Raw genomic sequence first — 55,639 nt, forward strand, 5'->3', positions numbered from 1 at the left:
ATCGACCGGAATCTTCGCGAGCACAATCAGGCGCTTGAAAAGCAGGTGCGCGCGTTGTCGGATCAATTGAGCGAGCTTGAGCGCGAAGTTGCGGACCGGATAAATCGAAACGATCATTTGCTGCGTGAGGAAATCAAGCAAAAGAATGAGACCATTCAGATGGTAATGGAGAAAATGTTTTCCGATCTCGGCAACGTCAAGACCGACCGAAATCTTTTGGCCGGCCTGTTTGTCGAGGTTGCAAAATGTCTAAATCAGGATCCCGTCGGCAGCAAGAGCAACTCGGAACGTAATTGGAAAGCGAGTTGATCGGAACTTGACGTCGACCGTCGACCCAATCAGCCGTCCTCAAAGACCAGCTTCGAACGATACAGAGATTGATCGCGGGGCTCTGGCTAGTCTTTTGCTCGAAATTGCCCGGAACGTTGATCCGGACTACCGTGCGCGTTTCGACGGTGTTCCGACCGCCGATCCTCGCATGGAAACGCTGCGGCAGTTGCTGGTCGGCGGCGAAATTTCGGAGCTTTCACGAGTTACGCACCTGCTCGACGAACCTGAGCAGCTTGCGGCTGCAGTGGGGGGCGTTCTCCCCAGTGCTGCCGCACGTGCGCCTCATGCGCAACTCGGCGAGGCCCTTGCGCCAGCTGTCGAGAGGGCTGTGCAACGGTCCATCCAGAAGAGCCCGCGTACGCTCACGGATATATTATACCCGGTATTTCTGCCGGCAATTCGCAAGTCGATCGGGGAAAAGATCGACCAGACCTTTCAGTCGCTGAATGAAACTTTAAGACATATATTTACCTGGCATGGGCTCAAGTGGAGATTTGAAGCTTGGAGAACAGGTGCAAGCTTCTCGGAAGTTGTTCTTAAGCATTCTCTTGTATACCGCGTAGAACATGTCTTTCTCATTAATCGCAATTCCGGGCTTTTGATAGCGCATGTGACTGCCGATAATGCAACTAGCGAAGATCCTCAACTCATTTCTTCGATGCTTAGTGCAATTCAAGATTTTGTGAAAGACTCGTTTAACGAGAAAGAACAGAGCGGCCTGGACACTATCCGTTTTGGGGAGCTTCGTCTCTGGTCAGAAGTTGGACCGTTTGCGACCTTGGTTGCGGTGATCCGGGGAAATCCGCCAGAGGAATTACATGAAATAGTTCGCGATGTGTTGCTTCGCATCCATGATGAATGCTCACAGGCTTTAGAGCAGTTTGACGGCGACAGTTCGCAGTTGATCGGCGTAGAGACGCAGTTGCAGACCTGCGTTGAACTGAAGCAGGAGGACTCAAACCAGGGATTTCCGTGGCTGGTGGTGGCTGCAGTCCTGCTGGTTTTGATTCCGGCAGGCGGTTGGTTCTTTCTTTCCTGGCAATCCGGGCAGCGCTGGCAGGCCTATGTGTCGCGACTGGCGACCCAGCCGGGCATCATCGTTGCCGAACAAAAGGTGAGCGATGGCCAATTCTATATTGCCGGCCTGAGAGACCCGCTTGCCGCCGACCCGCTGTCGCTGTTGTCCGGAACGCAGGTCGATCCCGCCCGCGTTCATTCACGCTGGCAATTCTATCAGAGCCTTGAGCCGGAGTTCGTGTTGAAGCGGCTAACGGCGTCGCTGGCTCCGCCGGATTCAGTACGACTTTCGATCGTCGAGGATCGCATCGTTGCCGAGGGTGAGGCTCCCGACACCTGGATAGATCGGGCGCGCGCAGCGGCCCGACAGCTTTCGGCAGGCGGACCGGAGTTCGACATCTCCAAGGTTCGTGATGTGAGCCCCGAAGCACGCGCGGCGGAGCGCTGGCAGGCCTATGTGTCGCGACTGGAGACCCAGCCGGGCATCATCGTTGCCGAACAAAAGGTGCGCGATGGCCAATTCTATATTGTCGGCCTGAGAGACCCGCTTGCCGCCGACCCGCAGGCTCTGCTGTCCGGAACAGAGGTTGATCCCGCCCGCGTTCATTCGCAGTGGCAATTCTATCAGAGCCTTGATCCGGAGTTCGTGCTGAAGCGGCTGATGGCGTCGCTGACCCCGCCGAAATCGGTTCGGCTTTCGATCGTCGAGGATCGCATCGTTGCCGAGGGTGAGGCTCCCGACACCTGGATAGATCGGGCGCGCGCGGCGGCCCGACAGCTTTCGGCAGGCGGACCGGAATTCGACATCTCCAAGGTTCGTGATGTGAGCCCCGAAGCACGCGCGGCTGAGCACTGGCAGCATTATGTGTCGCGACTTGAGGCCCAACCGGGAATCATCGTCGCCCAACAAACGACGAGGGGCGGACATTTCTACATTTCCGGCCTGAGAGACCCGCTTGCCGCCGACCCGCAAGCTCTGCTGTCCGGAACGCAGGTTGATCCTGCCCGCGTTCATTCGCAGTGGCAATTCTATCAGAGCCTTGATCCGAAGTTCGTGGTGAAGCGGCTGACGGCGTCGCTGACCCCGCCGAAATCGGTTCTGCTTTCGATCGTCCAGGATCGCATCGTTGTCGTGGGTGAGGCTCCTGCCGCCTGGATCAACCGGGCGCGGGCCGCCGCCCAACAACTTTCGGCGGACGGAGTGGCTCTGGATGTCTCGCAGCTGCATGAGCTGAGCCTTGCAGAACTCAATCATTTGAGAGAGGCCATCCAGGCGACCGATATTTTCTTCTATTCCGGCAAAGCTGTGCCGGGACCAGAGCAGATCCCGGTTCTCGACAGGTTGGCGGATCAAATAAAGGAATTCGCCCAAAAAGCCCGCAAGTCAGGCGTAACAGCGCGGTTCATGTTGACCGGCCATTCGGACGCCACGGGCCGTGAGACGGCCAACGTGTCGATTAGCGCCGCCCGCGCCGAGACAGTTCGTGCGCTTCTCAACAAGCGCGGCGTCGCTCCGGAACTGCTGCTGGTTCGGGGCGCGGGCACCTTTGAGCCGGCGGTGCCTGAAAATAGTCAAACTGGGAGCTCCACCAATCGCCGGGTTTCGGTTACGGTAAACCTAGACTAGTGGGGAGCCTGGGATATTGCAAAAAAAGATCTGCATGTTGGGCGGGTTCGCTGTCGGAAAGACGAGTCTGGTTCGCAGGTTTGTGCAAAGCATCTTTTCAGAAACCTACTTGACCACGGTGGGAGTGAAAATCGACAAGAAGAGTGTCGCACTCCCGGACAAAACCGTGGATCTGATTTTGTGGGATTTGGCCGGCGAAGACGATATCGGCTCATTCCGCGTCAGCTATGTGCGGGGTGCGACCGGACTCGTGCTTGTCGTCGATGGAACCCGCGCCGCTACTCTTGCCGTGGCGCTCACGCTGCGCGAGCGGGCCGAGGCCGAATTTGGCGCTATGCCGTCTGTATTGCTGTTCAACAAATCCGATCTGGCCGACCGGTGGGAAATATCGGATAGTGAGATTAACGAACTCAGGCAACTTGGATGGCAAATCTATCTAACAAGTGCGCTTTCGGGTGAACATGTTGATGATGCGTTTCGTCAGCTTGCTTCGATGGTCACCAAATAGACCATGCATGGATTGCCAAGAGAAGTCAGAAGCTGGATTTACAATTTCTTCTACAATGAGCACTCTATCGCATATCTGAAAATTGACGCCCAGCATTGCATAGCTGCGAAGGGCGGAAGTGTCGAACATTACGGACTCTCATCACTTCGCATTGGTAAGCCTGTTGCCGAGCAGCTTGAATTCATGGAAGGTTTGCTGCCTTGCCCGGAGCTTCCATATCATATGGAAATGGTCGAACTGCCCAGCGGGCGTGTCGCGGACCTTCATCTTTTTGCTGACAATGCCTGCGTGTGGCTGCTCTTTCTTGACGCCACTGCCGAACGCGACAATAGGCAGCGGCTTCAACAGAAGGCTTATGAAATGACGCTCCTGCAAGAGAGGGAGCGTCAACTCAACGAGAAATTACAATCGACGAACGAGGCGTTGAGGAAGAGCCAAGAGGGATTGTCGCGTGAATACCAGCGCGCCGAAACCCTACTCCTCAACATTCTTCCGGCGTCGATCGCGGAGCGGTTAAAAGCGCACAAAAAAATTGCTGACAACCACGCAGAGGTGAGTGTGCTTTTTGCCGACATCGTCGGTTTTACGGAAAGAGCGCGGAGCGTCGGAGCTGTGACGACGCTCGCTATCTTAAATTACTTTTTCAAGGCGGCGGATCGGCTCTCTGAACGATACGGCTGCGAAAAGATCAAGACAATCGGCGATTGTGTGATGGTGGTCGCTGGCCTGCCCACCGCGCGATCCGATCATGCAGAAGCCCTCGCGCACTATGCAGTTGAACTGCGGAAGGCGGTTAAGCGCGAACGCTTCGCAGGAGAACCGCTGAGACTCAGAATTGGAATTCACTCAGGACCAATCGTCGCGGGCGTCATAGGCAAGAGGCGGTTCGCGTATGACCTGTGGGGCGAGACCGTTAATCTCGCCGCACGTATTCAAACGTCCGCGGAGCCCGATGAAATCCGTATTTCTGATGCAACTCACCAACTGCTTGGACCAAATTTTGCTTGCGACCCACTCGCGGAAACGGAATTGCGTGGTACAGGTCGTGTGCAAATGTGGCGGCTCCCGGCCTGATTTGCCGCTTTGGCAGTGCCGACCCTGGAGCGCATTGCATCTCAAGCAACGCATGGTTTCAAATGTCCGCAGAGGTGCGGTCGACCACCGAGCGACCGCCAAAGGTCTGTCCTGGGTCAACTCAGGACATCGTATCCTCGAGATTTAACGTCCGCTATCGTTCTTCCCTGCACCACAAGCGGACCTACAACTCCCGGCCCGTAGCCGTCATTTCCAAAGTTGTGTCCCATTGGCCGCTTTTTGGCGCAGTCGGCCCATCCTCCAGTTGCCTGGCGTCGACCACAGCAAGAATGTGGTCGCGCCAAGCAAGATATCGGCGCCTTACTGCAGCTTTGCCTGCAGGGCGTTGACGTCATCCGTGGTCATCTCGCCGTCCGTCGTCACCTTGCCGTCGACGATCTTCCAGAGGCGGAACGGGCCAGTGATGTCGCCGTATTTGTCGAAGGCGACCGGACCGATGACGCCTTCGTAGCGGATCGGCTTGCCGTCCTTGATCAGACCAAGCGCCTTGGCGAACTCCTCCTTGCCGGCAAAGATTGGCGTGCCGGCCGGGTCCACGGCCTTGTGCATTGCGTCCTTGATCTTGGCCGGATCCTCGGAGCCGGCAATGGCGATTGCCAAGCCAACGATGGCGCCGGCATCATACGACCGATCGGCCGCCGGATTCGACGGCTCGATGCCGGAAAACTCCTTGTAGTTCTTCATGAAGTAGTCGGTGGAGGCCGTCGGGCTGGTGCCCGAGGACGTGCCATAGGCGTCCTTGAGATAGTCGGCGCCGACGGATTCGATGAAGTCCGGGCTGTTCATGCCGTCATTGAGCAGGAATTTCTGCACGCCGCCTTGCGAGATCCAGGTGCGGGCAATGGTTGCGCCATCGACCGGCGTGCTGACGAGATAGAGCCCGTCCGGCTCGCCGGCCATGGCGGCGGTGACCTCCGAGGCATAGCTCGACTGCTTTTCATTGTAGGGCGTGTCGGAGACGATGGTGCCGCCGAGCGCCTTGTAGGCGCGCGAGAACTCCGCCGCCATGTTGACGCCGAAGTCGTTGTTGACATGGATGATCGACAGCTTCTTGAAGCCCTTGTCGACGGCATATTTTCCGGCGGCGACACCCTGCAGCGCATCCGAGGTAATGGTGCGGAAGAAGAAGCCGTTGGTCTTGCCGTCGCGGCCGAGTGCCGTCAGCGTCGGCGAGGAGGAAGCGGGCGAGACCTGGACGATCTTCGCCGGCGCGGTCACTGAGGTCAGGATTGGGATCGACACCGAGGAAATGATGCCGCCGATGATCACCGGCACCTTCTTGACCTGAACCAGTTGGGTTGCGGCATCGACGGCGATGTTGCCCTGGCTCTGGCTGTCGCGTGTGTCGGCGGTCAGATCGCAACCACGCACGCCGCCGGCTGCATTGATGTCGCGGAAGGCCATCTCGACCGACTTGGCGCCGGCCTGGCCGTATTCGCCTGCCGGGCCGGTCAGCTCCATGACGAGGCCGACGGTGATCTTGCAATCGGCGGCGTGCGCCGCACCGGCCGCCGTCAGCAAGGCGAGCGCGGTGGTGATGTGGAGTATCGTCTTTGTCATTGTTGTTCCCCTTTCGTTACTCGACTCTAATTTTCATCTCTGGAGCCTGTTCAGCCTTCCGGCACCTGCAGCCAGGTTTCATGCAGATGTCGCCATTCGACGCCGTTGGGCGCCGATGAACTGGTGGTGAAAACGGCACTCGACTGGCGGCGGCTGTGCTTGCCGCCGCGCCGCTGTGCCTCGACATAGAGGACGACGATGGTGTCCGCGGTTTGCCAGCCGGGACGGATATCCTCGATCGAGATGGCAAAGCCGTCGTCACAGGTGGCGCGGCTGTCCCTGACATGACCGATGACCGCATCACGGTCGAGGATCATGCCGCTCGGTGCGATCATGTTGAAACCTTCGCCCATGACGGATTCGAAGCGACTGAAATCCACAGTGCCGGCGCGGGCCTCGACGAACCAGTCGACGAAGAAGCGATGCAGGTCGACGACCTCGGCACGCGCGCGTGAAAACAGGGAAGGCTGTGTGTTCATATCCGGCCCGCGTTCAGATTGTAGTGCATGATCGAGCCGTGGCGGCCGTGACGGTCGCGCTCCAGCGTGTAGACGTCGCCTTCAAGTCCCCTGCTCTCGGCGATCACGGCTCCGATCGCCGTCTTGTCATCCGGCGTCAGCGCGACGTCCATGATCCCGGCATTCGCAAGCGCATGCGCCTGGTTGCGGGCGCCGACGATGACAGCTGCCACTTGCGGCTGCTTGAGCACCCAGGCGCTGGCGATGGTGGCGATGTCGACGCCGTGGCGGTCGCCGACCGCCTTCAGGGTCCTGAGCAACAGCTGGAAAAGATCCCAGCCGCCGAAGTCGTCGATGATCAGCTTGTATTTGACCAGCGAGCGGTTTTCGAGCGGCGTTTGCGGCTCCGCGACATCAAGCCATTTGTCGCTCAGGAAGCCGCCGGCCACCGAACCGTAGCAAAGGAAACTGATGCCGTTCTGGGCAGCGAGTGCGGCAAGCCTGCCCGCCGGTCGCTGGTCGAGCACGGAGTATTGCAGTTGCTGGCTGACCAGCGGCACACCGGCCGCCAGGATCTCGGCAAGGCGTGGCGTGTCGAAATTGGTGGTGCCGACATTGCGCACCTTGCCTTCGAGGCGCAGCTCGTTGAGCCAGCCTATCGCATCGACGTAGCCGGGCAGCGCGTAGTCCCACCAGTGGAACTGCACGAGGTCGAGCCGTTCGGTCTTCAGCCGCCGCAGCGACTGGTCGACGATGCCTCTGATGTAGTCGCGGTTGATGCTGGCAAGCCTTTCGAGGTCGGGCACCAGCTTGGTGTGCACCTTCATCCGCGCGGCGGCGTCGAGACCGCGCTCGTCGGCAAGCCGGAGCCGGGCGGCGCCGATCAGCTCCTCGACGCCGGTATAGATATCGGCGCAATCATAGGTCCAGATGCCGGCGTCGAAGGTGGCGATCAGATCGGTCACCGCCTGTTCGCGGTCGATGACGCCGTGGCCGCCGGCAAGCTGCCAGCCGCCGCGAATGACGCGCGAGATCGTGTAGCCGGGACCGAGCTCGAAGGTCTTGTCGGTCATTTCTGGTCATCCTCCTTCGGCAGCGGCACTGCCGTCGTCTCGGCATGGCTGAACAGCCGCTTGCCGGTCCTGACGATTCTCAGCCGGCTAGCGCAGTTCGGATCGGGACAGGCGATTTCGGCGTCGGACGTCATCCAGTCGTTCTTGTCGGTCGGGCGCTGCTTGGCCGCCAGCAGCGGCAACACGGCCGCGATCGAATAGATCGAAAAACCCTGCCCTCCCGGCATCGACAGCATCTCGCCCTTGAGCTCGAAATAGTCGCCAACCCTGGCGCCGCAATAGATCGGCTTGCCCTCGGGGATGACCACCTCGACGCGGAGATCGAAGAGTTCGAAACTGTCGTCGGCCACTCAGACCTCCACCAGGCTGAACGTGACATCGCAGGCACCGTTGCGGCGGATGACGCCGCAGGCGGCCGCCAGGTGCTCGCGCTCGTCGGGAAGCACCTGGGCGACGACGCTGCCTGCCAGCCATCCGATCGGGAACAGAAGGCGCGCGCCCGGCCCGTAATAGAGGCCGATATCAAAGATCGCATTGGGCGTTCCGCCCCACACGCGCGGCGGCACGTAGGACAGCACGATGTCACCCGGCTGCGGCGTCAGCGTCGCATTCTCCGCCGGCAAAGGCCGGGCATAGGACTGGCCCTCAAGATCGGCAACGGGAACGGGACAGGAGATTTCGGGCCCCGTCCACATCGCATGGATGCCGGCAACAACGCGCGGCTTGTCGAGATATGCCAGCAGGAAAGCGGCATTTTCCGGCGCTTTTTCCGGCAGCAACAGCGCCGTCACGGAAAGCTTCGAGCGCGGCTCGGTGATCCTGATGGCAGGGTTCGTCATGTCTGGTCCTTCGTGGCGGTGGATTGCAGCTTGTTGCGCAGGAAGGTGAAGGGCCGGCTGATATCGGTGATCAGCGACTCGCGTGCCGCCTGCGCATCCCGCGCGGACAGTGCCGTGACGATGCTGCGATGATAGTAGGCGGTGTCAACCTCACCGGCTTCCGAGAATGCGTAGATGGCGAGACGGATGCAGGGCCCGGACTGCAGCCACAGGCTCTCGATCATCGGGATGAGCACGGCCGAACCGCAGGAGCGGTAGATCTCGAAGTGAAAGCTCTGGTTGAGCGTCACTTCGCGATCGACGTCCTTCTTGTGCTTCAGCGCACGCATCTCGTCCCATTCGCGAAGCAGAGCCTCCACCGCCGCGATCTGGCGAGGCCCCATGCGTTCCGCAGCCAGCGCGATCGCCTCCCCTTCGATGAGGATGCGGGCGCGCAAAAGATCATCGAGCCGCTCCAGCGTGATCGGCGGCACGCGCACCGAGCGGTTGGGCAGCGCCTCCAGCGCCTTTTCCGTGATCAGCCGCCCGAGCGCCTCGCGCACCGGCATAGTCGATGTGACCAGCGCATCGGCCAAGCCGCGAATGGTCAGCACCTGGCTTGGCTCGAAAAGACCGCCAATCAAAGCCCGGCGCAGCTCTGAATAGACGCGATCCTGCACGGTCTCGCGGCCGACCGGCGCCAGCTGGGCCGCGATCGCCTCGTGGTTTCTTTCGCTGGCGGCCTTTTGCATGGGGTTCCCGTGATGGCCGGTTTTGGCCAGCCTTTGGCCGTTTTGGGGCTTGCGGACGGGATTAAAGCCGAATATCGTGATCAAAGCAAGTGTGATCACAGATCAAAAAAATCAGAAGGCGGCAACGATCGTCTTCGGCCAGAGGGACTGATGAGCGAGACGGCGAGACAGCATGGGACGGCGACCCGTGCGCCGGTTCTGACAGCAACGAACGTCGTCAGGCGCTTCGGCGGCTTGGTCGCGGTCAACAATGTGTCGTTCTCAGTGCGGCCGGGCGAGATCCTCGGACTGATCGGCCCGAACGGCGCCGGCAAGACGACGATGTTCGACTTGCTGGCCGGCAGCATCCTGCCAACCAGCGGCGAGATCCGTCTCAACGGCACGCTCGTCTCGGGAGAGGCTGCCCATCGTCGCATAGGACGCGGCCTCGGACGGACCTTCCAGATCCCCCGGCCCTTGCCCAATCTGACACTGATCGAGAATGTCATGCTTGCCGCGCAGGGGCAGACCGGAGAGCGGCTGCTCGCCAATTTCCTGTCGCCACGCCGGGTTGCCGCCGAGGAGACGGCCGCCGCGAACAAGGCCGCCGAACTGCTGGAGCTCGTCTCCCTTGCCCGGCTGGCGCACGAACCGGCGCGCGTGCTTTCCGGCGGCCAGCGCAAGCTGCTCGAACTCGCCCGCGTGATGATGGCCGATCCGACGATCATCCTGCTCGACGAGCCTGCGGCCGGAGTTAACGCGACCCTGCTCGAGGTGATCATCGACCGCATCCGCGACATCAACAGAAGCGGCATCACCTTCCTTTTGATCGAGCACAATATCGACATGGTGGCGCGGCTCTGCCACCGGGTGCTGGTGATGGCGAGCGGCGAGCTTTTGTGCGAAGGCAGCGCCGATGAGGTGGCGCGCGATCCGCGCGTCATCGAGGCCTATCTCGGGGGCGCGGCATGAGTGAGGTCGTGCTCGATGTTCGCGATCTTGAGGCCGGCTACGAACCGAGCGTGCCGATCGTGCGCGGCGCCTCGATCACCGTCAACAAAGGCGAGATCGTCGTCGTCCTCGGCCCCAACGGCGCCGGCAAGTCGAGCCTGATCAAGGCCGTCGCCGGCCTTGTCCCGATCAGCCGCGGCACCGTTCTCCTCGACGGCAAGGACATCACGGCGGCGCCGGCGCACACCATGGTCCGCCTCGGCCTTGCCTTCGTGCCGCAGACCGAAAACGTCTTTCCGCTGATGTCGGTGGAGGACAATCTGAAGGTCGCCTGCGGCATCCTCGAGCGGCGCGAGGCGCCTGCCCGCATCGAGGAAATGTACGCCGCCTTCCCCGATCTCGTTCGCCAACGCCGGACGGCGGCCGGCAATCTGTCGGGCGGACAGCGGCAGATGCTTGCCGTGGCTCGCGCACTGGTCGTCCACCCCAAGGTGCTGGTGCTCGACGAACCGTCGGCCGGCCTGTCGCCCAAATTCGTGTCGATGGTGTTCGAGATGCTCTCCGCCGTCCGCAAATCCGGCGTCACCATCCTTCTGGTCGAACAGAACGCCAAGGCGGCCCTTGCCATTGGCGACCGCGCCTATGTGCTGGTCGAGGGCAAGGACCGGCACGAGGGCGTCGCCTCGGAACTCTGGAACGATCCGGTCGTCGCCGAACTCTATCTTGGCCAGCGCCCCCTCAAGCCGGAAACGGGAGGTGCCGCGTGAGCCTGCAATTTGTCGTCGACGGGCTGCTGGCGGGTTCGATGATCGGCCTTGGCGCCATCGGCGTGACACTGACCTACTCTATCCTGCGCTTCTCGAACTTCGCCCATGGCGATTTCATGGCCTGGGGCACCTACGCAACGCTCGCCGCCGTCAGCGCCAATGGCGCCATGTTCGGCAAGGCGGCGCCGATCGCCCCGCTGTCCTTCGGCTGGCCGCTCATCGTTGCGCTGGTCGTCGGCATGGCGTTCACCGCCTTGCTGGCGCTGCTGCTCGACAAGGTGCTGTTTTCGCGGCTGCGCAGACAAGAGCAGGCAATCATCGTGGTGATGGCGAGCTTCGGCGCCTCGATGGCGCTCAGAAGCCTGCTCGAATTCGCCTTCACCTCGCGCCCGACCTATTTCAGCCGCGCCATCCAGATCGCCACGCCGGTCGGCTTCGGCATCCGCATCACGCCCGACCAGATCGCGCTGCTGCTGCTCACCGCCGTGCTCGTGCTCGGCGTGCATCTTGTGATGACGCGCACCCAGACCGGCCGCTCCATGCAGGCGCTCAGCCAGAACGCAGCACTTGCCCGCGTCGTTGGTATCGACGTCGCCGGCGTTGTCCGCGTCACCTGGATCATCGGCGGGGCACTGGCCTGCGTCGCCGGCGTGATGATCGGCATCCTGGTGCAGATCCGCCCGCTGATGGGCTTCGACATGCTGCTGCCGATGTTCGCCGCCGCCATCCTGGGCGGCATTGGCAGCGTGCCTGGCGCCGTGCTCGGTGGCCTGATCATCGGCCTGGCCGAGGCCGGCGCGGTGCAGCTGATCGGCGCCGAATGGCGCGCCGCCGTCTCCTTCATCATCCTGATGGCGGTGCTGTTCGTGCGGCCGATCGGCCTCTTCGGCGTGAGGGAAAGATGATGGACCTGCTCGGCTATGGCGCCTTCTTTCTGACCACCGCGCTGATCTTTTCAATGGTCACGCTGGGGCTCAATCTGCAGTGGGGACTGACCGGCCTCGTCAATGTCGGCCTTGCGGGCTTCATCGCCATCGGCGCCTACACATCCGCGCTGCTGACCACGCCCGACGACGCCGCGCGGCTGGGTGGCTTCGGCCTGCCGATCCTGGTCGGCTGGTTCGGCGCCATGATCGTCGGCGGCATCGCCGCCGCGCTTACCGGCATGGCCACGCTGCGGCTGAAATCGGACTATCTGGCGATCACCACATTCGGTGTAGCCGTCGTCGTGCAACTGGTCGCGCTCAACGCGCAGAAGCTGACCGGCGGCCCCTTCGGCATCGGTTTCATTCCGCGCCCCTTCGGCAGTCTTGCCGAGACGCCACTGCTGTTCAATCTGTCCAATCTTGCCATCGTCTCTGCCGTCACGCTGATCGCCTATCTCGCTTTGGAGCACCTGTCGCGCAGCCCCTGGGGCCGGGTTCTGAAGGCGCTGCGGGAGGATGAGCGGGCGGCGATCTCGCTTGGCAAGAGCGCGCGTTTCTACCGCGTCCAGGCCTTCGCCGTTGGAGGCGCCATCATGGCGCTGGCAGGGGCGCTGCAGGCGCATTTCACCGGCTTCATCGCGCCCGACAATTACCTGCCGATCCTGACCTTCCAAGTCTGGGTCATGTTGATCGTCGGCGGCTCAGGCAGCAATGCCGGCGCTGTCGTCGGCAGCGTCCTGGTCTGGGCGATATGGGCCGGGTCAGGCACCATGACCAGCATCCTGTTCCCGCCGGAGCAGCAGGCACGCGCCGCCTCGCTGCAGATCGTCGCCATCGGCGTGATGCTCTGCGTCATTCTCCTGATCCGGCCGAACGGCCTGTTCGGCGACAGGCCGCGACGGCCACGCTTCGGCAAGCGGGCTAAGGTGGTCACGGGCGAGAGCAGCTCCGGGTCATGAATGCTCTGGTCCGGCAGGACGCGCATGGCGCCTCGCTCTGGCACGTCGTCAGCCGCAACCGCCGCGACCGGCTCGCGCTGCAAGGCGAGTTCGACGTCGACCTTGCGATCGTCGGCGGTGGCTTTTCCGGCCTTTCAACCGCGCTGCACGCCGCCGAGAGAGGGCTCTCAGTCGCTGTCCTCGAAGCTGAAATCATCGCCTGGGGCGCAACCGGCCGCAATGCCGGCTTCGTCGTACCGAATTTCGCCAAGATGGACCCCAGCGACATCATCGCCTATCTGGGGCCGGAGCGCGGCGACCGGCTGATCGATTTCGCCGCCGGCAGCGCCGACCTCGTCTTCGGCCTGATCAGGCGGCACGGCATCGAATGCGACGCCCTGCAGAACGGATGGATCCAACCGGCGCATTCGCCGGCCGCCTTTGAAAAGACCAGATCGCGCGCCGAGCAATGGGCGCAGCGCGGCAGGCCGGCCGTCACGTTGGACAGCAGGGCAGTCACCGAGTTGACCGGCGTTCGCGGTTACGCCGGCGGCTGGATGGACCGCTCGGGCGGCGTCCTCAATCCAGTCGAATATGCGCGCGGTCTCGCCGATGCGGCCGAGAAGGCCGGCGCACGTATTTTCGAGCATACGCCTGTCACTTCGGCCGACCGTGAGGCGGGCGGCTGGGCGTTGAAGACCGCATCCGGCCTGGTGCGGGCGGAAAAGGTGCTGATCGCCACCAACGCCTATGGCGAGGCGCTGAACCCGATGCTCCCGCGAACCTACGTCCCGCTGAAGGTCTTCCAGATCGCCACGGCGCCGCTGCCGCGCGACATACGAACGCGCCTGCTTCCCGGTGGGCAGGGCGTCGGCGACACCAGGCGCAACCTCATCACCTTCCGCTTCGACAGCGCAAACAGGCTGATCAGCGGCGGTATGCACATTGTCGGCGCCGGCGCCGATATGCGCGTACCGCGGACGATCTGGCGGCGGCTTGCCAGGCATCTCGATCTGCCGGACCTGCCCCCGCTTGCCTACAGCTGGTCAGGAATGGCCGCGGTCGAACCGGATTTTCTGCCGCACCTTGTCGATCTCGGGCCGGGCCTGATCGCCGGTCGCGCCTGCAACGGCCGCGGCATCGCCATGACCACGGCGATGGGCAAGGTGCTCGCCGACTGGGCTGTTGGAACCGACGCCCGTGATCTGCCGCTGCCGTTTGCGCCGCCTTCGCCGATCCCCTTCCATGGCCTGATGCGGCACGCGCCAAACATGCTGCTCGCCTGGAGCATGCTGCGCGACCGGCTGGAGCAGGCAGGCCAGGTTAGTCCCAAGGTTGACAGATAGGATCGGTCGCAAATCCTCCCGTCGATGTGGATAAGCGACATTGCCGAAAGCGACGGTCGCGTCCCCGCCGGGACGGTTCTCACCTTCCGGCATTTCATTGCGATGCATGTTTGCTGGGGTATCCGGGATGCCCCGGCACAGCCGCGTCACGCCGGCTGCACGCTTCGCCCTCTATCCGCGAATTAAGCTGCAGGCATTGCGAAATGCCTCAGCTCAAGAACCGTTCAGTCAAACGCGACCAAAGTGCCGCGCCGACTGTCAGGTTTTCGTCGGCAAAATCGAATTTCGAGCTGTGCAGGATTTCCGAGCTCATCCCATTGCCAAGGCGAAGGAAGCTTCCCGGCCTGTGCTCCAGGAAATAGGCGAAATCCTCGCTTCCAGGGATCAGATGGCATGTCGAGACTCTGTCCGTGCCGACGAGTTCCTCCGCCACGCTGCGGGCGAACTCGGTCTCCTTTTCCGAATTGACGACGACCGGGTAGCCGTGGAGGTAGTCGATTTCGGAACGCGCCCCATGTCCCTCCGCGACGGCGGCGGTGAGTTTCTTGATCCGGGCTTCGAGTAACTCCCGTATCTTGGGCTCGAAGGAGCGGACGCTCAGCGAAAGCGTCGCGGTGTTCGGTATGACATTGGACGCTTCGCCTGCATGGATCGAGCCGACGGTGATAACCGCCGTTTGCGTCGGATCGACATTGCGCGAAACAATTGTCTGCAACGAAACGACGAGATTGCAGGCAACGACGACCGGGTCCACCGTCAGATGCGGCCGGGAGGCGTGTCCGCCTTTGCCGGTGATGGTGATCTTCACCGTATCGGAGGCAGCCATCAGAGGCCCGCTCCGCGTCAGCCAGCTGCCTTCCGGCGCGCCGGGATGATTGTGCAATCCAAAGATCGCATCGCATGGAAAACGCTCGAACAGGCCATCGGCAATCATCGCCTGGGCGCCGCTGCCGATACCAGCTTCTTCCGCCGGCTGGAAGATCAGGTTCACCGTCCCGTCGAAGCGCCGGGTGCGCGCCAGGTATTCGGCGGCACCCAGCAGCATCGTGGTATGGCCGTCATGACCGCAGGCATGCATCTTGCCCGCGGTCTGGCTTGCGTAAGCGAGGCCGGTGTCCTCATGGATCGGTAGGGCATCCATATCCGCCCGGATTGCGATGCTGCGCGTCCCTGTTCCCACCTTGAGGCGGGCGACGACGCCGTGGCCGCCGACATTGCGGGCAACCTCGTAGCCCCAGCCCTCAAGCTTTTCGGCGACGAAGCGCGCCGTCTCCACCTCTTCGAAGGATAGCTCGGGATGAGCATGAAGATAGTGCCGGGTCGCGACCAGCTCGTCCCTGAGCGGTTCGAAGTCTGAGATACGAGCGAAAGCATTGTCGCGGATCATCGGATATTCCATTCCAGATTGAACAAGGAGGCGCAAGGCCGTCACACCGCCCTTGCTCGACGCTGAGAGTGCGCGTCTCGAACTGTTAGCTTGACGGCTAAATAAAACGCGCCAGAAAGCTTCTGGTGCGCTGATGTTGCGGGTTGCCCAGCACGTCTTCCGGCTTGCCCTGTTCAACGATTTGACCACCATCCATGAAGATGACCCGGTCCGCCGCCTCCCGCGCAAAGCCGATTTCGTGGGTCACCACGATCATCGTCAGCCCCTGGCCGGCAAGATCCCGCATGGTCGAAAGCACCTCTCCGACGAGCTCCGGGTCGAGCGCCGAGGTCGGCTCGTCAAACAGCATCAGTCTCGGCTTGATTGCCAGCGCACGGGCAATCGCGACGCGCTGTTGCTGGCCACCGGAAAGATGGCGCGGATAGCTGTCAGCCTTGGCTGAAAGGCCGACGCGTTCCAGAAGCCTCAGAGCATTTTCCGTCGCGGCCTTGCGGCTTTCGCCATGAACGCCGACCGGCGCCTCGATGATATTCTGCAGGACCGTCATATGCGGATAGAGATTGAACTGCTGGAAGACCATGCCGATCTTGCGCCGCTGCGCGGCGATTGCGTTGTTCGACAGTTTCTCCAGCCGCTGCTTTCGCAACCGGTAGCCGATCTGCTCGCCATCGACTTCGATCGAACCCCGGTTGATCGCCTCGAGGTGATTGATGCAGCGCAGAAAAGTCGACTTTCCGGAACCGGAGGGTCCGAGAATGACCACGACCTCGCCCGGCATGACGTCAAGGTCTAGGCCCCTCAGGACCTCAAGCCGATCGAAGGATTTGTGCACGTTGCGCGCCCGCACGAGCGGCTCGACAGATGCGGCGACAGTCAATGGCTTGCCTCCTGCGCGAGGACCGGTGACAGGGTGCCAGAAACGACCTTGTCTTTTGCATTCTTGAACGGGTTTGGGGTGTCGCCCGAACGCCTGTCACCGCGGCCGTAATAGCGTTCGATATAGCCTTGGCCGACATTGAGCACCGAGGTGATGAGGAGATACCAGATCACGGCCACAAGCAGCATCGGGATGACCTCGAAGGTGCTGTTGTAGATCGATTGCACGGAATAGAGCAGGTCCGCCATGGCGATGACGCTGACCAGGGAGGTGGCCTTGATCATGCTGATCAGCTGGTTGCCCGTCGGCGGAACGATGGAGCGCATCGCCTGCGGAATGATGATCCGGCGAAGGGCGCGGGCGCGTGTCATCCCGAAAGCCTCCGCCGTTTCCGCCTGCCCCCTGTCGACGGACAGAAGACCGCCGCGGATGATTTCGGCCATGTAGGCAGCTTCGTTCAGGGCAAGTCCAACGATTGCAGCCGTCATCGGCGTGATCACCGAATTGGTATCCCAACTGGCCAACGTCGGGCCGAAGGGGATCGTGATCGACAAGGTGGGAAACAGCGTCGACAGATTGTACCAGAAGATCAGCTGGACCAGCAGCGGCGTGCCGCGGAAGAACCAGATGAAGAGACCGGCAAGCGAATAGGCCAGCCGATCCGAGGACAGCCGCGCGATCGCAAGAAGCAGGCCCAGCACAATGCCGATCGCCATGGCGACGACCGTCAGCCCCAGGCTGACGTAAAGGCCGCTGATCACGGTCGGATCGAAGAAATATTTGCCGACCACGGGCCAACCGAAGTTTTCGTTGTTGGCAACGATCCACGCAAAATTCGCGGCAATCGCCAGGGTTGCGATCCACAGCAAGAGGCGACCCGCGCGAAACGGCTGGTGGGCGTTTACGACATCGCGAGGCTCCGCACCGCCAGCAGACGGCGATACGTTTGTCCGGGTATTGGCGCTCATTTGGGCAGGGTCCCGCCGAGATTGACACCGGGCTCCTTGATCATGTTGTTCTCAAGGCCCCATTTCTTCATGATGATGGCATAGGTGCCGTTGGCCATCAGGACCTTGATGCCGTCGCGAAGCACCTCGCCGAGCGGCGATCCCTTCGGCACCACCGCGCCCTGGTAGAGATTGTCGAAGCCGTTCTTCTGGCCGACGCCGGCAAGCTCGAGCTGACCCTTGGCCTGCGACACGAAATAGGTAAGCGGGGCCTGCGACGAGAAGAAGGCATCCGAACGCTTGGACCGGACGGCAAGGATCGAGCTTGGCTGGTCGGTGAAGGACTGGATCTCGACGGGCTTCTTGCCGTCCGTCTTGCACTTTTCCAGTTGCGCCTGGATCACGCGCTCCGCCGATCCACCCGCCATGACCGCGATGCGCTGTCCGCAGGCTGTATCCAGCGAGGTGATGCCGTTGGGATTGCCCTTCTGGACGGCGAAAACCACGAATTCCTGAACCCAGTCGACGAAGTCGTTGGCTTCCTCGCGGCTCTTGAAGTCGCCGACTGGGCCGAAGGCGAATTGATAGCGGCCGGAATTGATGCCTGCGAGAAGCGCCGGGAGGCCGCCGACCGTGGCGTGTTCGATCTTGACGCCGAGCACCTGTCCGAGTGCATCGGTCAGGTCGGCGCTCGCGCCAGTCATCTCGGTGCCCGTAACTATCTCGTAGGGAGGGAAGGAGCCGTTGTTGACGGAGATCATGCTGCCGGCGGTTCTGATGTTTTCCGGCAATTTTGCCCGCAATGCCTCGTCTACGGCCAATTTCGGGACTTCCTGAGCAATGGCGACGCCTGACAGCAGGACGGTGGCAAGCATGAAGGACGTGATGGATCTCAATGGCATGTCGTATTCCCCTTTTTTGGCTTTGTTAAATTGGGTCAGGATCCGGTCGCGGCGAGTTGCGGGCGATCCGAATTCTCGCAAAGTGGAAACAGCTCTTCCGGCGTCAGAGTCCGCGCCAGGATGCCTTGCGTGTGCAATTCGACGGCAAAGTCCGCGATCATCGCCCGATTGGCGTTGAAGCCGCTGTCACGCCAATTCGCCGGAAGGTCGGTTGAAACCCTGAGAATCTCATCAAACGTCCATGGGCTCGTCTCGGCGTATTTGCGCCGCTTGGCGGTCCAGACGCGCTGAGATTCATCGACCAGCTTGCTCAGTTCCGCGACAAGCCAGGGATGTTCTTCAAGGATCGCCGCCTTGATGCCGATCAGATGCATGCCGGGCACGTAGCCGACGTCATTGAAATAGTTGAGCTCGGCGCCGCGAAAGTCGCTCAACACCTGGCGGAAGGGAGAGTTTGCGTTGAAGAACCCGTCCGGCATGAAGGGGGTGAAAACAGCGTCGAGGCTGCCTTCGTAAAGCAGATCCATCATCGGCCGTTCGCCGGGTGTGGCTTCGATGCGTCCAGGGCGGCCAAAGCCGTCGAGACGGTCGACGATTGGATGGGCTTCAGTCAACCGGCCGGCAAACCAGGTCGCATCCTCGACGCCCACGCCTTCGCGGCGCAGGGCCGCGCGCGTCCATGTGTTGCCGGAGTCACGCCAGCCGGTGACGCCGATGCGTTTGCCCGCAAGCTGGCTGAGCTGCGTGATCTGGCTGCTTTTCGTCGTGATGATGCAGCGATGACGAAAGCCGCGCATGATGAAGTTGGGAACGCCAACGACCGTGTTGTCGCCATCGGCACGAAGCTGGGCATAGCGGCTGAAGGACATTTCAGCGGCATCATGGGCTTCGTCCTTGCCTACATGCGACACCAGCGTGCCGACCCTGTCGACCTTCACCTCAAGGCGAGGCGACGAAACATCTCCTAGCACGAGCGGGGTCATATAATCCCAATCGCGCAGAGCCAGACGTATGGTGACAGGCATGCAAGTCGCTCACAAAAAATGGATGTTGAGCGTGTAAATAAATGTTCAATTTTCACTGATCAAATGCTATTACGTTACTGAACATTAAATATGGCGTGAAAATGAGCGAAATTCACAGCGCTGAATGGTTTGCCGAAAAATTGGGCGACAGGACCATGCGCGGAATCGCGCTGGAAACCAGCGCCTTGATCCGCTCTGGCGCCTTGCCCGTCGGGACAAAATTGCCCGCGATCCGCGACCTGGCCTTCGTGCTTGGCATAAGCCCGGCAACCATCTCCGAAGCCTGGAGCGAATTGCGCCATCAGAAAATCATCAGCGGTCGTGGCCGCAACGGCACCTGGGTCAGCGGCGACCGCTTCATCGCCAAGCCGCAGCGGCTGGCGAGTTCGGGCAATTACGGCGAGAGCGTGCTCAATCTGACCGCTGCCGTGCCGGACGTGCGCCTTTTGCCGCAACTGGCGACGGCCTTGGGTTATGGCGCGTCCGCCGAGAACCTGAATAGTTATGAGCGCAGCCGTATTCTACCGGAACTCGAGGCAGCAGCGCGGCTGACATGGCCCTATGAGCCGGAGGCTTTCCTCGCAACGAACGGCGGCTACAATGCGGTCTACACCTTGCTTCATGCCCTGGTGACGCCGGGCGCTTCGGTGGCGATCGAGAACCCGACCGCCATGCGTCTGCTCGACATTCTGGAAGATCGCGGCGTTCGCATCGTGCCGGTGCAATGCGACCGCAATGGGCCGTTGCCGTCATCGCTGCAGGAGGCGATGAAGTATAAGCCGATTGCCTTCCTGTTCCAGCCGCGCCTTCATTCGGTAACGGGACAAAGTGTCGGCAAGGCAAGGCTGGATGCTCTGGCGGACGTTCTGCAAGCAAGCGACGCGCTGGTCATCGAGGATGACGGCGTGGCCGATATTTCCAGTGCGCCGCGCCATTCCATGGGGGGCCGCTTCCCCGACCGGGTGATCCATATCCTGTCCTATTCGAAGACCTTGGGGCCCGATCTGCGTCTGGCCGTTCTCTCGAGTTCGAAGGCGATCGTGGAGCAGATCCAATCCTATCGAAGTTTCAGTGCCGGCTGGACCAGCAGAATCCTGCAATCCGCGGCCGCCTGGCTGCTTCGCGATCCGGCCACTGAGGAGACCTTGGAACGTGCCCGAGCGATCTATCGGAAACGGCGGGACGATCTGACCGGCGCGTTGCGCGCACGCGATGTCGCCGTGGAGGATGGGATGGGACTTTGCGCCTGGGTTCCCGTGGCATCGGAACCGTTCGCGATGGTGACGATGGCTGCCAGAGGCATTGCCGTCCATCCGGGCGCAAAGTTCTCGATTTCCCCGAGCAATCACATCAGGGTGGCGACGGGAAATCTCTCGGATCGTTGTGAGGAAGTCGCGGACGCCATCGCGCTTGCCTGCACGCCCCCTTGAGTTCGCATCATTGGGATTGCCGGCGGGCATCGCCCGCCTCGGTCAGATACGCCGGCCGGTCTTCGCGTCGAACAAATGAGCGCAGGCGCGGTCGACTTCGATCCGCACCGTCTCGCCCTGCTTCAGCGCCAACCGCTCGCGGAACAGACAGGAGATCTCCTCGCCGGCGCAATCGACCTTGGCGAAGATTTCCGAACCGGTCGCTTCCAGAAGCGTGACCGTGCCGGAGATGCCCTGGGCGGTTGCACGGATATGCTCAGGGCGGATGCCGTAGATGAGTTCGCCGCCGGTGGCGTGCGCCGGGTGGATGCCTTCCGGCAGCGGCAGGATCAGTCCGCCGTTGCTGCGGAAGATGCCTTCCTCGAGGCGGCCGGCAATGAAATTCATCGACGGCGAGCCGATGAAGCCGGCGACGAAGAGATTGGCCGGGCGGTCGTAGAGGTCGAGCGGCGCGCCGACCTGCTCGACCAGGCCGTCATGCAGCACGACGATCTTGTCGGCCATGGTCATCGCCTCGATCTGGTCATGCGTGACGTAGATGGTGGTGGTGCCCAGCCGCTGGTGCAGCGCCTTGATCTCGCCGCGCATCTGGACGCGCAGCTTGGCGTCGAGATTGGAGAGCGGCTCGTCGAACAAAAAGACCTGCGGGTCGCGCACGATGGCGCGGCCCATGGCGACGCGCTGGCGCTGGCCGCCGGAAAGCTGGCGCGGAAAACGATCCAGCAACTTCTCCAGCCCGAGGATGTTTGCCGCCCTTTTGACGCGACCGGCGGTGTCGGCCGGATCGGCTTTCTTGATCTTGAGCGCGAAGCCCATATTGTCGGCCACCGTCATGTGCGGATAGAGCGCGTAGTTCTGGAACACCATGGCGATGTTGCGGTCCCGCGCCCTGAGATTGTTGACGGTGCGCTCGCCGATGGCGATCTTGCCGCCCGAGATGGTCTCCAGCCCGGCGATCATGCGCAGCAGCGTCGACTTCCCGCAGCCCGACGGCCCGACCAGGATGACAAACTCGCCATCGGCGATATCGACGCTGACGTCGTGGATGATCCGCGTGGCGCCGAAGGCCTTCTGCACGTTGTTGATGGTTACCGATGCCATTGGATTCCTCCAGAAAGAGTAATGTCCGCTCGGGCCACGCCTCAGCCGCCCTTGACGGCGCCGGCGGTCAGCCCCGCGACGATCTGCCTTTGCGCGAACATGGTCAGCACCAGCACCGGCAGCGTCACCACAAGTGCGGCGGCAGCCAACGGCCCCCAACTCACCTGCTCGTAGGAAAGCATGTTGTAGACGGCGACCGGCAAGGTCCGCGTCTCGCGGCTGGCGAGCACCACGCCGAAGACGAAATTGTTCCACGAGAAGATGACCGAGAGGATGAAGGCGACGACGATGCCCGGCTTGGCGATCGGCAGCGCGACCAGCCGGAACACCTGCCAGGAGCTGGCGCCGTCGATATTGGCCGCTTCTTCCAGTTCCATCGGCGTCGTCTCGAAATAGCCGATCATCACCCAGACGACTATCGGCACCGTCACCACCAGGTGGATGATGATCTGCGGCCACAGCGTGCCGAGGATGCCGATCCACTGGAACAGCAGGAACAGCGGGATCAGATAGGAAAGCCCCGGCGTCATGCGGGCGATCATGATGACGACGGCCGATCGTTCGGCCTTGAGCCGCGCGATGCCATAGCCGGCCGGCACGCCGATCAGCAGCGCCAGCAGCGTCGCCGTGCCGGTCACCAGCACCGAATTCCACAGATAGAGCAGGAAATTGTTCTCTTCGAACACCTTCGCATAGTTCGACCAGGCGAAGCGCTCGGGGATCAGGATCGGCGGATAGGCGCCGTTGTCGATCTCGAACTTCAGCGACAGCGAGATCATCCAGAGGAAGAACAGGATCGCCGGCGAGACGAAGACCAGTGCCGCGAAGAACAGCCCGATCCGGTTGAGCAGCCGTGACGTCATCTATTTGCCCTCCGCATCGATCCATTGCGAACGCTGGCGCAGCATCAAAAGGACGAAGGACAGCGCCACGATGACAATGAAGAACACCACGGCCATGGCTGAGCCATAGCCGATGTCGTAGTAGGAGAAGGCGGTGTTGTAGAGATAGATGTTGATGGTTTCGGACGCCGTGCCCGGCCCGCCCTGGGTCATGGCGTAGATGATGTCGAAGCTCTTCAGCGCATCGATCGAGCGGATGATGACGGCGATCATCAGGAACGGCGCGATCATCGGCAGAGTGAGGTAGCGGAACTGCTGCCAGGCGTTGGCGCCGTCGATCTCGGCGCTTTCGAACGGCTCGCGCGGCACCGAGGCCAGCCCGCCCAGCACGATCAGCATCACCAGCGGCGTCCATTGCCAGGTCTCGACCGCGACCAGCGACGGGATGACCGTCTTGGCGTTGAAGATCCATTCCTGGGCCGGGATGCCGACCAGCGACAGAAGGTAGTTGAGCACGCCAAGCTGCGGATGGAACATCATCGTCCAGACCAGTGCCACGGCAACCGGCGTCGCCATCATCGGCATCACGAAGACGCCGCGCAGCAGGCCGCGCAGCGGAAACTTCGCGTCGAAGATCAGGGCGGCCACGGTGCCGAAGAACATCGGCGCGACGACCGACAGGAAGGTGTAGGTCAAGGTGTGCCAGAGCGATTCCCAGAAGCGTGGATCGCTCGCCAGGCGCAGATAGTTTTCCGCGCCGGCAAAGCTCCGCGACTGGCCGAGCGTCCAGCTGTTGACGCTCATCCACAGGGTGAAGGCCCAGGGAAAGACGATCACCGCGCCGACGACGACGAGTGCCGGCACGACGAAGGGCCAGTAGTTGGGAGCCAGCCGTACAGTCTGGCTCCCGTCCATGGTTTCCATCGTCACCCCGGCCTGTTCTGGGGTGGTTGCGGACATCAGCCCTGCTCGCTCCTGTCGAGCACCGGCTGGAACTGCTCGGTCGCCTTCTTCAGCTCCTCCGCCGGATCGGCGCCGGCGATCATGTTGCTCAGCGCCACGCCATAGATGTCGCGGAACTCGGTGACCGGGATGATGACCGGCAGCGCCAGCCGGCTGACATTGCCGGAGCCGACGACGGCATCGAGCCAGCTCGCCGGCATGGTGACGCCTTCGCGCACCTTGGGGTCTTCCAGAACCGACTTGCGGAACGGCACGCCGGCGCCGGCCTGCAGCAGCCGCGCGCCCATGGCCGGCGACACCGCCCACTGGCAGAACAGATAGGCGGCCTCCTTCTTCTCGCTCGCCGCCGTCACGCCGATGCCGTCGCCGAACGTGCCCGAGGCATGCGCCTTGGGGCCCTTGGGCATGACGCCGTAGCCGACCTTGCCGACCACCCGCGATTTCTCGGGGTTTTCCATCGGCGGGGCGAATCCGACGCCGTCGAACCACATGCCGATCTTGCCTTGCAGGAAGGCGGACTGCGCCTCGGCCCAGTTGAAGCCGGTGACACCGGGAGGAGCAGCCTTGGTCATCAGCCGCTGGTAGAGGCTGGCAGCCTCGACCGCCTCCGGCGAGGTGGTGCGCAGCTTCCCCTCGGCGTCGAGCGGCGTCATGTCGTAGCCCAGCATCAGCGACGTCCATACCGGCGTGTTGGCGTTCTTGAGCCCGCGGGCGACGAAACCATAGGTGTTGGTCGACGGGTCGGTCAGCGCCTCGGCGGCGGCCACCAATTGCTCGAACGTTTCGGGGTATTTGAGTCCCTTGGCTTCGAACAATTCCTTGTTCCAGTAGAGGATCCAGTAATCGACCGAGAAAGGCAGCGAGCGCAGCGCGCCCTGCCCGTCCTTGGCGAACACCATGCCGGCATCGGCGAAGTCGGTTTCGACCAGCGCCGGATCGGTGAGCGTGGCGTCAGCGAGATAGCCGGAGATGTCGGCCAGCCAGCCGCCCTTCTCGAACTGGCGCTTCTGCACATGGTAGCTCAGATGCACGACGTCGAAGCTCGGTTTGCCGGAGCTGAGCTCGATCACCGTCTTCTGGCGCTGCTGCTGTTCGGGCGTCGCCTCGGCATTGACCTTGATGCCGGTCAGCTCCTCGAACTCGGCGAGATACTTTATCAGCGTGTCGCTGCGCGGGCTCTTCACCAGATTGACGTCGAGCGTGGTGCCGGCAAAGCGCTTCCAGTCGACGCCAGCGGCAAAGCTCGGGCGCAGGCCGGCAAGGCCGGCGGCGGCGAGGGCTGCGGTTCCTGCGAGGAGTTGCCTCCTGGTTGGGTTGAACAGATTGGACGACATTTCTTCCTCCCGGTTGCTGTCGTTATGGATTGCACCACGGTTGCGGCACGGTTCATGCTTCCTCAGATTTGCAGCGCCAGCCGGCGTGCATTGTCGATATGCTGGCTGATCGCCTCGACCGCCTTCTGCGGATTGCGGCTCTCCATGGCCTCGATCACCGTCAGGTGCTCGCGCATGACCGGCACGACGCGGCCGTCGATGCGGAAACGCTCCTGGTGGATCAGCCGGATCTTCACCGAATTGACCAGATAGGCCTTGGCGATGATCTCGTTGTCGAGCGCGTCGATGAAGGTGTCGTGCATGGCCCAGTCGATGGTCTGCGCTTTCGCTTCCATTTCCGGCGTCGCGGCCTGTGCCAAAGCGTGGGCCAGCATCTCCTCGTGCTCGCGCCGCAGACGGGCGAGCTCGGCGTCGGCAGCATTGACCGTGAACAGCGCCACCGCCTCGCGCTCCATGAACAGGCGGAACTGGAAGGCCTCGCGGATCAGGTTGATGTCGATATGCGCGATCTGCATGCCGCGCTGCGGGATGGTCGTCAGCAGCCCCTCGGCCTCGAGGCGCGGCACGATCTCGCGAATGGCGCCAAGCGGCAGCCCGGTAAAGGCGACCAGCTCGCGCTGCGACACGAACTGCCCGGGCCGCAGATCACGCGCCAGGAGATGCCGCGTAAAGCTGGCATAGGCCTTTTCCCTGAGGGTTCCCGGTTCGCTGCTGTCGTCCATTCAGCGCTTCCTTGCCGGTCAGGCCGGCTCTGTCGCAAACAGCCGGTCATAGGCGGCGGCAAGCTGACGCCGCCCCGGCGCGGCGATCGGCTCCAAGGGCGGGCGGACCGCCAGCCAGCCTTCGTCGCCGGTCTTGCGCGCCACCATCACCTTCACCGCCGGCGTGACCGGATATTTGAGCAGTTCGAGCACGAAATTCTCGACGCGGGCATCGTCGCGGCCGTCCACGGCCATGGCGCGGATTTCGCCAGTGACGAAATTGGCCATGCCGGAAATGGCGCCCTGCCCGCCCTGACGCACGCTCCTCGCCAGATGCCGTTCGTCGCCGATCAGGATCACCAGGTCGCCATGAGCCTTGAGCAGCGCCTCGCTGTAGCTCCAGTCGCCGCCCGAATCCTTGACCCCGGCGACGACGGCCGGAAAGGCGGCGCGCAGCCGGCCGATCAGGCTGAGCGGCAGCTGCACCATGGTGACGGAAGGGATGTTGTAGAGCAGCACGTCGCGCGCCAGCGGGCCGAGCGCGGCAAAGACCGCGGCAAACCATCCGAACAGCCCGTCCTCGCCGACATTCTTGAAATAGCTTGGCGGCGCCAGCAGGATGTTGCGGGCGCCGCGCTGCAGGGCGTGGCGCGCCTGCTCGGCCGCATCTTCGGCGGCATCGACCAGCACGCCGGCGACAAACTGATGCGCCGGGATGCCGGCGCCGAGCATGGCCTCGATGACCTTCCGCCGCTCTTCGGTGCCCAGGGAAGCACCCTCGCCGGTGGTGCCAAAGAGCGTTGCACTGCTGCAGCCGGCGCCAAGGCAGACCTTGGCCTGCGCGACCATGGCGGGAACCGCGATCTGCCCGGACGCATCAAAGGGCGTTGCAAGTGCAACCGAAAGACCAAAGCGCGAAACCACCAGAATGCTCTCCAGATATCAATCTGCAGGCAGTGCTATCAGACTAACATGTCAGTTGTAAACAGGGGAGGCGTGCATTTTTCGAAATGACGTGTCCCGCCGCGATGGCGAGCGCATCGCAGCCTCACAGGCAAGAGTGATATGACGCCTTCAAGGGCCAGGCTTCACAGTGCCTGCAGCACCAGCCCGGCCAGCGCCGATCCGGCCAGCGTCGGCAGCATGCCGAGCTTCAGCCTGAGCATGGCGACCATTGCGGCGGCCGCCAGCAGTGCGGCACGCCAGTCCAGCGACGCAAGCACCGGGATCTCCATCCCGTGGCCAACGCTGCGCACCTGACCGAAGACGACATGCAGCGCGAACCACAAGGCAAGGTTCATCACCACGCCGACGACGGCCGCGGTGATCGCGCCGAGCGCCGCCGAGAGCGCCTTGTTCTGCCGCAGCTGCTCGATGTAGGGCGCACCGAGGAATATCCAGAAGAAGCACGGCGCGAAAGTCACCCACAGCGTCAGCAGGGATCCCAGCGATCCGGCGATGAGCGGGTTCACCGCGCCGGCGTGGCGATAGGCGGCGACGAAGCCGACGAACTGCAGCACCAGGATGAGCGGCCCGGGCGTCGTCTCGGCGAGACCGAGACCGTCGACCATTTCGCCGGGGGCGAGCCAGCCGAAAGAGGTGACAGCCGCCTGCGCGACATAGGCGAGCACCGCGTAGGCGCCGCCGAACGTGACGACCGCCATGACACTGAAGAAGCTGCCAAGCTGCGTCCAGACGCTAGTCGAGCCGGTCAGAGCTGCGATCAGCGCCACCGGCCCGAGCCAGATCGGCAGCCAGGTGGCGATGGTGCGCGGCGCATGCCATCGTGTCGGCCTTGTATGGTCGAGTTCGCCGCGCTCGAACATCAGGTCGACCACGCCGCGTATATCGGGCGCGTTGCCCTTGCCGTGCGCCGCTCCGGAAAACGGCACCGGCGCAAAGCGGTTGCCGATCCAGCCAGTCAGCCCGGCTGCCAGGATGATGAGCGGAAACGGCAATTTGATCACATAGATGGCAAGGAAGGCGGCGACCGCGATCGCCACCATCACCCGGTTCTTCAGTGCCCGCTTGCCGATGCGGATGACGGCCTCGACGACCACGGCCAGCACCGCCGCCTTGACGCCGAAGAACAGCGCCTCGACGACCGGCGCATCGTTGTAGAGCATGTAGAAGCTGCTCAAGCCCAGCATGACGAACGCCCCCGGCAGCACGAACAGGATGCCGGCGACAAGGCCGCCGAGGGTCCGGTGCAGCAGCCAGCCTATATAGATGGCGAGCTGTTGCGCCTCCGGGCCAGGCAGCAGCATGCAGTAATTGAGCGCATGCAGGAACCGCTGCTCGCCGATCCAGCGACGCTCCTCGACCAGTTCCTTGTGCATCAGGGCGATCTGTCCGGCCGGCCCACCGAAAGACAGCAGGCCGATCTTCGCCCACAGCCTCACCGCCTCCTTGAAGGTCGGCACGGCCGGGATTTGGTCCAGTTGCGCATCGTTGTCCACGACAAGGGAGTTCATGGCGCTTTGCTCCCGCTCGGCCAGTTATGCGTTTCGTCGGTCGCGTCGCGGCACCACCTGAAAAAGGCGTCATAGAGCAGCATGCCGGCCTCGAGCTGTTCGAGATCGTCGCGGAACATGCGCGACAGGCCGAGCGACGCGGCGAGGAACCCCGACGCCTGCGGCACGAGATCGAGGCGCGCTGTATCGGCGGCGCGCACGATCAGAGCGAGGCGATCAAGCGCCTCCGACCGCAGTCCGAACTCTTCGATCATCGTGTCGAAGGTGCAACGCTCGCCGCGATGGCTCCAGAATACGTCGTCGATGTCGAAGGGTACCGCCGAAAAGCGATCGGCCGCCGCCAGCACCTCGGACGGTTCGACGAACAGGAACACGGCCGATGGATCGACGAAGCGGCGGATCAGCCACGGACAGGCGATGCGGTCGACCTTGGGCCGCGCCCGCGTCACCCACACCGTGCGGCCCTTGTCGTCGCGCGGCGGCAGTGCGTCGGCCTTGACCAAAAACCCCTTGGCCGCGACCCAGGCCTCGAAACCGCCTTCCAGCGATTCCGCGGTGATGCCTTCATGGCGCAGCCATGCGGCGACGCCCTGCGAGAGCTTTTGCCCTCTTTGACAGATGACGACGACCCGGCGCCCGGCGAAATCGGCCGCCCAGGTCGAGACGGTCCTGAAATCGCGCCGGCACGACGCCGGCAGCAGGCGCGGATCGGCATCAAAATCCTCGTCGATGCGAACGTCGACGAGATCGGGCGCATCGGGCAGGCCGACGAGGCGGGAGAGCTGCGCTACGGTGATTGCGGTTGTTGACGGCATGGCGTCCACCTCCATGACAAGAGAGCTTGGACGCGATCGTTGGGCTGACGCCTCACGGGGTCATCGCGATGAACCCCTTGCCACAATGCTGGAACGATCCCCGGCCTTTGTCAAGGAAGGAGCAAGTTGGCGGCGGCCATGCGCTATTCCCCAACACCGTCACAATACAGTTATCCTGCAGCGATAGGCAGTGCTTCAGCTGGCGCCCGCGGGCCGGTTCTCTCATTCCTTGGAGCTTTCCATGCACAAGATCATTTTCGCCGCCATGATGCTGGCATCGGCCGTCACAGGCGCTTCGGCTGCTGAAGGCAAGCTCGTGCTCTACACCAGCCAGCCCAACACCGACGCCCAGCAGACCGTCGATACCTTCATGGCCAAGAACCCCGGCATCAAGGTCGAGTGGGTGCGTGATGGAACGCCGAAAATCCTGGCCAAGCTGCGCGCCGAAATCGAAGCCGGCCAGCCGCAGGCCGACGTGCTCCTGATCGCCGACGTCGTGAGCATGGAAGGGCTGAAGAAGGAAGGGCGCCTGCTCGCCTACCCCGGCGCCGATGTCTCCGGCATCGATGCGGCCCTCTACGACAAGGACAACACCTATTTCTCGACCAAGCTGATCACCACCGGCATCATCTACAACACCAAGGCGCCCTTCGTGCCGACGAGTTGGGAAGATCTGACAAAGCCGGAAGCAAAGGGCCTCGTCGCCATGCCCAGCCCGCTGACCTCGGGTGCGGCGATGATCCATGCGGTGACACTGACCGGCAATTTGCCGGAAGGCTGGGACTACTACGGCGCGCTGGCCAAGAACGGCGCCCAGGCGAGCGGCGGCAATGGCGATGTGCTGAAGGCCGTCAGCGGCGGCGACAAGCTGTTCGGCATGATCGTCGACTACATGCCGATCCGCGAGAAGGCCAAGGGCGCTCCGGTCGAGTTCGTCTTCCCGAAGGAAGGCGTTTCGGCCGTCACCGAGCCGGTGGCCATCCTGTCCACGGCCAAGGACACCGACGCCGCCAAGGCCTTCGTCGATTTCCTGCTGTCCAAGGACGGACAGGAAGTTGCCGCCAAGATGGGCTACATCCCGGCGCGCACCGACGTCGCCTTGCCGGCCGGCTATCCCGATCGCGGCTCGATCAAGGTGCTGGGCTACGATGCGGCCGCCGCACTTGCCAACGACGCCGCCAACAAGGAAAAGTTCGGCGCCGTGATGAGCCAGTAGCCGGTCCACGAGCCGGCAATGTCATCCGCGCAGGATATCCTGCCCGGGCGGCCTATATCGGCGCCGGCAAGTCGCCGGTACACCTCCGGACGAGCGACGTCAGGCTTTCGCGTTTCGGCGCTGGCCGTTCTGCTGGTGATCGCGCTGCTCAGCCTGTTGCCGATGGCGAGGCTTGTCGTCGCGGCCGTCGCGCCGGGTGGCGAACTCGACGTCGGCGCCTTCGCCGATCGCCTCGGCAGGCCTGCCGCCCTGCGGGCGATGGGACACACGCTGGACACCGCCTTCTTCGGCGCCGTGTTTGCCGTCTGCCTCGGTGGCCCCTTCGCGGTCGCGGTGACCATGACCGACCTGCCCGGGCGAAAGGCGCTCGGCTTCCTGCTGCTTTTGCCGTTGATGATCGCGCCGCAGGTCACGGCGCTGTCGTGGCTGCATTTGTTCGGCCCTTCCAGCACGCTGCTCGGCATGGTCGGCCTGGCGCCGCCACCAGGCACGCCCAACCCGATGCTTGGCCGCAACGGCATCATCCTGCTCTACGCCGTCCAGCACGCGCCGATCGTGTTCATCACGCTGCGAGCAGGGCTTTCCCGGGTGCCGCGCGATCTCATCGAGGCCGCCAGGGCCTCGGGCGCCACACCGCATTACGCGCTGCGAACCATCGCGCTGCCGGTCGTGCGACCATATGTTGTCGCCGCCGCGGCACTCGCCTTCGTCTCCGGCGTCGGCAATTTCGGCATCCCGGCCCTGCTCGGAATGCCGGTCAACTATTTGACGCTGCCGACGCTGATCTATCAGGATCTGTCGAGCTTCGGCCCCGGCGTGCTGCCGCAGATCGCGGCGCTGTCGGTGCTGGTCGGCGTGCTGGCGCTGGCTGGCGTCGCTTGCCAGTCGCTGGCCTTGCGCGGTGCGGCCCATCGCTTCACCGGCGGCACCCCGGCTCGTTTCGAACTCGGCGGCTGGCGCCTGCCGCTCGCGGGGCTCGCCTGGCTGGTGATCGGCGCGATCCTCGTCCTCCCGGCTTGCGCGCTTTTGACGACCTCGCTCATCCCCTCCTTCGGCGTGCCGCTTGGCTGGGGCACGATCACCGCTTCCAACTATGCGGAGGTGCTGGTCCGGCAGGCCTCGACCGTTCGAGCCTTCCGCAATTCCGCTCTCTTTGCCGGCAGCGCGGCGCTGATCCTGGCGATCGGCGCCATTCCGGTCAGCGTTGTGCTCGACCGGTTCGGTCGGCGCTGGCAGCGTCTTGCCAGCGGCATCGTCGACCTGCCCTATGCGGTTCCCGGCGTCGTCCTTGCCATCGCCTGCATCCTTCTGTTCCTGCGCCCGCTGCCGCTGATCGGCAGCCTCTACGCAACCGCATCGATCATCGTCATCGCTTACGCGATGCGGTTTTTCACTCTCGCCATGAAGCCGGTGGCGACCGCCGTCGGGCAGATTTCGCGCGATCTCGACGAGGCGGCAGCGATCTCCGGTGCCGGCCCGCTTCGCCGGCTGGCAACAATTGCCGCGCCGCTCGCCGCACCCGCGGCGGTGGCCGGCGGGCTGCTCGTCTTCATGAGTGCCTTCAACGAGCTGACGGTCTCGGCCCTGCTCTGGTCGAGCGGCAACGAGACGCTCGGCGTCGTGCTGTTCAGCCTCGAGGAAGCAGGGCTGGGCACGCAGGCTTCGGCGATCGCCGTGTCGACGATCACCGTCGTCATCGCCTTGCTGCTGGTGCTGGATCGGTTCGCGCGCCGGCTTCCGCCGGGCGTATTGCCCTGGAGGTAGAGCAATTCCAGGAAAAGTGCGGTGCGGTTTTCCGTCCGGAATTGCGCAAAACAAATTCCGAGATTCAGGCGCCGGGGATCACCCAGGCGTCCGCAACAGCCACATGCACCTGCTGGCCGACCGCCAGCGCATCGGCGCTGTCGATCACCAATTCCTGTCCTGGCATCGGCAAGGCCAGCCTGACCTCATGGACCGGGCCGCGATAGATGCTGTCGAGCACCGTTGCCGGCAGGCCTTCGGGGGCAAGCCGCAGTGCTTCCGGCCGCAACAGCACCTTGACCGCGCCGGCAGCACCCCCGGCACTGCGCGCCGTGACGCGATGCCCCGCTATGTCGATCCTCGCGCTCGTTTCGTCATGATCGACCGCCGTCGCGGCGATGACGCTGCCACGCCCAACGAAGCCGGCGACCATTGTATCGGCCGGCGCGCGATAAACCTCCTTCGGCGGAGCCACCTGAAGCACCTTGCCTTGGCTCATGATCGCGACGCGGTCGGCCAGCGCCAGGGCTTCGGCCTGGTCGTGGGTGACGTAGACGATGGTGGCGCCGGTGCGGCGATGGACGTCGCGAAACGCTTCGACCATCGAGGCACGCAGATGCATGTCGAGATTGGCGAGCGGTTCGTCGAACAGGATGATCTTGGCGTCGGCCACCAGGCAGCGCGCCAGCGCCACCCGCTGGCGCTGGCCACCGGACAATTCCTCGATGCGGCGGCCTTCAAAACCGGCGAGCCCGACGATCTCGAGCACCGCGCCGACACGGCCGGCGATTTCGCCGGCTTTGACATGGCGAGCTTTCAGCGGATAGGCGACGTTAGCGGCCACGTCCATATGCGGCCAAAGCGCGTAGGACTGGAAGACGACGCCGATGCCGCGCGCTTCCGGCGCCACCTGCCGCTGCGGATCGGCCATCAGTTCTTCGCCAAAGAACACGCGGCCATCGCTGGGCGCCTCGAAGCCGGCGATCAGCCTCAGCATCGTGGTCTTGCCGCATCCCGACGGCCCGAGCAGAGCGGTGAAGGTGCCTGCCGGGAAATCGAGCGAAACGGCGTCCAGCGCAACCGTGTCGTTGAACCGCTTGGTGAGGCGGTCCACCCTGATTTCGCTCATGCCTGGCTCATCCGCGCGTCGTTTCGCTTGTCGGCGCAGGCATAGCCGTTACGGCATCCGGCCGGCAATAGGCTGAACCTGGCAATGACGAAGACCAAGGCTGCATGGCGCGCCAACGACGCCGGCCGCGCCTGCACGGATCCGCGAAAAACCGGATCGCCTGCCGCGGCGCCTACTGCGCCGTCCAGCCGCCATCCATCGGCAAGGTCGTGCCTGTGATCTGCCTGGCCGCGTCCGAGCACAGGAACAGCGCAAGTGCGGCAAGCTCCTCGACGGTGACGAATTCCTTGGTCGGCTGGGCCGCGAGCAGCACGTCGTGCTTGACCTGTTCCTCGGTCATGCCGCGCGCCTTCATCGTGTCGGGAATCTGCTTTTCGACCAGCGGCGTCCAGACATAGCCGGGAGCGATCGCATTGACGGTGACGCCGTCCTGCGCCGCCTCCAGCGCCACGGTCTTGGTCAGGCCGGCTATGCCATGCTTGGCCGAGACGTAGGCCGACTTGAACGGCGAGGCGACCAGCGCATGCGCGGAAGCCGTGTTGATGATGCGGCCCCATTTGCGTGCCTTCATGCCGGGGAGTGCGGCCTTGATCGCATAGAAGGCCGCGAGCAAATTGATGCGGATGATGGCTTCCCACTTGTCGTCGGGAAATTCCTCGATCGGCGCGACATGCTGTATGCCGGCATTGTTGACCAGTATGTCGAGGCTGCCGAAGGCTTCCTCGGCCTCGCGCACCATGGCACTCACCGCCGCGCCGTCCATCATGTTTGCGCCGGAGTAACGGCACTTGACGCCGAAATCCTTCTCGATGCCGGTTCGCTCCTGCTCGATTGCCGCGGCGTCGCCCAGCCCATTGATGGTGATGTTGGCACCCTCGGCGGCGAAGGCGCGGGCTATGGCCAGGCCGATACCACTGGTCGAACCGGTGACGAGGGCGTTTTTCGAAGACAGCAAACCCATGGGGGATCTCGCGAGAAGTGGGAGGGAGATACGATCATATATTTGTGCATTGCAGCATGACAATGCCAGCGCCATATATCGATGCGATTACAGCCAGATTGCGGCCCAACCCGGTCCGCGATTGACCTTGCGGCCGTGGTCGCCCGGCCGGCACGTGTCATGGTGCCGTGCAACATAATTGCCTGCGCATTCGCGCGGTCATTCCCGAATGAATGGGGTACAAGCTTGGAAATCGCCGATGTCGTGAAGCGCGCCTATGCGATGCCGCTCACCAATCCGTCCTTCCCGCCCGGTCCTTACCGTTTCTTCGACCGCGAATATGTCATCATCACCTACCGCACGACGCGCGAGGCGCTCGAGGCTGTCGTTCCAGCGCCGCTGGAGATCGGCGAGCCGCTGGTCAAATACGAGTTCATCCGCATGCCGGATTCGACCGGCTTCGGCGACTATACCGAGACCGGCCAGGTCATCCCGGTGCGCTACAAGGGCCAACACGGCGGCTATGTCCATTCGATGTATCTCGACGACGACGCGCCGATCGCCGGCGGCCGCGAGCTCTGGGGCTTCCCGAAAAAACTCGCCAACCCCAAGATGGTGCATGAGGGCGAGGTCGTGGTCGGCACCTTGCACTATGGCAGCGTGCTCTGCGCTACCGGCACGATGGGCTACAAGCACCGGGAGGCCGACCACGATCAGGTACTGGCTTCGCTTGCCGCGCCCAATTTCCTTCTCAAGATCATACCGCATGTCGACGGCACGCCGCGTATCTGCGAGCTGGTCCGCTACTACCTCACCGATGTGACGCTGAAGGAGGCCTGGACGGCGCCCGCCGCGCTCGACCTTCGGCCTCATGTCATGGCCGACGTGGCAAAGCTGCCGGTGCTCGACATCGTGTCCGCCGTCCATTTCACCGCCGATCTGACGCTCGGGCTGGGCGAAGTCGTCCACGATTACCTCGCCGACCACAGCCAGCCCGCTGCCAGCGCATCCCAGCCGGAGAAAGCTCGTGCTTGAACGCACCCGCAACAAGGCGCTCGCCGCCACCATCGAGGAAATCACGGCGCAATATGATCGCATCGCGCTGGTGTTCCAGGGCGGCGGCGCGCTCGGCGCCTATCAGGCCGGCGTCTATCAGGCGCTGGCCGAAGCCGGCTGCGAGCCGAGCTGGCTGTCCGGCGTGTCGATCGGCGCCATCAACGCGTCGATCATCGCCGGCAACGAGCCGAGCCGCCGGCTGCAGCGTCTCGAGCAATTCTGGCAGACGATTTCGGGGCGCAAGATCTGGGCCTATACGCCCGAAGGCGACATCTACCGCGACATCCGCAACCGCACCTCCTCGTGGATGACGATGGCCATGGGCCAGCCCGGCTTCTTCAAGCCGCGCAGTCCCAATCCATGGTTCGAACAGCCGGGGGCCGAAGGCGCCACCAGCTTCTACGACACCGCCGAGTTGAAGGACACGCTGGAAAGCCTGATCGACTTCGACATCCTCAACGACGGCAGGAAGCGGCTCAGCGTCGGCGCGGTCAATGTCCGGACCGGCAATTTCGTCTATTTCGACACCGACAATGTGCGCATCGGCCCGGAGCACATCATGGCCAGCGGCGCGCTGCCGCCCGCCTTCCCGTCGGTCCGCATCGAAGGCGAGTATTACTGGGATGGCGGCATCGTCTCCAACACGCCGCTGCAATATCTGCTCGACCAGGACGAGGACCGCTCGTCGCTGGTGTTCCAGGTCGACCTGTTCAGCGCCCGCGGCGTGCTGCCGCGCGGCATGGCCGACGTGCTGTCGCGCCACAAGGACATCATGTATTCCAGCCGCACCCGCCAGAACACCGACAATTTCCAGCGCATCCACGCACTGAAGATGAAGCTGCTCGATGTGCTGAAGCGCGTACCCCCGGAGCAACTGAGGGACGGCGAGAAGGAGCTGATCGCCGACTATTCGGACGCTGGCGTGGTCAACATTGTTCACCTCATCTACCAGCACAAAGGCTACGAGGGGCACGCCAAGGATTACGAATTCTCAGGCACCTCGATGCGCGAACATTGGGAGATGGGCCTCGAGGACACGCAGCGGACGCTGCGCCATCGCCAGTGGCTGACACTGCCGACCAATGTCGAGGGCGTCGCGATCCACGATCTGCATCGTGAGGATCCGACCTAGAGCAAATTCCAGGAAAGTGTGAAACGGTTTTCCGTCCGGAATTGCGTCAAAGCAAAGAGATAGATCGATTCTGCGTTTCAGTGAAACTGATGAACCGCTCTAGTCTAGCGGGCCCGGCAACTCATTTTGCAATCTCCAGCAGCGACGCCACCAGCAGTCGGCGCTCATCCTGCGAAAGCACGTCGGAATCGAAGAGATTCATGCTGCGAAGCCCTTCGATGGCGAGAAAGCAGACCAGAAGCGCCTTGATATCAGGCGTCTCATCCTTCAGCCGCTCGAACAACTGCTGCTTGAAGGTCTTTATCGGCGTCATGAAATCGGGGTCCTCGGCGATTGCCGAAAAGATCCAGGATGCCGAGGGTTTCGGCTCCTCGCAATCATCTGCCGAAAGCCTGACATAGGCCGCAAGCCGGCTTTCGCCGCCGTTGTCGGCCGCGCGGGACTCCAGCGCCTGCTCGAATTCGCGCAGATAGTCCTCCACCAGGCCCTGCATCAGTTTCGCCTTGGTCGGGAAATTATAGAGCAAGCCGCCCTTCGACACGCCGGCGCGGCTGGCGACGGCGTCGAGCGACAGGCTGCCGGGACCGGTCTCGCGCGCCACCTCGGCGGCGGCGGCGAGGATCTTGTCGCGGGAATTTGCTCTGCGGGTTTTCATCGGCGCCTCCCCTTACATTAGCCTATGTGGAATTGACAAGACCGTCCAGACGGTACAGTAAGACCGCCATCATTTGAAATCGGGACATGAGACGAATATCTGTCCCGGGATCGACCGCCATGCCGGTCGCCGGTTGAGGGGACACTCTTGTTCAAGCGCACAATCCAGACAATCGTCATCGCCTTGGTTTTGCTCGTGCTCGCGGTGGTATGTGGCGGCATCGTCGGCTTCAACTTCCTGCGCGACAACGGCATCAAGCAGTACTTCGCCACGATGAAGCCGCCGGCGGCGACCGTGTCGACGACCATCGTCAAGCCGTCGAGCTGGACGCCCGGCGTCGAGGCGATCGGCACGGTCAGTGCCGTGCGTGGCGTCGACCTGACCGTCGAGACCACCGGCATCGTCAAGGAGATCCTTTTCCACGCCAACCAGAAGGTGGCGGACGGCGCGACCCTGCTGCAGCTCGATGATGCCGTCGAGCGTGCCGATCTGGAGGCAACCAAGGCGCAGGTGGCGCTCGTCGAGACGGCGCTGACGCGCGCCATCGAACTGCAGCGGCGCGGCGTTAATGCGGAAGCTACGCTCGACACGGCGCGGGCAGCAGCATCGGCCACCGCCGCCCAAGTGAACAAGCTGCAGGCGGTGCTCAACCAAAAGCAGCTGAGGGCGCCCTTCAGCGGCACGGTGGGCATCCCCAAGATCGATCTCGGTCAGTACCTGGCGCCCGGCACGTCCGTGGTGACCTTGCAGGACCTGGACACGATGCGGGTCGACTTCTCGGTTCCCGAACAGCAACTGCCGCTGTTGAAGATCGACCAGACCGTGCGGCTGGGCATCGGCGGCGGCGACATGCCCTTTGCCGGCAAGATCCGCGGCATCGATCCCAAGATCGACCCCGCGAGCCGGCTCGTCAGCATCCGGGCCGAAGTCGCCAACAACGAAGGCAAGCTGACGCCTGGCCAGTTCGTGCAGGTGCGTGTCGAACTGCCCGAGGAAAACAACGTGCTAGCGGTGCCGCAGACGGCATTGACGTCCAGCCTCTATGGCGACTTCGTCTTCGTCGTGCGTCAGGCCAAGGCCGCCGAAGCCGCTCCGGCCCCGGCAGCCAAGCCGGACGAAAAGCCCGCCGACAAACCTGCGGCGGATGCCGCCAAGCCGACGGCAGAAGCGATGAAACCCGCTGCCGAAGGTGCTGCGGCAAAGCCAGCCGACAAGGCGGCTGCAGACCCGGCCAAGCCTGCAACGGAAGCGCCGAAGCCGGAGCTTGTCCTGTCCCAGGCCTTCGTCAAGCCGGGCCGCCGCAACAACGGCATGGTTGAGATCCTGGAAGGCATCGCCGCTGGCGACGAGGTTGTCACTGCCGGTCAGAACCGGCTCTACAACGGCATGTCCGTTGCCGTCGACAACACGATCGACCCGACCAAATCGGCAAACAACCAGGCCGCCCAGCAATGAGCATTTCCGACATCTTCATCCGCCGCCCGGTCCTGTCGACCGTTCTGGCCTGCATGATCCTGCTCCTGGGCTTCCAGGGCATCTTCAACCTGTCGATCCGGCAATACCCGAAGGTCGATGAAACCGCGATCACGATCACGACCGCCTATCCCGGCGCCAGCGCCGACCTGATCCAGGGCTTCATCTCCGCGCCGATCGCACGTGCCGTCGCCTCGACCGAAAACATCGACTACGTCACCTCGGCGAGCCGGCCGTCTTCCAGCACCGTGACGGTGCAGATGAAGCTTGGCTCCAATCCCGATGTCGCGCTGACCGAAGTGCTGTCGAAGGTGCAAGGCGTGCGCGGCACCTTGCCGGATGCATCCAAGGACCCGGTGATCGTCAAGGGCACCGGCGATCAGTTCGCGATGATGTACATCTCGATGCAGAATCCGAACATGACGAAGGAGCAGTTGACCGAATATATCGAGCGCGTCATCCGGCCCCGTATCTCGACGGTGGAAGGCGTTGCCGAGGTGCAGATCTTCGGCGCCCAGGAATATTCGATGCGCGTCTGGATCGACCCGGTCAAGCTTGCCGCGCGCGGCGTCACCGCGTCTGACGTGCTGACCGCCATCAACGATTCCAACTTCCTCTCCGCGCCCGGCAATACCCAGAACGAGTACGTCGTCTCGTCGATCACCGTACGCTCGACATTGCAGACCCCGGAGGCTTTCGCCGAGCTTCCGCTTCGCTCAAAGGATGGCAACGTGGTGCGGTTGCGCGACGTTGCGCGCGTGGAACTGGGCGCGGAGAACACCGACACCCGGGTCAGCTTCAACGGCAAGCCCGGCACCTTCCTCGCCATCTTCCCGACGCCGGCGGCGAACCCGCTGACGACGGCGGCGGCGATCCACAAGATCGTGCCGACGATCCAGGACACCCTGCCGAAGGGCATGACGATCGAGATCGTCTACGATTCCACCGAACAGATCAGCGCCTCGATCGAGGAGGTGTTCAAGACCATCGCCGAGGCGGTCGCCATCGTCATCGTCGTCATCCTGCTCTTCCTCGGTTCGTTCCGTTCGGTGATGATGCCGATCGTCACCATCCCGCTGTCGCTGATCGGCGTCTGCTTCCTGCTTTTTTCGGTCGGCTATTCGATCAACCTCCTGTCGCTGCTGGCCATGGTGCTGGCGATCGGCCTGGTCGTCGACGACGCCATCGTGGTGGTGGAAAACATCCACCGCCACATGGAAGAGGACCACATGTCGCCGATGCAGGCGGCCTTCAACGGCATGCGGGAGATCTTTTCCGCCATCGTCGCCATGACGATCACGCTGGCCGCGGTGTTCGCGCCGCTGGCTTTCACCGGCGGCCTGACCGGTGCACTGTTTCGCGAATTCGCGGTCACCCTTGCCGGTTCGGTGGTGCTGTCGGGCATCATCGCCGTCACCATCACGCCGATGATGTCGGCGCGCCTGCTGAAGGCCGGCGCGCCCGGCCGTTTCCAGCGCGTTGTCGACGGCACCTTCGGATGGGTCGAGCGCGTCTATGAGAAAGCGGTCAAAGGCTCGCTGAATTATCGCCCGGTGACACTGATCATCGTCCTTGCGCTGGTCGGCGTCACGGGCTTCGCGTTCACAAAAACCTCGAGCGAACTGGCGCCGGAAGAAGACCAGGGCTTCCTGCTGTCGATCGTGACCGGGCCGCGCTACGCGACGTCGGACTACACCGAGACCTACGTCAATCAGATCCTGGGCCTGGTCAAGGATATCCCGGAAACGCGGGCGCAGTTCTCGGCGGTCGCCTTCGGCGGCCAGACCAACGGCGCCTTCGTCGGCTTCGCGTTCAAGGACTGGGCCGAGCGCGCCCGCGGTTCGAAGGAGCTCCAGGCCGACATACAGGGGCGTCTCGGCAAGGTCGCCGGTGTCGAAGCCTTCGTCTTCGCGCCGCCGACGCTGCCGGGCTCCGGCGGCGGCCTGCCCATCTCCATGGTGGTGCGATCGACCGGCGCCGCCTCGGAGGTTTACGAGGCGGCCGAGCAGATCAAGAACAAGGCGCAGGCTTCCGGTCGTTTCATCGTCGTACAGAACTCAATGTCCTACGACGCGCCACAGGTGACGGTGACCATCGACCGCGATCGCGCCGCGGCCCTCAACCTGCCGATCGCCGACATCGGCCGCACCTTGACCTTGCTCGTCGGCGGCGCCGAAGTGGCGCAGTTCGACCGCGACTCCAACAGCTACGACATCATCCCGCAGGTGCCGCAGGAGTTCCGTGACAATCCCGAGAAGCTGGCCGAGTATTTCGTGCGCAGCGCCTCGGGCGAGATGGTGCCGCTTTCTTCCGTGGTAACGATCTCGACCAACGCGTCGCCGGCGGCCATCGAGCAGTTCAACCAGCTGAACTCGGCGACGATTTCCGCGCTGCCGCTGCCTGGCGTCACCACCGGTGACGGACTGAAGGCCCTGGAGGACATCGCCAAGGAGAGCCTGCCCGAAACCTTCTTCGTCGACTATTCCGGTCAGTCCAGGCAGGAGAAGGAACAGGGCAACACGATCCTGATCGCCTTTGCGGCCGCCGTGCTGGTCATCTATCTGGTGCTGGCGGCGCAGTTCGAAAGCTTCCGTGATCCGCTGATCATCATGATGGCGGTGCCGCTGTCGATCTTCGGCGCCATCGTGCCGCTCAATCTGGGCCTCGGAACGCTCAACATTTACACGCAGGTCGGCCTGATCACGCTGATCGGCCTGATCACCAAGCACGGCATCCTGCTGGTCGAGTTCGCCAACCAGCAGCGCGAGAAGCACCAGATGTCGCGGCGCGAGGCGATCGTCGCCTCGGCCAAGGTCCGGCTGCGGCCGATTCTGATGACGACGGCAGCGATGGCGCTGGGCGTGGTGCCGCTGATCATCTCCAGTGGTGCCGGTGCCGCGGCGCGCTACTCGATGGGGCTGGTGATCTTCACCGGCATCCTGGTCGGAACCATGTTCACGCTGTTCGTGGTGCCGATGTTCTACACCTTCATCGCCAGCAAGGACCTGCCGCATCACGCCGAGAAGCCGGATCCGAAGCTGATGCCGGTGCCGGTGGACTGACAAAGACAAAAGACAAAAAAAGAGGCCGGAAATTCCGGCCTCTTTTTTGACTGAGTTGTTGTACCGCGGACGCTGCTTCCAGCGCCTTCCGGCGGGAGCCTGAAACAGTGAAGCGCAGCAGCTTGCCGAAGCTTCACAGACGGCTCCAACCACAGCCTGCTACTTGACGATGACAATGCTGGTGTTGGCGGGGCCGAAAGCCTCGACCAGCTGGTAGAAATCGGCGGCATTGTCAGGATGCAGCCGTACGCAGCCATGCGAGGCCGGCCGGCCGAGATTCTTGATGGCATAGGTCGCATGCACGGCGTAGCCGCCGCTGAAGAACACCGAATGCGGCATCGGGGCATTATCGTATTTCTTCGAGTACCACATCTCATGCATGCGGGTCGGCTTGAACGAGCCGGTCGGCGTGACATACCCCCTGCCGCCGGTCGACACCTTCCAGGCGAAGGTCGGCCGGCCGTCGACCAGCACTTCCATGGTCTGCTGCGAAAGCGAGACGCGGGCCAGGATCTGGTTGGCGTGGGCGGCGCCGCTGCCGAAGAGCAGGGCCGCACCGGTGAGCGCAGCGGCAATGATGTTGATAAGCTTGGCGGAAATGGTGGTGTGCATGATGTCCCCTCTCTCTGCCGGTCCGGCCGGCTCCAATTCGATGGCGGACTTATCGCAGCGTCATGTTTCAGGCTTAGTTCGCATGATGCTCGTTTTTGTTTCGAATCTGTTTCCTAAGATTAACAAGAATGGTTACCCAGCCGACCGGTTCAGGCCGTCACGGTCTCGCGGTCTTGCAACCCGATACAACCGAATTCCCACGCTTTTGCGAATCGAAAGCGCGATTTTCCTTTATATGAAAAGGACTTAAGTCGGCTCGAAACCAATCTGCAACAAAGCGCGGCCCGCGCGGCATGATCTGGATACAGCCCGGCCGCACAGTTGACGTAACGAAAAGCAGTCGGCACCAAACGAAAATGAGCAGGAAAACGAACATCCCGTCCTGGATCCTCAGGGCAAGCATCGCGGCGATCATCGTCGGCGGCGTCGGTACAGTTGCCGGAAGCCCGATGACGACGCTTGCAGCGATGAGCACGGGTGAGGTTTCGACACTGCATGCCGCACTGTTCATAGCCACGGTCTGGATCGTCTCCAGCCTGCGCATTAACCGGCTCAAGGCCCTCTGGCGGGTCGGCCTTGGGCTGAAGTGGATGCGCGGCGCCTCCGGCTACTTGCTGCCGAGAGGACCGAAGGCCCGCGCCGCGACGGGGGGCTCCGTGGGCGGCGCGGGCACTTCGGGGGTTTCCTGAAGCGCCAACATAGTTTGGGCTGATCTGAAGGGATGGAAAAATGAACACGAAATCTGCTGCCGCGGTGCTTTCCGCATTGCTTTATGCCCAAGCCCTGCTGGGCTTTGCCGGCCTTGCCGCGGTGCTGTTGCGGGATCGTGCCCAGACCTATGAGGTCAGCCTCGCCAGCGATATGCCGTCAGGGCCCTCCGTACTCGTGGTGCGCTGAGCGATTGCATCGGACCAAGAAGATGAAAGCCGGTCCGATGCTGAAGCAAAGAAACAGGATGACCGCCCTGTTCTCAGTCGGCGCGCTGCGTCGGCGGGTCGAACCGGTAGCCGGCTCCCCTTATCGTGGTGATGGTTTCTGTGTCGAGCTTGCGGCGCAGCCGCACGATGCGCGAATCGATCGAGCGATCGAAGGCGTCGGCGTTTTCGGCAGGTGCCGCGGCAATGATGTCGTCGCGCGTCAGCACCTTGCGCGGGCTGGCCAGAAACAGCCTGAGCAGCGCCACCTGGCCCGGCGAGAGCTGGTCCTCAGTGCCCGAGCGGTGCATGACCATGGCCGACCTCAGATCGACGGTCGCATTCTCCAGCACGACCAGTTCCCCCGCACCTCTGCCGCGCCGCGCCAACAGGCCGCCGATGCGCGCGGCAAGCTCGCGGACGTTGAGCGGACTTTCGACGACGTCGGCGGCGCCGAGCTCGAGCGCCAGCACCTTGTCGACAAGGTCGGCCGGCCGGCAGATCAGGATGAAATCAGGTCCGCCCTCACCGCCGTGGCGCCTGAGCAGATCGCGTCCCTCGGCCTGGCTCAGGCTGTCGCCGACAACCACGACGTCGATGCCCTTGGCCGAAAGCAGTGATTCCGCTTCCCAGGGCTGGCGCGCTTCGCGCACGTCGTGGCCACGCCGCTCGAGATGGTCGGCGAGGGCGCTCGCCACCACATCGGCAACAGATACGAGCGCGATGACCGATCGTGCCATGTTTTTCCACCCCGCGACAGACATCTCAAGATGAGTGCTGGACATGATGTTTATACCCAATCTACTTTCCGCTGAAAGCGGGAGCGAGAGCATAGTGCGGGCACGGATTGTAGTCGTCGAGGACGAGCCTGACCTGAGGGAGGCGGTCGCCGAGTATCTTGGGGCCAGCGGCTATGAGGTGGCGATGGCGGAAAGTGCCGCCGAGGCGCGGACCTTGCTGGAAACGCAATCCTTCCACCTGGCCATTCTCGACATTGCCATGCCCGGCGAGGACGGCCTGTCGTTCGGCCGCTGGCTGCGCTCCAAAACCCCGATCGGCATCATCTACGCCACCGCCGCCGGCACCGCGCTCGACCGCATCGTCGGACTGGAGCTCGGCGCCGACGACTACATCGTCAAGCCGTATGAGTTGCGCGAGGTTCTGGCCAGGGTGCGCAGCGTGCTGCGCCGCGTTCCGCAGCCGACCGTGCCGCAGGCCGCCAAGGCCGAGACGGGTGCTGGGCGCCGCCTGAGCTTCGGCTCCTTCCAGGCCGATCTCGACGGCAGGCTCGTTACCGGCGCCAACGGCGCGGTCATCGACATGGCCAAGAGCGAGTTCGACGTGCTGGAGGTCTTTTTGACTCGCGCCAACCGTCTTTTGACGCGCGCCGCAATCTCTGAAGCGATCGGTTTTGTCGAAGATCCGGAATCCTCGCGCGCGGTCGACATCCGCATCATGCGGCTGCGCAAGAAGATCGAGGCCGATCCCGCCAATCCGAAATTCCTGCGCACGGTGCGTGGCGAAGGCTATATCTTCTCGCTGCCAAACGGCGACGGCAACTGAGCTACCAGCCCGGCGTCGTGGATTTGAAATTCTCGCTATTTCGGCGATAGCGTTCAAATTTCAGGGATTCAAAACCGTAAGACAGCGCCACGCGTCCTTTCGGACACGCAAGGGAAGCTGTAGCATTCTGATTTTGCGTAATGACGCTTCCGGAAATCGGCATCGATTTTCGGGGTCATGCGCTGAATTCCGTAGTTTACCGGATGTGGCTTTTGGATAATTGCTGATCATGACTGCCGACGCAGCAAACACGGACATGAAGGGCGACCGCCAGGGCGCCGCGATGGCGGCTGTGCGCGTCGTTCGCCGGCTGCGCGAGGCCGGCGACTGGCAGCGCGAGATGGAGACCATCCTGGAGACGCTCTGCCACGCCATGGATTGCCAGCGCGGCATCCTGTTTAGGTTGCGCGAACTGCCTGGCCAGGGCTTTGCCCAGTCGGTCTCGGCCTACTGGATCGACCCCGACTTCGGCGGCGAACTGGCATCGCCGACGGTCATCATGCAGACGATCGTCAATTCGGATCCGCTGCTGGAGCGACTGGCCGAGGACGAGCGTCAGGGCAAGGTCTTTGCCGGCCATACGCGCAATCTGGAAGGCTTTCTCAGAACCGACTTCGAAAAGCAGAACATCAAGTCGTTCCTATCGGTTTCCGTCTTCGCGCACGGCCATCTGTGGGGCACGCTCGCGGTCAACGACTGCGTCGACGAGCGCGACTGGACCGACGAGGAAGAGGCGACACTGCACATCATCGCGCTCGCCATCGGCGACGCCATCGAGCGCTCACCCTCGGACGCCCATGCCAGCGAAGTCATCCGCCGTACCATGCTGCAGGCCTCGCTCGACGCCATCATCGTCATCGACGAGACCGGCTCGATCATCGAATTCAATCCGGCCGCCGAAAAGATGTTCGGCTTCCGGCGCTCCGACATACTCGGCAAGGACCTGCTCGATACGGTGGTTCCGGCATATTATCGCAAGGGCTATGCCTCGGGCGCCGACTACATGTCGGGCCGCGGTTCGCCGATGGTCGGCCAGCGGCTCGAAACGGTCACCCAGAATGCGGCCGGCGAGGTCTTTCCGATCGAATTGACGGCGACCGAGATGCGGGTCGCCGACCGCCGTCTCATCTTCGGCTCGATCCGCGACCTGCGCGACAAGCTGCGCGCCGAAGAGGAGATCGGCCGCCAGCGCGAGAAACTGCACCAGAACGAGAAGATGGCGGCGATGGGTTCGCTGCTCGCCGGCGTCTCGCATGAATTGAACAACCCGCTTGCGGTGGTCGTCGCCCAGTCGACGCTGCTGCATGAATTCGCCACCGATCCGCAGACCAAGGTGCGCGCCGAAAAGGTCCGCGCCGCCGCCGAGCGTTGCGGCCGCATCGTCAAGAGCTTCCTGTCGATGGTGCGTCTGCATCCGGCAGCACAGGCCGAGACCGATCTCAACCAGGTGATCCGCGCAGCGCTCGAAGTGACCGCTTATGGCGCGCGCTCAAGCGGCATCATCATCGACACCGATTTCGCCGCCGGTCCGCTGCTGGCCATGGCCGATGCCGACCACGTGACACAGGTGGCGGCCAATTTCCTCATCAATAGCCAGCATGCTTTGGCCGGCGTCGCGGGCGACCGGCTGATCAAGGTGCACACATTTCGCAGCGACCGCGGCAATCCCGGCTTTTCGGTCGAGGACAACGGACCGGGCGTGCCGGAAGCGATCCGTCCGCGCATCTTCGAATCCTATTTCACCACCAAGCCGGTCGGCGTCGGCACCGGCATCGGCCTGTCGATCTCGAAATCGATCATCGAACGGCACAACGGCAACATCTGGTTCGAGGAAGTCCTGCCGAGGGGTGCCCGCTTCGTCGTCCAACTGCCGGCGATCGCCGCCGGTGCTGCCACTGCCGGCGAAGGCCCGGCGCGCTCGAGCGGCCTGCGCCATGCGCTGATCATCGACGACGAACCCGATGTCGCCGGCTCGCTGTCCGACATTCTGGAATTGATGGGCCTGAAGTCGCGGGTCGTGGCGGCGTGGACATCGGCTGCCGCGACCCTCGCCGGGCATATGCCTCCCGACATCGTCTTTTCCGACCTGCGCATGCCCGGCACCAGCGGCATGTCGATCTATCGCGAGTTGCTTGCCGAACGGCCTGATCTGGCGCAGCGCTTCGTGCTCGTCACCGGCGACCTGATTGGCGCCAAGGCGGAGATCGAGGCGTTGCCGGCGCCACAGCGCCCGCAAATCCTCGAGAAGCCTTTCAGCACGCTGGACGTCCGCGGCGTGCTCTCGGCCATTGCCGAGCAGGTCGCCGTGGCCGCCGGGTGATCCCTTTCCGAAAATACTCCCTGGGCCTATTGAGATCAGGTCAGGCCGAGCCGAGAGTGGTGGTTTCCGAGAGCTGAAACCTGCCATTCGCAGGCCGGCCTCACCTGAATATCAATAGACCCCCCAAAAAAAAGAGACTCCCGACCGACGTGCGGCGGGAGCCTGACTGAGCGCTGGAGGCGCGCTCTGGGAGGTCCAAGCATGATCCGAAGACTAGATACCTACTGTCGGATCATGCCTAGCAGAACTCAAAAAACATTCGGCGTGTTGCTCATTGGCGCGGCATTGGCGATCATGCGGACGGCGCGGTCTCTATGCACGCCGGACTGGGCGGCAATGACGCGCAGGCAATCCGCGCTCTCGGCGCCCCAGGCCTGGCCCTTGCAGGCGAAATCGATCTCCGGCTTCGGCAGCCGCGCCGTCTTGACCGTGGTCGAGGCGCCGTCGATGACATTGGCTGGCGGATTGAACGAGGCGAAGGCCGGACCGGCCGCTGGCGTGAATGCCATGATGGCGAAGGCGCAGGCGCCCATCATCATGAACATCACTATCGGGTGATCGCTGGCGCGCTGGCGCAGTGCCAGCTTTGGACGCCTGTCATTGCGCTCCGGCACTTGCCTGCCGCGGTCGCTGTTGGCGTGAACCTTCGTAGACATCGCCGTTCCCTTCGTTTATTTTTGTCTTTGCTATAAAACGAACATAATCGCGCCTGGTAACGGACGAACGACGCGCGAAGGGTGCCCGTGTAACAGGGATGAAACAAGAAAACCGGGCACAATCGGGCATATTCGGTCAAGCGCCGATGGTCTGTTTCGTTTGCGAAGCTGTTTCATGTGCATGATCAGGATGTTGCCTAGACGGTTATAGCGTTGAGCTATGCCCGGACCTGCCCGGCCAGACTATGAGCAAGATCACACTCCGGGCGGCAGTCTGCCGGCGCCGGGGCTTTTTCCTCGGAAATGGGTTCATTTTTCCAGGCGCGGCGCCCGCGAATCCCCGCGCCCGGCGCATCTTCCACAACCGGCGCTAAGGCCCGGAATTTCCGGGATTTTCTCTCGTCGGGCCAGATCCAGGTCTGCTCAATTCAGTTATCTTGAAATTTTCGTATTTCCACAAACCATTGCATTTCAAAGAAAAATATGATTTTATTGAATGAGTATTCAACAAATGAAGAGCCTTTGATGAACCCGCACCTCCGTGACGTGGCGATCCCCAACAATTGGGACCGGCGGGGCCTGCCGGGTTGGAGTTACCACTCCGACGCCCTTCTCGAACTCGAGAAGGAATACGTCTTCCGCAACCACTGGCAGATCGCCGGCCACGTCTCCGACGTGCCGAATGCCGGCGACTATCTGACCATGGACGTGGTCGGCGAACGCGCGCTGATCGTGCGGGGCAAGGACGGCGTCGTGCGTGCCTTCAACAACATGTGCCGCCACCGCGGCAGCCGCGTCGTCGCCGACAGCCAAGGCACCTGCAAGAACGCACTGGTCTGCCCCTTCCATGGCTGGGTCTACAATCTCGACGGCACGCTGCGCGGTGCTGCCCGTCCGCGCTCCTTCCCCGATCTCGACAAGACCGAGTTCGGCCTGATGCCGCTCGACCTGGAGATCTGGATGGGCTTCATCTTCATCCGCTTCCGCAAGGGCGGCCCGCAGCCGTCGGTGGCCGAACTTCTGAAGCCGATCGAGGCCGAGATGGCTCACTACAATGTTGCCGACATGGTGCCGTCCTGGGGCATCTGGACGCAGAAGTCGCCCGTCAACTGGAAGTCGGTACGTGACGTCGACAATGAAGGCTACCATGTCGCCATGGCGCATCCGGCGCTGCAGGATCTCTACGGCGCGACCTATTTCGACGAACCCTTCATCAACGGCGTGTCGCGCTCCTTTGCCACCTACAATCCGCATGCCGGGCGGCGTTGGAGCGTGCGCGAATACATCAAGCTCGCCCCTGACGTGTCACACCTGCCGGAGCATCTGCGCAGAGCCTGGATCTACTACGGCATCTTCCCCAACAACGCGCTGTCGATCATGCCGGAATCGGTGCAGTTCTATCAGGAGTTCCCGTTGTCGACCGGGCAGACGCTGCTGCGCGGGGCGATCTACCGCTACCCCGACGAGACCAGGGAGCAGGCGGCGGCACGCTATCTCGCCTACCGCATCGACCGCGACACGATGAGCGAGGACGTGCAGCTGTCGGTATGGTCGAACGAATCGATGCTGTCGGAAGCCTTCGAGGGCTTTTACCTCTCCGACCTCGAATACGGCGTGCGCACCCACCACGACCATTTGCGGAGGCAGATCCCGGTGCTCGACCTGGAGACCGCGCCGGAGGAAAAGGACATGTGGGCGCTGAACGACGCGCTAAGGTCAAGGTCGTAGGCGGCCGGCGATTGGCGAAATCGCCGATCACAGCGCCCCTCTCCCGTCACTATACGGGGAGAGGATGCCGGCAGGCAGGTGAGGGGCAGCACCGAGCTTGTGAGGTTATCGCTTCAGACTGATGAGACATCCAACTCGCGTGAGCCACGGCCAATCGCCGATGTCGGCGCCGCCCCTCATCCGCCTGCCGGCACCTTCTCCCCGTGAACGGGGAGAAGGGAGAACCTCACCCCCGCCACACCCCTTCCTTGCGCAAATCATCCATCGTGCGCGAGATGCCTTCGCGCAGGATCGCCACCATGTCGTCGATCTGCTCGCGCGAAATGATCAGCGGTGGCGACATCACGCACATGTTGATCAGCGGCCGGACCAGCAGGCCGAGTTCATGGCAGTGCGCGTCGATGCGCTTGCCGACGTCCTTGTCGAGCTTCAGCGGATCCTTGCTTTCGCGGTCGGCGACGCATTCGACGCAGCCCATCAGCCCCATGCCGCGCACCTCGCCGACCAGAGGCAGTTCCTCGAGTGTCTTCAGTTGCGCCTGGAAATAGGGTGCGACCTCTCTCGTATGGGCGAGCACGCTCTCCTCGAGGATATCGAGGTTCTTCAGCGCCACCGCGCAGCCGATCGGATGGCTGGTATAGGTCAGGCCGTGGCCGAACAGCGCGTCGGGGTGGTTCGAACGGCGCAACTCCTGCAAAATCCGCTCCGAGATGATGACGCCGCCAAGCGGGAAATAGCCTGAGGTCACGCCCTTGGCGAAGGTGATCATGTCCGGATCGATGCCGAACATTTCGCCGGAGGCAAAGACGTGGCCGAGCCGGCCGAAGCCGGTCACCACTTCGTCGGAGACAAAGAGGATGCCATTCTCGCGGCAGATCTCGCGGATGCGCTTCAGGTAGCCATCCGGCGGCACGATGACACCGCCCGAGGCCTGCACCGGCTCGCCGACGAAGGCACCGATCCTGTCAGCGCCGACGCGGGCAACCGTGTCGCGGAACTGATCGACCAGGAAATCGGCGAACGCCTCTATGCTCATGCCTTGCGGCCGGCGGAACGGGTCCGGCGAAGAGAGCTTCACGACCAGTTCGTCGGCGCCGTCCATCCAGTCGCGGTCGCGCGGACGCCCGTTGAGCGAGGCCGACAGATAGGTCGAGCCGTGATAGGCGCCGCCGCGACTGAGGATCTGCTTCTTTTCCGGCCGCCCCCGTACATTGTTGTAGAACTGCATGAAGCGGAGCGCCGTCTCCACCGCCGAGGACCCGCCGGTGGTGAAGAAGACATGGCTGAGATCGCCGGGCGCATGGCCGGCAATGCGCATGGCGAGCTCCGCCGACGGCGCGTTCATCGTGTACCACGGCGTGTTGTAGGACAGCGCCATCGCCTGGTCGTACATCACCTTGGCCAGCTCTTCGCGGCGGTGGCCGACATTGATGCACCACATGCCGGCCGGCCCGTCGATCAGCCGTTTGCCGGAAGCATCGGTGATGTAGATGCCCTCGCCCTCGCCGATCAAAGCGCGCGCCTCGGCGCCGACCGAGCCGGCGAACGGCCAGGGCTGGACGAGATGGCGCTTGGCCAGTTCGACGGCGTCGACGTCGGCATCGACCGTCTCCATCGCCTTCAGGTCTCTTGCAGCCGCCATCTTCGCCTCACATGCTCTCGTGACAATTTTCAGCGGACACCAAGCAACTCCAAGCCTCGGTAAAAGCGGCTTTCTTCACTTCATTTTGAATGTCCGTTCAATCAATATTACAGAAATAGCGCTTGATTTCAATCGCCGGATGCGCGCATGATGAAAGAAAGCCGGCAAGCTCGAAGCGCGATCGAGAGAACGGGTTCACCGTGCGGCGCGCTCGGCAGAATGGGGACATGCCGCCGGCCTTGGAGGATGGAAGACTGCATGGCAGGACAGTCCGAGCCCGCAACGGAGATCACGCCGGGGGCGCTGCAATGACGACAGCTGCCGAAGGGTCGCCTGCACGGCGCATGACGCGGGCCAGGCGAAACGCCCTTCTGCAGTCCGAGCCCGTCCAGGGCTTTGCGCTGATCAGCCCCACCTTCCTCTATGCCCTCATCCTTCTGGTCCTGCCGATCCTGGTGGTCATCGCCCACTCCTTCTGGACGCAGAATTACCTCACCATCGACCGCACCTTCACGCTGGAGAACTACCGCATCGCGCTGACCGAGCCGATCTATCGCGACCTGCTCTGGCGCTCGCTCTACATCTCGCTGATGGTGAGCTTCTTCACCGTCATCCTCGCCTACCCGATCGCCTATTTCATCTCGTTCCATGGCGGCCGCCACAAGAGCCTTTGGCTGTTCCTGATCACCATCCCGTTCTGGACCAGCTATCTGCTGCGCGTGATGTCGTGGAAGGTCATCCTCGGCTACAACGGCGTGCTCAATTCCGGCCTGATGGGCCTCGGCATCATCGACGAGCCGTCGACAGCACTTCTCTACAATTCGACCGCCGTCATCATCACGCTGACCCATGCCTGGGCGGCCTTCGCCATCCTGCCGATCTTTGTGTCATTGGAAAAAGTCGACCGCACGCTGGTCGAGGCGGCCAAGGACCTCGGCGACGGTCCGCTGCGCTCCTTCCTGCGCGTGACGCTGCCACTGTCGGTGCCCGGCATCATTTCGGCGGCGCTGATCGTCATGATCCCGACCGTCGGCGACTATGTCACGCCGAAGCTGGTCGGCGGCAAGGACGGCGTCATGATCGCCAACGCCATCCAGGCGCAGTTCGGCAAGGCGTCCAACTGGCCACTGGGTGCCGCACTTTCCGTCACCACCATGGTGATCGTGACGCTGATTGCCGGCGCTATGGTATTGGCCATCCGAGCCGCTCAGAGGCTGGCGCGATGACGGCGTTGCGGCGTTTCCTGCCAGGCGGCGGCTGGCTGTCGGCCTATGCCTTCCTCTACGTGGTGTTCCTCTATCTGCCGGTCATCTTCCTGCCGATCTTCTCGATCAACACGGCGGCAACGCCGAAATTCCCGCTCTCCGGCTTCACCTTGAAATGGTACGAGGACCTGCCGCGCACGCCAGCACTGCTCGACGCCGCCTGGAACAGCCTGGTCGTCGGCGTCTCGGCCTCCATCCTCGCCACCGTCTTCGGCATCCTCGCCGCCCGCTCGATCACCCGCTACCGCTACCCCGGCCGCCGCGCCATCAACGGCCTGATCATGGCGCCGCTGGTGCTGCCGGAAGTCATCGTCGCCATCTCGATGCTGCTGGTGATGCTGCAGCTCGGCCTCAGCCTGTCGCTGTTCACCGTCGTGCTCGGCCATGTGCTGGTCTGCATTCCCTATTCGATGACGGTGCTGACCTCCGGCTTCGAGGGTTTTGACCGCAGCCTGGAGGAAGCCTCGGCCGACCTCGGCGAGAGCGCCTTCGGCACCTTCCGGCGGGTGACGCTGCCGATGGTGGCGCCGGCGATCATTTCCAGCCTGCTGGTCTGCTTCACCATCTCGCTCGACGAGTTCATCATTGCCTTCTTCCTGACTGGCACCGACGCGACACTGCCGATCTACATCTGGGGACAGCTGCGTTTTGCGTCGAAGCTGCCCGGCGTGCTGGCGCTGGGCACCTTGCTGCTGGTCGCCTCTTTCCTGCTGATGACCGTCGCCGAAATCCTGCGCCGCCGCGCGGCCAGGCGCACCCAGAACGAGGGAGGCCTCTATGCCTGAGCAAACGCAGGCCGTACGGCCTCATCAGTCCGAACGGCCCCCGCTATCCGAAAGACCCATGATCGAGATCCGCAGCGTCACGCGCAGCTACGGCGCCTTCAAGGCGCTGGACGATGCCACGCTGACCATCCGGGAAGGTGAATTCTTCTCGCTGCTCGGCCCATCCGGCTGCGGCAAGACCACGCTGCTGCGCATGATCGCCGGCTTCGACAATCCGACCACCGGTTCGATCGCCGTCGGCGGCCAGCCAATGGAGGGCATTCCCGCCAACCGCCGGCCGACAAACATGGTGTTCCAGAGCTATGCGATCTTCCCGCATCTCAATGTCGAGCAGAACGTCGCCTATGGGCTGAAGCGGCTGAGGCTCGAGGGAACGGAGGAAAAACGCCGCGTCGAGGAGGCGCTGGCCCAGGTCTCATTGACCGGCCTCGGCAAGCGGCTCGCCACCGAACTGTCCGGCGGCCAGCGCCAGCGCGTCGCGCTCGCCCGCGCGCTGGTGATGCGGCCCAAGGTGCTCTTGCTCGACGAGCCGCTGTCGGCGCTGGACAAGAAACTGCGCGAGCAGATGCAGGTCGAATTGCGCCGCCTGCAGCAGGCGGTCGGCATCACCTTCGTGCTCGTCACCCATGACCAGTATGAGGCTTTGGCCATGTCGGACCGTATCGCCGTGATGTTCGGCGGCAAGATCGCGCAGGTCGCCTCGCCCAAGGAAATCTACCAGCGGCCGGTCAACCGCCAGGTGGCCGACTTCCTCGGCGGCATGAATTTCGTCAAGGCCGAGATCGTCGAGGAGAACGGCGCTTCGCTGGTCGTCGACACGCTGGGCTTCGGCCGCGTCAAGACCGACAAGCCGAAGGCCTTCGTCCGCAATGGCGGCGCCGCGACGCTCGGCATAAGGCCGGAGCGGCTGCGCGTTCTGTGGGACAATGCCACGGCGAAATTCGAAGTCGCCGGCAAGGTGGTCGAGCGCCACTATTTCGGCGAGATCACCCATCTGATCGTCGAGATCCCCGGGCTGGAGAAGCCGCTCTCGGTGACCGAGACCAACGATTTCGGTGCCGACGACATCCCGGTGGGCACCTCGATCCGCCTCGCTTATGATCCTGAAGCTTTAGTGGCGATGGCGGACTGAAGTTCGGCGGCGATCTTCTTGGCGGCGATGCGCCCTGCCACGATCGCACCCTCGACATAGCCTGGGAACGAAGGCGATACTTCCGACGAGGCGAAATGGACGGGCGGCGCGCCCGCGAGAATCGTGCGTTCGGCATCCTTCGCCGTGGTGTCGACAATAAGGTCGCTGTAGGCCCCGCCGCTCCAGCGGTCATGCGTCCAGTCGCGATGGCTGAAATCGAGGATGTCGGCCGCGTCCGGACCGAGGGCTTCCTCCAACCTTGCCGTCACTTCGGCGCGCAGCGCTGCATCGCTGAGCGCGCGCCAGCGCAGCGCCAGTGGCCCACCGACGAAGACGACGAGCGCGGCATGGTCCGCATCCTTGCTGGCGTCGCAGGCAAACAGTCCCGGCTGGTCGCGCCACATCACCATGCCGCTCAAGCCGCGGTCGCGCCAGAACGGCGTGGGATAGCGTACGAGGATCTTGATCACCGCGCCGCTCTCCCAGACGCCGAGCGCCCTCTTCAAGTTGATCGGCAAAGATGGTGCGAAATCGAGTTTCGCAGCTGTCGCCGGCGGCAGCGCGACCAGGACTTGGCGCGCCTCGATCGCGCCGCTGGCCGCGATGACACGGACGCCTTTCGGCCTGTGCTCGATCTGCGTCACAGGCTCGTTCAGCCGCAACCGGTCGCCGAGGTCGCCGGCCAGATCATCGGCCAGCGACTGCATGGTCTCGCGCAAGAAATATTGCAGCTCCGGCACCTCGTTGGTGATGCGGCGGTCATTGTCGATCAGGTGCCAGAGCGGCACCTTTTCCAGCGCCAGGCACCACAGGCCTTCGATCATCGAGCGGAAGGCTGCCTTGGCATCGCCGGTATCGTTCTGGCGGTCGAGCCAGGCTGCGACGGTCAGGCCGGCAATCGAGGCATCGTCAGGCGCGATGGCATTCATGCGCTCGCGGATCGCCATTGCGGCGACATAGGTCCGCTCGGCTGCCTGCGGTGACATTGACGGCCGCGCGATGAAATCGCCTTCGACATAGGTCTCGACAAGCGTCTTGCCGCGCGCCTCGACCAGGGCCATCAATTCCGGCATGTCCTCGCACAGAAACTGACCGCCGCTGTCGATGCGTTCGCCAAGGCCGTTCAACCTAGCCTCGACGCGTCCGCCGACGCGGTCGCGTGCTTCGAGCAGCAGGAAATCGATGCCGGCCTTCTTGAATTCGAGTGCGGCCGACAGGCCGGTGAAGCCGGCGCCGACGATGACGACGCCGGTTCTTTCGATTTCTTTGCTCAATAGCCAGCCTTGATCTTCTCGAACTCGGCGATCATCTTGAGCTTGAGATCGGAAGGAACCGGCGACTGGAACAGCGTCTTGTCGACGAATTTCTGCACGTCGTCATAGCCCTTTTCTTTCAGGATCGCCTGGTCGACTCCAGCCATGCCCTGGGCGTTGGCCTGGCCGTAGCCCCAATCCTTGACCAGCACCTTGGCGATCTCCGGATCGTTGATGGCGTTCAGATAATCATAGGCCTTGTCGACATTGTCCGGCGCATCCTTGAACAGCACATAGCCGCAGACCCAGGTCGAAATACCCTCGGCGGTATCCTTCTTGGACTTGATCGGTACGCCGGCGGCAACCGACTGCACCGTCGCATCATTCCACGCCCAGGCGAGATCGACCTCGCCGCCGCTC

52 protein-coding genes (2 of these 52 only partly in view) are annotated in these 55,639 nt (G+C 63.1%); 24 read left to right on the top strand and 28 right to left on the bottom strand.

All coding sequences use genetic code 11. From position 1 onward, the window contains the following. The 4 genes from ACSQ3Z_RS00200 to ACSQ3Z_RS00215 all read left to right on the top strand — a co-directional run. Window positions 1-309: the end of a hypothetical protein gene (locus ACSQ3Z_RS00200; protein ID WP_436169422.1), read on the top strand. The gene continues 357 nt to the left of window position 1, outside the view; the window shows 309 of its 666 coding nt (coding positions 358-666); its start codon lies off the left edge, out of view; the stop codon is at window positions 307-309. 94 nt (window positions 310-403) lie between these two features. Then, window positions 404-2,974: an OmpA family protein gene (locus ACSQ3Z_RS00205; protein ID WP_436169423.1), complete on the top strand. Its 2,571-nt coding sequence runs from the start codon at window positions 404-406 to the stop codon at window positions 2,972-2,974. Between the two features lie 16 nt (window positions 2,975-2,990). Continuing rightward, window positions 2,991-3,482 (top strand): Rab family GTPase, encoded by a 492-nt coding sequence (locus ACSQ3Z_RS00210; protein ID WP_436169424.1) that lies wholly within the window; start codon window positions 2,991-2,993, stop codon window positions 3,480-3,482. Between the two features lie 3 nt (window positions 3,483-3,485). Beyond that, the gene (locus ACSQ3Z_RS00215; protein WP_436169425.1) at window positions 3,486-4,556 is read left to right on the top strand and encodes an adenylate/guanylate cyclase domain-containing protein; all 1,071 of its coding nucleotides are present in this window, start codon (window positions 3,486-3,488) and stop codon (window positions 4,554-4,556) included. 321 nt (window positions 4,557-4,877) lie between these two features. Here the strand turns inward: ACSQ3Z_RS00215 and ACSQ3Z_RS00220 are convergent, their stop codons facing one another. Genes ACSQ3Z_RS00220 through ACSQ3Z_RS00245 form a run of 6 tightly spaced genes read right to left on the bottom strand, consistent with a single transcriptional unit; the run spans window position 4,878 to window position 9,238 of the window. Beyond that, window positions 4,878-6,137, bottom strand: a complete 1,260-nt coding sequence (locus ACSQ3Z_RS00220) for an ABC transporter substrate-binding protein (RefSeq protein ID WP_436169426.1) — start codon at window positions 6,135-6,137, stop codon at window positions 4,878-4,880. A gap of 50 nt (window positions 6,138-6,187) precedes the next feature. Then, window positions 6,188-6,616: a DUF4440 domain-containing protein gene (locus ACSQ3Z_RS00225; protein ID WP_436169427.1), complete on the bottom strand. Its 429-nt coding sequence runs from the start codon at window positions 6,614-6,616 to the stop codon at window positions 6,188-6,190. Beyond that, complete coding sequence (locus tag ACSQ3Z_RS00230; RefSeq protein WP_436169428.1) at window positions 6,613-7,668, bottom strand: aldo/keto reductase; 1,056 nt, start codon at window positions 7,666-7,668, stop codon at window positions 6,613-6,615. Before ACSQ3Z_RS00230 ends, ACSQ3Z_RS00225 begins: the two co-directional genes overlap by 4 nt. Next, window positions 7,665-8,018, bottom strand: a complete 354-nt coding sequence (locus tag ACSQ3Z_RS00235) for a TIGR04076 family protein (protein ID WP_436169429.1) — start codon at window positions 8,016-8,018, stop codon at window positions 7,665-7,667. The genes ACSQ3Z_RS00230 and ACSQ3Z_RS00235 overlap by 4 nt, the downstream gene beginning before the upstream one ends. Continuing rightward, the gene (locus ACSQ3Z_RS00240; protein WP_436169430.1) at window positions 8,019-8,507 is read right to left on the bottom strand and encodes a DUF3830 family protein; all 489 of its coding nucleotides are present in this window, start codon (window positions 8,505-8,507) and stop codon (window positions 8,019-8,021) included. Further along, complete coding sequence (locus tag ACSQ3Z_RS00245) at window positions 8,504-9,238, bottom strand: GntR family transcriptional regulator (RefSeq protein ID WP_436169431.1); 735 nt, start codon at window positions 9,236-9,238, stop codon at window positions 8,504-8,506. Before ACSQ3Z_RS00245 ends, ACSQ3Z_RS00240 begins: the two co-directional genes overlap by 4 nt. A 150-nt stretch (window positions 9,239-9,388) precedes the next feature. Here ACSQ3Z_RS00245 and ACSQ3Z_RS00250 point away from each other — a divergent pair, with 150 nt between their 5' ends. The 5 genes from ACSQ3Z_RS00250 to ACSQ3Z_RS00270 are packed head-to-tail and all read left to right on the top strand — an operon-like array spanning window position 9,389 to window position 14,145. Then, window positions 9,389-10,189, top strand: coding sequence for an ABC transporter ATP-binding protein (locus tag ACSQ3Z_RS00250; protein ID WP_436169432.1), 801 nt, complete (start codon window positions 9,389-9,391; stop codon window positions 10,187-10,189). Then, window positions 10,186-10,935: a branched-chain amino acid ABC transporter ATP-binding protein gene (locus ACSQ3Z_RS00255; protein WP_436169433.1), complete on the top strand. Its 750-nt coding sequence runs from the start codon at window positions 10,186-10,188 to the stop codon at window positions 10,933-10,935. Before ACSQ3Z_RS00250 ends, ACSQ3Z_RS00255 begins: the two co-directional genes overlap by 4 nt. Beyond that, window positions 10,932-11,840 (top strand): branched-chain amino acid ABC transporter permease, encoded by a 909-nt coding sequence (locus ACSQ3Z_RS00260; protein ID WP_436169434.1) that lies wholly within the window; start codon window positions 10,932-10,934, stop codon window positions 11,838-11,840. The genes ACSQ3Z_RS00255 and ACSQ3Z_RS00260 overlap by 4 nt, the downstream gene beginning before the upstream one ends. Continuing rightward, window positions 11,837-12,820: a branched-chain amino acid ABC transporter permease gene (locus ACSQ3Z_RS00265; protein WP_436169435.1), complete on the top strand. Its 984-nt coding sequence runs from the start codon at window positions 11,837-11,839 to the stop codon at window positions 12,818-12,820. The genes ACSQ3Z_RS00260 and ACSQ3Z_RS00265 overlap by 4 nt, the downstream gene beginning before the upstream one ends. After that, window positions 12,817-14,145, top strand: a complete 1,329-nt coding sequence (locus ACSQ3Z_RS00270; protein ID WP_436169436.1) for an NAD(P)/FAD-dependent oxidoreductase — start codon at window positions 12,817-12,819, stop codon at window positions 14,143-14,145. Before ACSQ3Z_RS00265 ends, ACSQ3Z_RS00270 begins: the two co-directional genes overlap by 4 nt. Before the next feature lie 208 nt (window positions 14,146-14,353). Here ACSQ3Z_RS00270 and ACSQ3Z_RS00275 read toward each other — a convergent pair whose 3' ends face one another. The 5 genes from ACSQ3Z_RS00275 to ACSQ3Z_RS00295 form a co-directional block, all read right to left on the bottom strand. Continuing rightward, window positions 14,354-15,532, bottom strand: coding sequence for a M20 aminoacylase family protein (locus tag ACSQ3Z_RS00275; RefSeq protein WP_436169437.1), 1,179 nt, complete (start codon window positions 15,530-15,532; stop codon window positions 14,354-14,356). Window positions 15,533-15,629: 97 nt separating this feature from the next. After that, window positions 15,630-16,409 (bottom strand): amino acid ABC transporter ATP-binding protein, encoded by a 780-nt coding sequence (locus ACSQ3Z_RS00280; RefSeq protein WP_436169438.1) that lies wholly within the window; start codon window positions 16,407-16,409, stop codon window positions 15,630-15,632. Then, on the bottom strand, window positions 16,406-17,377 hold the full coding sequence (locus ACSQ3Z_RS00285) for an amino acid ABC transporter permease (RefSeq protein WP_436169439.1): 972 nt from the start codon (window positions 17,375-17,377) through the stop codon (window positions 16,406-16,408). The genes ACSQ3Z_RS00280 and ACSQ3Z_RS00285 overlap by 4 nt, the downstream gene beginning before the upstream one ends. After that, on the bottom strand, window positions 17,374-18,258 hold the full coding sequence (locus ACSQ3Z_RS00290; RefSeq protein WP_436169440.1) for an ABC transporter substrate-binding protein: 885 nt from the start codon (window positions 18,256-18,258) through the stop codon (window positions 17,374-17,376). Before ACSQ3Z_RS00290 ends, ACSQ3Z_RS00285 begins: the two co-directional genes overlap by 4 nt. A gap of 35 nt (window positions 18,259-18,293) precedes the next feature. Next, window positions 18,294-19,283, bottom strand: coding sequence for a nitrate ABC transporter substrate-binding protein (locus ACSQ3Z_RS00295; RefSeq protein WP_436169441.1), 990 nt, complete (start codon window positions 19,281-19,283; stop codon window positions 18,294-18,296). 101 nt (window positions 19,284-19,384) lie between these two features. Between ACSQ3Z_RS00295 and ACSQ3Z_RS00300 the strand changes: the two genes are divergently transcribed. Then, window positions 19,385-20,713, top strand: coding sequence for a PLP-dependent aminotransferase family protein (locus ACSQ3Z_RS00300; RefSeq protein WP_436169442.1), 1,329 nt, complete (start codon window positions 19,385-19,387; stop codon window positions 20,711-20,713). A gap of 42 nt (window positions 20,714-20,755) precedes the next feature. Here the strand turns inward: ACSQ3Z_RS00300 and ACSQ3Z_RS00305 are convergent, their stop codons facing one another. From ACSQ3Z_RS00305 to ACSQ3Z_RS00340, 8 genes are all read right to left on the bottom strand, one after another. Beyond that, complete coding sequence (locus tag ACSQ3Z_RS00305) at window positions 20,756-21,814, bottom strand: ABC transporter ATP-binding protein (protein WP_436169443.1); 1,059 nt, start codon at window positions 21,812-21,814, stop codon at window positions 20,756-20,758. A gap of 41 nt (window positions 21,815-21,855) precedes the next feature. Then, complete coding sequence (locus ACSQ3Z_RS00310; RefSeq protein ID WP_436169444.1) at window positions 21,856-22,677, bottom strand: carbohydrate ABC transporter permease; 822 nt, start codon at window positions 22,675-22,677, stop codon at window positions 21,856-21,858. Beyond that, on the bottom strand, window positions 22,678-23,580 hold the full coding sequence (locus ACSQ3Z_RS00315) for a carbohydrate ABC transporter permease (protein WP_436171798.1): 903 nt from the start codon (window positions 23,578-23,580) through the stop codon (window positions 22,678-22,680). Between the two features lie 35 nt (window positions 23,581-23,615). After that, entirely contained in the window at window positions 23,616-24,953 is a 1,338-nt protein-coding gene (locus ACSQ3Z_RS00320) for an ABC transporter substrate-binding protein (RefSeq protein ID WP_436169445.1), read from the bottom strand. Between the two features lie 62 nt (window positions 24,954-25,015). After that, window positions 25,016-25,675: a GntR family transcriptional regulator gene (locus ACSQ3Z_RS00325; protein WP_436169446.1), complete on the bottom strand. Its 660-nt coding sequence runs from the start codon at window positions 25,673-25,675 to the stop codon at window positions 25,016-25,018. Between the two features lie 18 nt (window positions 25,676-25,693). Continuing rightward, on the bottom strand, window positions 25,694-26,578 hold the full coding sequence (locus tag ACSQ3Z_RS00330; RefSeq protein ID WP_436169447.1) for a dihydrodipicolinate synthase family protein: 885 nt from the start codon (window positions 26,576-26,578) through the stop codon (window positions 25,694-25,696). A 164-nt stretch (window positions 26,579-26,742) separates the two neighbouring features. Then, window positions 26,743-28,128, bottom strand: coding sequence for a chromate efflux transporter (gene chrA, locus ACSQ3Z_RS00335; protein WP_436169448.1), 1,386 nt, complete (start codon window positions 28,126-28,128; stop codon window positions 26,743-26,745). Beyond that, entirely contained in the window at window positions 28,125-28,943 is an 819-nt protein-coding gene (locus ACSQ3Z_RS00340; RefSeq protein ID WP_436169449.1) for a chromate resistance protein ChrB domain-containing protein, read from the bottom strand. The genes chrA and ACSQ3Z_RS00340 overlap by 4 nt, the downstream gene beginning before the upstream one ends. A gap of 241 nt (window positions 28,944-29,184) precedes the next feature. Between ACSQ3Z_RS00340 and ACSQ3Z_RS00345 the strand changes: the two genes are divergently transcribed. Both ACSQ3Z_RS00345 and ACSQ3Z_RS00350 read left to right on the top strand, forming a co-directional pair. Continuing rightward, complete coding sequence (locus ACSQ3Z_RS00345) at window positions 29,185-30,159, top strand: ABC transporter substrate-binding protein (protein ID WP_436169450.1); 975 nt, start codon at window positions 29,185-29,187, stop codon at window positions 30,157-30,159. Window positions 30,160-30,177: 18 nt separating this feature from the next. Beyond that, window positions 30,178-31,923: an ABC transporter permease gene (locus ACSQ3Z_RS00350; RefSeq protein ID WP_436169451.1), complete on the top strand. Its 1,746-nt coding sequence runs from the start codon at window positions 30,178-30,180 to the stop codon at window positions 31,921-31,923. Window positions 31,924-31,987: 64 nt separating this feature from the next. Here ACSQ3Z_RS00350 and ACSQ3Z_RS00355 read toward each other — a convergent pair whose 3' ends face one another. Further along, complete coding sequence (locus ACSQ3Z_RS00355; protein WP_436169452.1) at window positions 31,988-33,031, bottom strand: ABC transporter ATP-binding protein; 1,044 nt, start codon at window positions 33,029-33,031, stop codon at window positions 31,988-31,990. A 172-nt stretch (window positions 33,032-33,203) separates the two neighbouring features. Then, entirely contained in the window at window positions 33,204-33,992 is a 789-nt protein-coding gene (locus ACSQ3Z_RS00360) for a 3-hydroxybutyrate dehydrogenase (protein ID WP_436169453.1), read from the bottom strand. Window positions 33,993-34,217: 225 nt separating this feature from the next. Between ACSQ3Z_RS00360 and ACSQ3Z_RS00365 the strand changes: the two genes are divergently transcribed. Both ACSQ3Z_RS00365 and ACSQ3Z_RS00370 read left to right on the top strand, forming a co-directional pair. After that, window positions 34,218-35,006 carry an acetoacetate decarboxylase gene (locus ACSQ3Z_RS00365; RefSeq protein ID WP_436169454.1) on the top strand — a complete coding sequence of 263 codons (789 nt, stop codon included), beginning with the start codon at window positions 34,218-34,220 and terminating at the stop codon, window positions 35,004-35,006. Beyond that, window positions 34,999-36,159, top strand: coding sequence for a patatin-like phospholipase family protein (locus tag ACSQ3Z_RS00370; RefSeq protein WP_436169455.1), 1,161 nt, complete (start codon window positions 34,999-35,001; stop codon window positions 36,157-36,159). Before ACSQ3Z_RS00365 ends, ACSQ3Z_RS00370 begins: the two co-directional genes overlap by 8 nt. A gap of 121 nt (window positions 36,160-36,280) precedes the next feature. Here the strand turns inward: ACSQ3Z_RS00370 and ACSQ3Z_RS00375 are convergent, their stop codons facing one another. Next, window positions 36,281-36,814 carry a TetR/AcrR family transcriptional regulator gene (locus ACSQ3Z_RS00375; protein WP_120013416.1) on the bottom strand — a complete coding sequence of 178 codons (534 nt, stop codon included), beginning with the start codon at window positions 36,812-36,814 and terminating at the stop codon, window positions 36,281-36,283. A gap of 147 nt (window positions 36,815-36,961) precedes the next feature. Here ACSQ3Z_RS00375 and ACSQ3Z_RS00380 point away from each other — a divergent pair, with 147 nt between their 5' ends. Together ACSQ3Z_RS00380 and ACSQ3Z_RS00385 are read left to right on the top strand one after the other, a co-directional pair. Then, entirely contained in the window at window positions 36,962-38,269 is a 1,308-nt protein-coding gene (locus tag ACSQ3Z_RS00380) for an efflux RND transporter periplasmic adaptor subunit (RefSeq protein WP_436169456.1), read from the top strand. After that, window positions 38,266-41,349 carry an efflux RND transporter permease subunit gene (locus ACSQ3Z_RS00385; RefSeq protein WP_436169457.1) on the top strand — a complete coding sequence of 1,028 codons (3,084 nt, stop codon included), beginning with the start codon at window positions 38,266-38,268 and terminating at the stop codon, window positions 41,347-41,349. The genes ACSQ3Z_RS00380 and ACSQ3Z_RS00385 overlap by 4 nt, the downstream gene beginning before the upstream one ends. A gap of 159 nt (window positions 41,350-41,508) precedes the next feature. Here ACSQ3Z_RS00385 and ACSQ3Z_RS00390 read toward each other — a convergent pair whose 3' ends face one another. Continuing rightward, window positions 41,509-41,961, bottom strand: coding sequence for a L,D-transpeptidase (locus ACSQ3Z_RS00390; protein WP_436169458.1), 453 nt, complete (start codon window positions 41,959-41,961; stop codon window positions 41,509-41,511). 356 nt (window positions 41,962-42,317) lie between these two features. Between ACSQ3Z_RS00390 and ACSQ3Z_RS00395 the strand changes: the two genes are divergently transcribed. Both ACSQ3Z_RS00395 and ACSQ3Z_RS00400 read left to right on the top strand, forming a co-directional pair. Next, a complete protein-coding gene (locus ACSQ3Z_RS00395; RefSeq protein ID WP_436169459.1) occupies window positions 42,318-42,650 on the top strand; it encodes a hypothetical protein in 333 nt (110 codons plus the stop codon). 40 nt (window positions 42,651-42,690) lie between these two features. Continuing rightward, window positions 42,691-42,858, top strand: coding sequence for a hypothetical protein (locus tag ACSQ3Z_RS00400; protein ID WP_006202193.1), 168 nt, complete (start codon window positions 42,691-42,693; stop codon window positions 42,856-42,858). Window positions 42,859-42,931: 73 nt separating this feature from the next. Here the strand turns inward: ACSQ3Z_RS00400 and ACSQ3Z_RS00405 are convergent, their stop codons facing one another. Continuing rightward, window positions 42,932-43,615 (bottom strand): winged helix-turn-helix domain-containing protein, encoded by a 684-nt coding sequence (locus ACSQ3Z_RS00405; protein ID WP_436169460.1) that lies wholly within the window; start codon window positions 43,613-43,615, stop codon window positions 42,932-42,934. A gap of 46 nt (window positions 43,616-43,661) precedes the next feature. Between ACSQ3Z_RS00405 and ACSQ3Z_RS00410 the strand changes: the two genes are divergently transcribed. Together ACSQ3Z_RS00410 and ACSQ3Z_RS00415 are read left to right on the top strand one after the other, a co-directional pair. Beyond that, window positions 43,662-44,438 (top strand): response regulator, encoded by a 777-nt coding sequence (locus ACSQ3Z_RS00410; RefSeq protein WP_192182577.1) that lies wholly within the window; start codon window positions 43,662-43,664, stop codon window positions 44,436-44,438. A gap of 229 nt (window positions 44,439-44,667) precedes the next feature. After that, entirely contained in the window at window positions 44,668-46,758 is a 2,091-nt protein-coding gene (locus ACSQ3Z_RS00415; RefSeq protein WP_436169461.1) for an ATP-binding protein, read from the top strand. A gap of 248 nt (window positions 46,759-47,006) precedes the next feature. On the opposite strand, the gene ACSQ3Z_RS00420 is transcribed toward ACSQ3Z_RS00415, so the two are convergent. Further along, window positions 47,007-47,414 carry a hypothetical protein gene (locus ACSQ3Z_RS00420; protein ID WP_436169462.1) on the bottom strand — a complete coding sequence of 136 codons (408 nt, stop codon included), beginning with the start codon at window positions 47,412-47,414 and terminating at the stop codon, window positions 47,007-47,009. Between the two features lie 525 nt (window positions 47,415-47,939). Between ACSQ3Z_RS00420 and ACSQ3Z_RS00425 the strand changes: the two genes are divergently transcribed. Further along, complete coding sequence (locus ACSQ3Z_RS00425) at window positions 47,940-49,142, top strand: aromatic ring-hydroxylating oxygenase subunit alpha (RefSeq protein ID WP_436169463.1); 1,203 nt, start codon at window positions 47,940-47,942, stop codon at window positions 49,140-49,142. Between the two features lie 226 nt (window positions 49,143-49,368). On the opposite strand, the gene ACSQ3Z_RS00430 is transcribed toward ACSQ3Z_RS00425, so the two are convergent. Beyond that, window positions 49,369-50,784 (bottom strand): aminotransferase, encoded by a 1,416-nt coding sequence (locus ACSQ3Z_RS00430; RefSeq protein ID WP_436169464.1) that lies wholly within the window; start codon window positions 50,782-50,784, stop codon window positions 49,369-49,371. 308 nt (window positions 50,785-51,092) lie between these two features. Here ACSQ3Z_RS00430 and ACSQ3Z_RS00435 point away from each other — a divergent pair, with 308 nt between their 5' ends. From ACSQ3Z_RS00435 to ACSQ3Z_RS00445, 3 genes are read left to right on the top strand one after another with little or no spacing between them, the layout of a single operon-like run. Next, the gene (locus ACSQ3Z_RS00435) at window positions 51,093-52,010 is read left to right on the top strand and encodes an ABC transporter permease (RefSeq protein WP_436169465.1); all 918 of its coding nucleotides are present in this window, start codon (window positions 51,093-51,095) and stop codon (window positions 52,008-52,010) included. After that, window positions 52,007-52,834 carry an ABC transporter permease gene (locus tag ACSQ3Z_RS00440; protein WP_436169466.1) on the top strand — a complete coding sequence of 276 codons (828 nt, stop codon included), beginning with the start codon at window positions 52,007-52,009 and terminating at the stop codon, window positions 52,832-52,834. Before ACSQ3Z_RS00435 ends, ACSQ3Z_RS00440 begins: the two co-directional genes overlap by 4 nt. Before the next feature lie 58 nt (window positions 52,835-52,892). Further along, window positions 52,893-53,966: an ABC transporter ATP-binding protein gene (locus tag ACSQ3Z_RS00445; RefSeq protein ID WP_436169467.1), complete on the top strand. Its 1,074-nt coding sequence runs from the start codon at window positions 52,893-52,895 to the stop codon at window positions 53,964-53,966. Here the strand turns inward: ACSQ3Z_RS00445 and ACSQ3Z_RS00450 are convergent. Continuing rightward, on the bottom strand, window positions 53,930-55,240 hold the full coding sequence (locus ACSQ3Z_RS00450) for a flavin monoamine oxidase family protein (protein ID WP_436169468.1): 1,311 nt from the start codon (window positions 55,238-55,240) through the stop codon (window positions 53,930-53,932). The genes ACSQ3Z_RS00445 and ACSQ3Z_RS00450 overlap by 37 nt on opposite strands. Then, on the bottom strand, window positions 55,237-55,639 hold the 3' end of the coding sequence (locus ACSQ3Z_RS00455; RefSeq protein ID WP_436169469.1) for an ABC transporter substrate-binding protein. 680 nt of this gene lie beyond the right edge of the window; the window shows 403 of its 1,083 coding nt (coding positions 681-1,083); its start codon lies off the right edge, out of view; it ends in the stop codon at window positions 55,237-55,239. The genes ACSQ3Z_RS00450 and ACSQ3Z_RS00455 overlap by 4 nt, the downstream gene beginning before the upstream one ends.

Origin of the sequence: Mesorhizobium sp. LjNodule214 (genome assembly GCF_964252735.1) — a bacterium.
Taxonomy (GTDB): Bacteria; Pseudomonadota; Alphaproteobacteria; order Rhizobiales; family Rhizobiaceae; genus Mesorhizobium.

Excerpts from the sequence above, each read along its gene's own strand:
- ACSQ3Z_RS00215 (WP_436169425.1), top strand. The coding sequence starts at position 3,486 with ATGCATGGATTGCCAAGAGAAGTCAGAAGCTGGATTTACAATTTCTTC.
- ACSQ3Z_RS00220 (WP_436169426.1), bottom strand. The coding sequence starts at position 6,137 with ATGACAAAGACGATACTCCACATCACCACCGCGCTCGCCTTGCTGACG.
- ACSQ3Z_RS00225 (WP_436169427.1), bottom strand. The coding sequence starts at position 6,616 with ATGAACACACAGCCTTCCCTGTTTTCACGCGCGCGTGCCGAGGTCGTC.
- ACSQ3Z_RS00230 (WP_436169428.1), bottom strand. The coding sequence starts at position 7,668 with ATGACCGACAAGACCTTCGAGCTCGGTCCCGGCTACACGATCTCGCGC.
- ACSQ3Z_RS00240 (WP_436169430.1), bottom strand. The coding sequence starts at position 8,507 with ATGACGAACCCTGCCATCAGGATCACCGAGCCGCGCTCGAAGCTTTCC.
- ACSQ3Z_RS00245 (WP_436169431.1), bottom strand. The coding sequence starts at position 9,238 with ATGCAAAAGGCCGCCAGCGAAAGAAACCACGAGGCGATCGCGGCCCAG.
- ACSQ3Z_RS00250 (WP_436169432.1), top strand. The coding sequence starts at position 9,389 with ATGAGCGAGACGGCGAGACAGCATGGGACGGCGACCCGTGCGCCGGTT.
- ACSQ3Z_RS00255 (WP_436169433.1), top strand. The coding sequence starts at position 10,186 with ATGAGTGAGGTCGTGCTCGATGTTCGCGATCTTGAGGCCGGCTACGAA.
- ACSQ3Z_RS00265 (WP_436169435.1), top strand. The coding sequence starts at position 11,837 with ATGATGGACCTGCTCGGCTATGGCGCCTTCTTTCTGACCACCGCGCTG.
- ACSQ3Z_RS00270 (WP_436169436.1), top strand. The coding sequence starts at position 12,817 with ATGAATGCTCTGGTCCGGCAGGACGCGCATGGCGCCTCGCTCTGGCAC.
- ACSQ3Z_RS00275 (WP_436169437.1), bottom strand. The coding sequence starts at position 15,532 with ATGATCCGCGACAATGCTTTCGCTCGTATCTCAGACTTCGAACCGCTC.
- ACSQ3Z_RS00285 (WP_436169439.1), bottom strand. The coding sequence starts at position 17,377 with ATGAGCGCCAATACCCGGACAAACGTATCGCCGTCTGCTGGCGGTGCG.
- ACSQ3Z_RS00290 (WP_436169440.1), bottom strand. The coding sequence starts at position 18,258 with ATGCCATTGAGATCCATCACGTCCTTCATGCTTGCCACCGTCCTGCTG.
- ACSQ3Z_RS00295 (WP_436169441.1), bottom strand. The coding sequence starts at position 19,283 with ATGCCTGTCACCATACGTCTGGCTCTGCGCGATTGGGATTATATGACC.
- ACSQ3Z_RS00300 (WP_436169442.1), top strand. The coding sequence starts at position 19,385 with ATGAGCGAAATTCACAGCGCTGAATGGTTTGCCGAAAAATTGGGCGAC.
- ACSQ3Z_RS00305 (WP_436169443.1), bottom strand. The coding sequence starts at position 21,814 with ATGGCATCGGTAACCATCAACAACGTGCAGAAGGCCTTCGGCGCCACG.
- ACSQ3Z_RS00310 (WP_436169444.1), bottom strand. The coding sequence starts at position 22,677 with ATGACGTCACGGCTGCTCAACCGGATCGGGCTGTTCTTCGCGGCACTG.
- ACSQ3Z_RS00315 (WP_436171798.1), bottom strand. The coding sequence starts at position 23,580 with ATGGAAACCATGGACGGGAGCCAGACTGTACGGCTGGCTCCCAACTAC.
- ACSQ3Z_RS00320 (WP_436169445.1), bottom strand. The coding sequence starts at position 24,953 with ATGTCGTCCAATCTGTTCAACCCAACCAGGAGGCAACTCCTCGCAGGA.
- ACSQ3Z_RS00325 (WP_436169446.1), bottom strand. The coding sequence starts at position 25,675 with ATGGACGACAGCAGCGAACCGGGAACCCTCAGGGAAAAGGCCTATGCC.
- chrA (WP_436169448.1), bottom strand. The coding sequence starts at position 28,128 with ATGAACTCCCTTGTCGTGGACAACGATGCGCAACTGGACCAAATCCCG.
- ACSQ3Z_RS00340 (WP_436169449.1), bottom strand. The coding sequence starts at position 28,943 with ATGCCGTCAACAACCGCAATCACCGTAGCGCAGCTCTCCCGCCTCGTC.
- ACSQ3Z_RS00345 (WP_436169450.1), top strand. The coding sequence starts at position 29,185 with ATGCACAAGATCATTTTCGCCGCCATGATGCTGGCATCGGCCGTCACA.
- ACSQ3Z_RS00350 (WP_436169451.1), top strand. The coding sequence starts at position 30,178 with ATGTCATCCGCGCAGGATATCCTGCCCGGGCGGCCTATATCGGCGCCG.
- ACSQ3Z_RS00355 (WP_436169452.1), bottom strand. The coding sequence starts at position 33,031 with ATGAGCGAAATCAGGGTGGACCGCCTCACCAAGCGGTTCAACGACACG.
- ACSQ3Z_RS00360 (WP_436169453.1), bottom strand. The coding sequence starts at position 33,992 with ATGGGTTTGCTGTCTTCGAAAAACGCCCTCGTCACCGGTTCGACCAGT.
- ACSQ3Z_RS00375 (WP_120013416.1), bottom strand. The coding sequence starts at position 36,814 with ATGAAAACCCGCAGAGCAAATTCCCGCGACAAGATCCTCGCCGCCGCC.
- ACSQ3Z_RS00385 (WP_436169457.1), top strand. The coding sequence starts at position 38,266 with ATGAGCATTTCCGACATCTTCATCCGCCGCCCGGTCCTGTCGACCGTT.
- ACSQ3Z_RS00390 (WP_436169458.1), bottom strand. The coding sequence starts at position 41,961 with ATGCACACCACCATTTCCGCCAAGCTTATCAACATCATTGCCGCTGCG.
- ACSQ3Z_RS00395 (WP_436169459.1), top strand. The coding sequence starts at position 42,318 with ATGAGCAGGAAAACGAACATCCCGTCCTGGATCCTCAGGGCAAGCATC.
- ACSQ3Z_RS00400 (WP_006202193.1), top strand. The coding sequence starts at position 42,691 with ATGAACACGAAATCTGCTGCCGCGGTGCTTTCCGCATTGCTTTATGCC.
- ACSQ3Z_RS00405 (WP_436169460.1), bottom strand. The coding sequence starts at position 43,615 with ATGGCACGATCGGTCATCGCGCTCGTATCTGTTGCCGATGTGGTGGCG.
- ACSQ3Z_RS00410 (WP_192182577.1), top strand. The coding sequence starts at position 43,662 with ATGTTTATACCCAATCTACTTTCCGCTGAAAGCGGGAGCGAGAGCATA.
- ACSQ3Z_RS00415 (WP_436169461.1), top strand. The coding sequence starts at position 44,668 with ATGACTGCCGACGCAGCAAACACGGACATGAAGGGCGACCGCCAGGGC.
- ACSQ3Z_RS00420 (WP_436169462.1), bottom strand. The coding sequence starts at position 47,414 with ATGTCTACGAAGGTTCACGCCAACAGCGACCGCGGCAGGCAAGTGCCG.
- ACSQ3Z_RS00425 (WP_436169463.1), top strand. The coding sequence starts at position 47,940 with ATGAACCCGCACCTCCGTGACGTGGCGATCCCCAACAATTGGGACCGG.
- ACSQ3Z_RS00430 (WP_436169464.1), bottom strand. The coding sequence starts at position 50,784 with ATGGCGGCTGCAAGAGACCTGAAGGCGATGGAGACGGTCGATGCCGAC.
- ACSQ3Z_RS00435 (WP_436169465.1), top strand. The coding sequence starts at position 51,093 with ATGACGACAGCTGCCGAAGGGTCGCCTGCACGGCGCATGACGCGGGCC.
- ACSQ3Z_RS00440 (WP_436169466.1), top strand. The coding sequence starts at position 52,007 with ATGACGGCGTTGCGGCGTTTCCTGCCAGGCGGCGGCTGGCTGTCGGCC.
- ACSQ3Z_RS00445 (WP_436169467.1), top strand. The coding sequence starts at position 52,893 with ATGATCGAGATCCGCAGCGTCACGCGCAGCTACGGCGCCTTCAAGGCG.